Source organism: Lentzea sp. NPDC004782 (assembly GCF_040609115.1).
In the GTDB taxonomy this organism is placed as follows: domain Bacteria; phylum Actinomycetota; class Actinomycetes; order Mycobacteriales; family Pseudonocardiaceae; genus Lentzea.
The window spans coordinates 1-57,052 of sequence record NZ_JBEXJN010000058.1 but is presented as its reverse complement, the minus strand read 5'-3'; the positions used below and the strand labels follow the sequence as shown (position 1 = coordinate 57,052).

Sequence of the window (57,052 nt, the reverse complement as noted above, 5' to 3'; positions counted from 1 at the left end):
GTCAGAGCCGGCGGCCGCTGCACAATCTGCAACCGGTACCTGATGGAGGACAGCGCCACCGGCCAAGAGGTGCCGATCGGCCAGCTGGCGCACATCGTCGGCTGGTCCACCGCCCCCGGTTCGCCGCGTGGCGACCACGACCTGCCCGTCGAGGAACGGAACTCGGCGGAGAACCTGATGCTCCTGTGCCACGACCAGCATCGGGTCATCGACCACAAGAGCCTGTGGGAGGTGTTCGACGTGAACACCTTGCGCGCGATGAAGCGCGACCACGAGGAGCGCATCCGCAGGTTGACCGGCCTCGGTCACGACAACCGCACGACGGTGTTGCGGGTGGTCGGCAACATCCACGGCCGTCCGGTCGAGCTCACCTCCTCCAGCGTGACCACGGCATTGCTGGCGAAGAACCGGTTCCCCGACTGGATTCTGCGCGGCGCCGACGAGTTCGAGATCGACCTTCGCGCCATTCCCGGTGAGTCGGCCAGTAGCCCGGCGTACTGGGCGGCCGCACGCAGCCACCTGGAAGATCGGTTGAGGCATCTGTGCACTCAGGTGCGCAAGGAGTCGGTGAACCACGTCTCGGTGTTCGCGTTGGCCAGGATCCCCGTTCTGGTGCTTCTGGGCACTTACCTGGACAAGATGCTGCAGGTCGACCTCTACCCGAAGCGGCGCGAGGGCAAGCCGGTCTGGGGCTTCGACGAACTCGGCGAGCCGACCCGTTTCACGTCACATCTCCTGCGGCCAGGCAACGATCCGGCGCGCGTCGCCGTGGTGTGCTCGATCTCCGGAAGCGTCGACATCGACCGACTCCCGAGCGACGTACGCGACACCCACTCGATCTACGAGCTGCGACCTGACTCGGTGTTGCCGACGCCTGAGCTCATCAACACCCAGGCGACGCTGGACCGCTTCTCCCAGGCGTGGCGCACCCTGCTGTCGACGATCGAAGTCGATCATCCTGGAGCAACGGCCATCCCGATCTTTCCGGCGTTGCCTCCGCCGGCGGCCATCACCGTCGGCCGGCACCTCCTGCACGCCGCGCATCCGCCGCTGCACATCTACGACCGCATGCCCGGCTCACCCGACTACATCTTCGCCACCAGCACCGAATTCTGACCTGCGCAAGGAGCACCCGTTCCATGACCGACTCCCCAGAGGAACTCATCTCCCAGCTGCTGACCGGTGGCGTCGAGCAACTCGACATTCCCGACGAGCTCCTGGACAAGACCATCACCTGCTACGAGGACGTGGGTGAGTCGTTGCTCGACCAGGGCGGCGACCTGTGGTCCGTCCATCCCCAAGGATCGATCACTCTCGGCACCATGATCCGCCCTCCCAACGAGGACGGGGAGTACGACATCGACATCGTCTGCCACAAGGCGATCAGCAAGACCAGCACGACCCAGGAGAAGCTCAAGAACGAGGTCGGCGACATGCTCGCGGTCTACGAGACGCTGAAGACCGACGACGACAGCGACGACCTCCCCATCCTGTCCATCAACGAGTGCCGGCGCTGCTGGACCCTCAGCTACGACGGCTTTCACCTCGACGTCGTGCCGTGTGTGGTCGATGAGGACTACCCGCCGGACAGCATCCTGCTCACCGACCTGAAGCTGCGTCCCTGGCACCACAGCAACCCGAAGGGCTACGCGGAGTGGTTCCGCGACCAGTCTGCCGAGATGATCCGTGCGCTGGAAGCCAAAGCCGAGGAGGCCGGCGTCCCCGCAGTTCCGAACTGGACAGTCCGCACCACGTTGCAGCGCATGGTTCAGGTGCTGAAGTGGCACTGCGCCAACCACTTTATCGATGACCTCGACGACCGTCCGCCATCGGTCATCATCACCACCCTGGCCGCCCACGCGTACTCCGGCGAGACGGATGTGTTCACGGCCGCGCTGAACGCCGTTACGCGCATGCCGGACCACATCATCGAGGTCGGCGACAAGTTGTGGGTGCCCAACCCGGCCCACGAACTCGAGAACTTCGCCGACAAGTGGAACGAGCCCAACAAGCGCCACGAGAAGTTCCGGTCGTGGCTCGATGTCCTCGCCGCCGACCTGAACAGCGCCGGCGACACCGCCGGGCGGGGCCTCGACCACCTGGTCGACCGGCTCGGTGAGTCCTTCGACCTCGGACTGCTGAGGAAGTCGGCCCAGCGCATGGGCCTGGAGGCCAAACAGTTCCGCGATGCGGGCAAGCTTGGCATGTCCCGCAAGGCGGGCGCGCTCATAGCGACGAGCGCATCGGCTCCCCCTATCCGGAAGCACACCTTCCATGGTCCGACGCAGCGGTAGGGCGGTCCTCACCCCGGCACAACACGCGTTCGGCATCCGCCGGGCCGTCAGCGGCAGCCGCTGCCGCATCCGGCGAGGTGTGCTGACGTGCATCGTGGACCTTCAACCCACACCCGTGTCACGCCGGTACACCGTCAGGATCACCCACCGTCCGCCTCTCGATCCGGTCGTTGAGGTCATCGCACCTGTTCTGCGTCTGCACCCCGGCGCGCAAGGGTTACCGCACGTCTACACCGACGGCAGGTTGTGCCTGTACGAGCCCGGTGAGTGGAAGACCGATATGCCCGTCGCCAGCAGCATCCTGCCGTGGGCCAGCGAGTGGCTCTTCCACTACGAGATCTGGCTGGTCACCGGTGCATGGACAGGCGGAGGCGACTGGCCGAGCGTTGATCAGGAACACCTCGGTGCCGCCATCGCAGATAACGACCCGGGGCGAGCCAGCCAGCTAGCCGCGACGGTGACCGATCCTCCTACTTCCGTTGCGTAGTAGGAGATCCGCCTACCACTCAAGAAGTGGAGCGTGGGCGTCACCCACTCATCGTCGTCGACCTCGTTGATCGAGTTCTGACACGGCCATCGCGTTCCGCCCGGGACGATTGGCCACCGAGCACCCTGGAGATTCCGAGCACCGCGGTACGCACAGCTGGCGCGAACCTCAGAGGATCCAGGGACAAGAGGGTGCGACTGACCGAGGCGACCACCTCGCGGCGCGCAGGTGGGACGTTCCGTCCTCTACATACCGACTTCCTCATCAAGCAACCACGTGAGATGACTCTCAGTCGGTCAAGCACTATCAGAGACGCTTACTGTCAATCGGATTTCCGTTGACGGAAACAATCTCGCTTACCCCACTTATTCCGGTTTTGACTCGAATGTCTGGCACGTCCTCATAATCAAACCGTAGCTCGATTCTAACCTGCGCCACGAGCAACTCTTCGGCGCGATGCACTGCCTTCATCGATGCCTCATACTTCTGCATCATCTCATCATGATGCTTAGAAGTCTTCTCGAAGTGAAGGAGTGCCGCGGCAGCCGCCCAGGTGTACTGACCGATAGCACTGCGCCAGAGTTCAAACAGCGATAGCACTTCCTCTGAAACCAGAGCATTGATGCGCGTTTCGAGTTTTCGCCACTTAGGGGAATCCATATCTTTAGCAAGGAAGCTAACCGGTTCGCCCTTGGCGGAAGCATCTCTCATCCACTCAAGAGTTTTCCCTCGATACGGATTCAGCTTCTTAACCATATCAATCATCTCAATATAGACATCGGCCCGCTTTTCCCACATTCGCTGAAGCAATTGGACCTCAAGAGTATCCCTGGTTGATTTCCGGTTGTAGACAATCGCCAACGTGGCCACCAGTGCCGTCAACAATGCGGCAGCGAAAGGACTTGCCGCGCGAACCAAATCTACCCAAGAGGGGTCCAGTTTCATGTCTCCTCTTTCGCAATCACAATGCAGATTAATCGTCGAGAATATATACAATACACGTGCATCGTAGCGTTGATAATCGACCACTCGCGAGACATCCGAGTCGGGCAAGTGTGCAGGCCTGTGGGGTGCCAAAACGCGGTCCGGTGGGCCTGACCTGCCTATTCAGGCTGCCGCAGGCTCGTACTCGTTGATCAAGCCGCCGAGTACTCGCCGGCGGCGTACGGATCTACGGCCGGGCTCTGCAGTCGGGTGGTCAGGTTTCGGTGGGGTGTGGTGTCGCGCTTGATGTGGCCGCCGATGGTTGTAGTGGGACACGTAGCGGTTCAGCACTGACTTGAGGTGTCGCTCGTTGATGATGAGCAGCCGGTCGGTGAGCTCGCGTCTGACGGTGCCGACAAACCGCTCCGCGTAGCAGTTCGCCCGCGGACACCGCGGCGGGATCTTCACGACGTCTATCCCGGCGTCAGCGAGAACGGCATCGAACGACGCTGTGAACTGGCCGGCCCTGTCACGAACCAGGAATCGAAAGTCACTGGCCCCATCGCCGAGGGTCATAAGGAGATTGCGAGCCTGCTGGGTGGTCCAGCGCCCGTCAGGATTGGTGGTGGCGCCGAGAATGTGAACGTAGCGGGTGCCGACCTCCATCACGAAGAACACGTACACCCGTTTCAACGTGGCGGCGCAGTCGACGTGGAAGAAGTCGCACGCCAGCATGCTCGCCGCTTGAGCACGCAGGAACCGCCGCCACGACGTGTCGGTATCCCGTGTCGGCGAAGGCGGAATCCGAAGACGCTTCAGCACACGACGAACAGTCGACGCGGCCGTCCGATGGCCGAGCTTGAGCAGTTCACCTTGGATACGGCGGTAACCCCAGCCCGTGTTTTCACGCGCCATGCGCTCGATCAACGCCACGACGGTTTCGTCGACCCGCGGTCGCCCAGTCCGGTTCGGGTAGGTCCACTTCTTGGCGACCAACCGCCGATGCCACCGCAGCACAGTGCCTGGGGACACCAACCGGTGCTCCCGTAGCCAGCGAGGTAGTCGCCGCACCAACGCGGCCAGCACCGCACGATCAGCCCAATCCAACCGAGGACGCCGATTGCCGCAACACCAACAACTCGACGTCCTTGACCGCCGAAGACCGGCCGAGCAGAACCAGCCAGCCACCTAGCTTGACGAAGATGAGGTACAGCAGTCGCAGCGCCACACCCACGATCATGCCGACCGAACAACAGAGCCTATCCACCGCAGCTCAACGCATGTGTGCAGAGTTCTGGCACCCACAGGGTTGACCGCCGATGGGACTGTAAAAACAGCGGTGTAACTCCCGATCATGGAAGTGCACCTGATGACCGACATGATGTCCGGTGTGGAGAACACCGAGGACTCGAAGCCCGGGACCGGTCTGGACGGCCTGGATGAGCAGCTCGTGGCGCAGCTGCTGAGCAGTGCCAAGGCCAGCGGGTTGAAGCTGACCGGTGAGGGCGGGGTGCTGCAGCAGCTGACGAAGCGGCTGCTGGAGTCCGCGCTCGAGGGCGAGATCACCGATCACCTCGGTTATGACAAGCATGACCCGGCCGGTCGCGGGACCGGTAACTCGCGTAACGGCGCCCGGTCCAAGACCGTGTTGACGGATGTCGGCCCGGTCGAGATCGACGTGCCGCGGGACCGCGATGCCAGCTTCGAACCCAAGATTGTCGCGAAGCGGCAGAGGCGGCTGGGCGGCGTGGACGAGATGGTGATCTCGTTGGCCGCCAAGGGATTGACCACCGGTGAGATCTCCGCGCACCTCGCTGAGGTCTATGGCGCCGACGTGTCACGTCAGACCATCTCCACCATCACCGACAAGGTGATCGAGGGCATGGTCGAATGGCAGAACCGGCCCCTCGACCCGGTCTATCCGGTGATCTTCATCGACGCGATCCACGTCAAGATCCGGGACGGTCAGGTGGCCAACCGGCCGATCTACGTCGCGCTCGCGGTCACCTGTGAAGGACGGCGCGACATTCTCGGGTTGTGGGCCGGTGACGGTGGCGAGGGCGCCAAATACTGGCTGCATGTGCTCACCGAGCTGAAGAACCGGGGCGTGGCCGACGTGCTGATGGTGGTCTGCGACGGGCTGACCGGCCTGCCCGACGCGATCACCACGGTCTGGCCTCAGACGATCACCCAGACTTGCGTGGTGCACTTGCTGCGCAACAGTTTCCGCTACGCGGGCCGGCAGCACTGGGACGCGATCGCCAAAGCCCTCAAACCGGTCTACACCGCGCCCACCGAGGCCGCCGCCCGCGAGCGGTTCGCCGAGTTCACCGAGGCCTGGGGCGGTCGGTATCCGGCGATCGTGCGGTTGTGGGACAACGCCTGGGCCGAGTTCGTGCCGTTCCTGGCCTTCGATCCGGAGATCCGGCGGGTGATCTGCTCGACCAACGCGATCGAGAGCGTCAACGCCCGCATCCGCCGCGCTGTCAAGGCCCGCGGTCACTTCCCGAACGAGCAGGCCGCGCTGAAATGCGTCTACATGGCGATCATGAGCCTGGACCCGACCGGCACCGGCCGCAAACGCTGGACGATGCGCTGGAAACCCGCGCTCAACGCATTCGAGATCGCCTTCGACGGCCGCCTGGCCGCCGGACGCAAGTAGTTTCTTTCAACCCGAGTTACACCGCTCGTTTGACAGACCCCCGCCGATCGGCGGACTATTTACGGTGAGGCCTTCTCGCCGGCACAGGTCGCCCGGCGGGCCGAACGGAGCAACTTCCCGACCGGTCCGGCGACCTGTCACGGCGATGACCCCTGGTCGGACTCTTCTTGGTCGGAGTGCTCAAAGTTAGCGCTCACATTTAGCTTTGACCCTTCTTGTCCGTCATAGTTTTATTGGTGTGACACCAGGCTGCGCCGTCCCCACGATTACTTACCGACCGATGCCCCGCTCCGCGGGCATGGAACCGGTAGACAAGTCCATAGTGGACCTTTCCATTTCGGCGGCCCCGGCGGTAGTGACGATGGGTCCGATGCTCGGTGTATCGCCGTAGACGCGACACCCGCGAAAGGGATTTCTTGATGCGTCAGAACAGCCCTCGCACGCTATCCCAGCGCTTCGCCCGCGCAGCGCTGGCCGGCGCCACTCTCCTCGCGACCATCGGCACGGTACAACCCGCCGCCGCAGGACAGCCGGTCGTCGCAACACAGCCAGCCCCCGCGGCCGCAGCTGCCGGCGCCACCGCAATCGCCTCGGTCGACCTGGCCGGGACGTGGAGTTTCACGCCGACGGGTCGGGGGGCTACCTCGATCACGGTGCCCGGCGGCGGCTGGTACAAGCAGGGCTTCACCGACGTGAACGAGGCGGTGTACTCGCGCACCATCACCGTGCCCGACTCGGGGCAGCCGCAGTCGACGTGGATCGAGTTCGGGGCGGTCAATCACCAGGCGACGCTGTCGGTCGACGGCCGGGTGGTGGCGACGCAGACCACGTCGTTCACGCCGTCGAATTTCGACATCACCGCCTACGCGGCCCCCGGTAGCACCCACACGATCAGCGTCGCCGTGAAGGGCCGCGGTGCGTTGAAGGCATCCAACGGCCGGTACCTGGTGCCCGACGCCGCCGACTGGTCCGAGGCGATACCACAGGGGATCTTCCGGTCCGCGTTCCTGCGGACGTACCCGGCGGTGTACGTCAGCGACACATTCGTGCGTACGTCGGTGGCGAACAAGACGTTGAGCTACGACGTGTCGGTGCGTAACACGTCGGGCAGTTCCCGGTCGGTGACGTTGACCGGGGCGCTGTCGTCCAACAACGGAACGGCTTTCAGCTACCCGGAACTGCCCAGCCGTACGGTCACCGTGGCGGCCAACTCGACCGTGACCGTGACCGTCGGGCCGGTCGCGTGGAGCCTCGACAGCACCTCGTACTGGTGGCCCAACGTGCCGTACCGGCCGGGGTACCGGGCGCAGCTGCACCGGCTGACGGTGCATGCCGTCGCCGATGGCGGGCACACCAGCGACGCCACGTACCGGTTCGGGTTCCGCGAGGCCACCCAGAACGGTGACTACTACTACCTCAACGGCGTGCGCGTGAACTTCCGCGGCGACAACCTCCAGGGTGCCGACTACGACCGGATCAACAACGGCGGCAAGGGCGACGCCTACGACACCCTGCCCGGCTTCCTGCCCCCGTCGCCCGGCAACGGCGGCTGGCCGCAGGCGGTGGACAACTACCAGCGGCTCAACTACAACGTGCTGCGCATCCACCAGGAGCCCGCGAGCCCGTACATGTTGGATGTCGCCGACGAGATGGGCCTGATGATCATCGGCGAGACCGCGATTCGCGGCTCCTCCGGCAAGCAGGACTGGATCGCCGGGCACGACAACATGGTCAACCACGCCCGTGCGCTGGTCCTGCGCGACCGCAACCACCCCGCGGTCATCCGCTGGAGCCAGGCCAACGAGCCGAACCAGAGCGGCCAGGATTCCGAACAGTTCGAGAAGGACCTGTACGCGGCGATCAACGGCAACGACGGCACCCGGCCGGTCATTGCCGAGGTGGGCGTCGACGGGAATCTCAACGGGTATCCCGGGATGACATACGCCAACTTCGCGGTGATCCCGCACTACGTCGACGGCTTCGGCAGGTACGGGGAGGGCCTGAAAACCGTGAATGGGCGGCCCGACGGCGAGGGCGAGTACATCTGGCCGGCGTGCAACAACAAGCAGGGCTTCGAGTGGTTCGCCACGGCCACCCTGGCCAAGCGCGGCAAGAACGCCACCGACCTGCGTCCGTACACGCTGCTGTCCGCCTGGGCCAGCGTCGTGCCCGGAGTGCGCACCGGCGACTTCACCCCGGAGGAGGGCGGTCGCCCCATCTACGGCGCGGACAACCTCCCGGCCCCCTGGAGCAACCCGCAGATCCAGCGCGTGCAGGCGGCGTTCAACCCGGTGGCCGCGGTCGACCTGCCGTTCTGGTCGGCCTCCGGTGTCTCGGACTCCAACGGCACCTTCCCCCTGCCGCAGGCCGTGCCCAACTACGCCCGGAACGCCACGGTCACCCGCAACATCACCGTCTTCAACGACGACCTCGCCGACACCTCGGTGGGCTTCACCTGGACGGCGCGGCTCGACGCGCCGGACGGCGCGGTCTTCGCGTCCGGAAGCACGACCCTGACCGTCCCGCTCGGCTCGCGGGTCACCCAGCCGGTGTCCTTCACCACCCCGGCCACCGGCAACCGCGTGTACCTGCAGCTGTCGACCACGAAGTCCGGTAGCCCCGTCTTCACCGACGCGGTCGAGTACTTCAACCTCGCCGGAAGCGGCGGAGACGGACCCGCACCGGGCACCTACCGCATCGTCAACCGCAACAGCGGCAAGCCGCTCGCTGTCGCGGGCAACTCCACCGCGGACGGTGCCAAGGTGGTCCAGCAGAGCGGCACCGCCACCTGGACCATCGCCACGACCTCCGACGGCTCCTACACCCTCCAGTACGTCCCGAGCGGAAAGGTGCTCGACGTCAACGCCAACAGCAGCACGGCCGGGCTGCAACTGCAGCAGTGGACGGCCAACGGCGGCACCAACCAGATGTGGTATCTGCGGTCCACCGGCAACGGCTACTACACCATCGTCAGCCACGACAGCGGACTGGCGGCGGACGTCTACGGTGCGGCGACGAGCGACGGGGCGCAGGTCGTGCAGTGGGCCGCCAACGGCGGGGCCAATCAGCAGTGGCAACTGAACCGGGCCTGACCGGACGACCCGGTTCATGCCTGCTGCCGCGGCGTCGACCGCTACCCCCTGGCCGCTCGGCCCTGCGGCCAGGGGGCGCGGTGGCGAGATGTCAACTCCGAACGTCGGCAAGAGACCACCACCGAGCACCTTGTCTCCGCTCCCATCGGTGCGGGCCTGTGGGGTGCCAAAACACGGTCCGGCGGGTCTGACCTGGTCTATCAGGCTGCCGTAGATTCATACTCGTTGATCAAGCCGCCGAGTATTTGTCGGCGACGTACGCACCTACGGCCGGGCGTTGTAATCGGGTGATCGGGTCGCGGTGGGGTGTGGTGGCGCGCTTGATGTGGCCGCCGATGGTTGTAGTGGGACACGTAGCGGTTCAGCACCGACTTGAGGTGACGCTCGTTGATGATCAGCAGCCGGTCGGTGAGCTCGCGCCTCACGGTGCCGACGAAACGTTCGGCGTAGCAGTTCGCCCGCGGACACTGCGGCGGGATCTTCACGACGTCGATGCCGGCGTCCGCGAGAACGGAATCGAACGACGCCGTTAACTGACCGGCCCTGTCACGCACCATGAATCGAAAGTCACTGGCCCTATCGCCGAGGCTCATCAGGAGGTTGCGAGCCTGCTGGGTGGTCCAGCGCCCGTCAGGATTGGTGGTGGCGCCGAGGATGTGGACATAGCGGGTGCCGACCTCCATCACGAAAAACACGTACACCCGTTTGCGCTCTTCCCTGCACATACGTCGGAAAAGGACTGGCCGGGGCAGCCGACTGATCGTGGACAGCAGCTGGAGGGCGGAATCTCGACTGAACTGCGGACCGACACCCGGTCACGTCCACCGATGCACCCTGCGGCTCTGCGCGTCCGGGTGACGGCCCTGGAGAGCGAACCGGTGTTCGAGTCGATCGGCCGGATGGCCGCCGACGACTTGCGCCGCACCACGCAGGCCGCGGGCAGGCCGTTCGCCGGTCCGGAGCTGTCGGTACTCAACTTCGGTTGCGGGACTTGTTCGAGCGGTGGAACTTGGGGTTGGGGCAGACGCTGCCGAAGCGGCGGAGGGCGCCGCGGCGCTGTCCCGTGAGCAGGCCTCGATCGACTTGCCCGCGCAGTCGCCGGAGCAGGCGGTATCGCTATTGCCGTCGGTGGCCTGCATTCTCGCAGCCGCCTACCGAGATGATGCCCGCCTCGACTGGCCCGGACTTTCCGTACTGTGCTCCCGTGATGACGAAGACCAGGCCACGCTTCTGAGGACTCCTGGGACCATCGAGGGGAATGGTGAACCGGCTGTATCCAGCCGGCATTCGCGAGGACAGCCGCGTCCACTTCTTGACGCTGCCGAGGTCGCGATTGATGAAGAAGTCCTGATTGTCGTTGTCCGTGACGATGATCGTTCCGTTCGGCCCACCCGAGTCCGTCCACGACACCACGGGCGCTCCGTTCGGCGCATAGCCGTTCTGGTCGAGGAGCCGGGTGTCCGTGGAGAACCGGAACGACTCCGGGTCTTTCGCGATCCGGTAGCGCACGTGGTAGGTGTAGTGGTTCTGATCGGGGTTATCGGGGTCGTCGGGCGCCCCGAATTCGTAGGTCATGATCCACAGGTTCCTTCTCAGCCTGGCTACGGTGGTCATGCCCGGTCGTTCGGGGTACGTCGTTCCGGTCGCATCATCGATCACGGGACCCCACGTGTGCAGGTCTGTGCTGGTCTGGTGGGCGAGCTTCTGACCGAAGTTCGGGTCCCGCTGGTCGGAGTAGTAGCAGATCAGCCTGTTGTTGTGCAGCAGCAGGAAAGGCTCCCACACAGGCGTCGCGCCGTTCGTCGTGTTGGGCGGTCCGCCCTGGGCAACCGTGCTCAGGAACTGCCAGGTGAGGCCGCCATCCGTGCTGGCATAGAGCTGGATGTTGGTGCTGGTGAAGTTGTCCAGCCAGTTGCAGGTGAAGAGCAATGAGCCCTTGGGCAAGCCCGCGAACGCCTGGGGCAGTTCGTACAGGAACGGCTGAAGAGAGATTCCGGGGGCCTCATCGGCGTTGGGCACACTGCCCTGCTTGTCCCAGGTGCGGCCACCGTCGTCGCTGCGGTAGAGCGGGAAACCCGGACCGCCTGCACCCTGAAACGTTGCGAGCAGAGTCCGCGACGTCCCAGCAGGGTGCCCGGCGGTAAGACGCGCGGCCCGAGCGTAGGACGTACTTCCGCCTGGGTTCGCCACAACAACTGGCCCGAACGGAGTCTCTCCACTCAGCTTGCCCGTGTCCGCGAACGCTGGGCCGACCAGTCCCAACGTCGCCCCAGCAGCAACGACTGCGCCTGTGCCGAGGAACGTCCGGCGTGAGAACTGCGAACGGCGAGCGGTCGGATCATCCGCGTGAGATGCGTGGCGACCCTGCACGATTGCCTCCTCAGTGACGCCCCGCCCGCCACGCATGCCCGTGTGCATAGCCTCATTTGGGAGAAGGTGCGGGTTCGGCAGCGCCTCCCTGGACCACTTCGTCTAGGCAGTGAACTAAACTCACCGGTCTGGCCACTGTCAAGGGCAGGACACCGTGTCCACGGCGTGCATGGCGCTACTCCATGGCTGCGCTGCCAGCGGTTTCACCGGCCTGACCGGTTGCTGCCAGCAAGGGACGTCCGGTGCGTCAGGTCACCACACCGACCGCATGAAGAGGATCACCACGCTGGTCGCGGCAAGCATCGTGATGGCGACGTTGCCGCATGTCGCGGTCGCCGCTCACCCGAAGGTGCGTGTCACAACCCGGTTCCGGCGAGACCGGCGATCACCGACCTGCCCTGGGCGCTGTGCGTGCCGAAAACCGCATCCGTGCAGGTTAAGCGGTATGGCGATACTCGCGGACGACTCCGCCGAGACGGCCCCGTCGGCCTATTGTGAGGCGCTTGATCTGGTCGGGTACGAGAGGCTGGGGCCGTGCCCGCAAGGGTGCTGCGGCGAAGAGCGATCGGTGAGTTCGGTGCTCGTTGTAGTGCCGCTCGTACTCACGCAGCACCTGGCGTAGGTGCGTCTGATTCCAGATCAGTGTGCGGTCCAGCAGTTCGGCGCGAAGTGTCCTCACCCAGCGTTCCACGATCGAGTTCATGCGTGACATCCGGACACCGGACGGCACCGTCGCGATCTCTGAGGACTCAAGGATCTCGTCGATCAACGCGGGATATTTGGCGTCACGGTCACGGATGAGGAACCTGATCCGAGCCAGGTCCCCGACGTCCTCGAGGTCCATGAGCAGGTTACGGATGGCCTGGGTGACCCGGCATGGGTGGGGTGCGCGGTGGCGCCGAGGATGCGCACACGCCGGCTAGCGTGATGAATAGCGGCGAGAATGTACTGACGCTGCCCGATCAGTGTGACAGTCTCGATGAAGTCCATCGCCAGGATCGCCTCGGCCTGCGAGCGCAAGAAGTCGGCCCGAGTGACGGTCGCCCGGCGCGGGGCTGGATCGACGCCGGCGGTCTTGAGGATCTCCCACACCGGGCAGGCGGCGATCGCGATACCGCGAAGCGAGTTCGCCGTGGATGCGTCGACATCCCCACGAGGGTTTCTCGTTTGCCAGGCGCAGGACGAGGCGGCGGATGGAGGCGACCGTGCGCGGTCGTCCAGGTCTTCGGTTCACGCTCGCACGGGCATGGCGGCGTTTCATCAGGTCGCGGTGCCACCTCAGCACCGTGTCCGGGCTGACCGGCAGCCGGAGCTGGCGCAACCTCATGCGGGCCAGGGGCTCGAGTAAGGCGGCGAGCAACGCCCTGTCCTCTGGCCGCAGTCGTGGGTGCTGATCGCCGAGTTGTCTGCGCAAGACCACGAGTTGGTGGCGTAGCGCGAGAATCTCGACGTCTTTCTCTCGATCAGTCATGCGCAACAGCCAGAGCGCAGCGAAGGCGTGAGAGACGGCGAGGTAGGCGAAGCGGACCAGCACGGCCGCGATCGTGCCGGATGGCGACCACTACCCACCGATGGCCGCTGAGCTGCACGGATGTACTTCTCGGCACGCACAGGGGCGTACCTCGCCTGCGTCCAGCACTACTACGTGCTCGACGATTACCTGGCAGAACTGACGGACCACTACGGGGCATCAAGCCACAGCGCACCCCTGCGAGGCTGGCGTGGCCCGCCCGAAGACCATGCGTTTCAGCTAGCCAGCTCGAGCAGGTCCTCCTCGGTCGAGTCCAACGTGACCACACCGTCGAAGTTGTACCCGTCGTCGCAGAAGATCACGTCGATGTCCGCCGGCACGAGTTTCCGGTACCAGATGGCGAACTTCACCACCAGGTCGAGGCCGCCCTTCAGGAAGAGACAGGTGCCGTCCTTGGCCGTGTACGCCTCAACGACGGCGTCTTCGGTCCGGTAGAACCAATGCACGTCCCTGACCTCGCTCACGATGTGCGGGGTGGGCGGCTGCATCTCGGCAGCCGGCCACTCCTCCCGCAGTGAGGCGCGCAGCACGTCCGCGTCGACGCGCCAGGTCTTGCTGTCGAACACGACCAGGTACGACACACCACACCTTCTTCTACGGTTTGACCAGCACGACGCCGGGAACATTGTATTGCTGCATGAGCCCGGCGAAATACGCCGCCGACGCCTCCTCGTTCGTGACCACCCGCAGACCGGTGAACGGCGAGTTGGGGTCGTTGATGATCGCCGCGTACCTCTGCATCTCGTCGACCTGTTGTTTGTGGACCTGGTCCCGGATGAAGTCAGGAGCCTTGCTTCCCGGCACGTAAGGACTGCGCCCGAGGTTCCCGACGAACTTGGTGTCGATCATGATCGACGGATCCAGGTCGTCCAGGCCATCAGCGAGGATCTTGACCCCACCGCCGACACATTCGAACTCGCACGGGCCGGCATGGGTGATCTGGTAGGCCTTGGACACACCCCTGCCTTGCGCGGGAATGCTGTCCGTGACGCCCGGTGGAAGCGGCCCCTTCCCACAGTTGTGGACCAGCAACGCCTGACCACCGGCGAGCACGAAGTACGTGTGGATGCCCGCGATCGTGAGGTTGAAGACCGCGGTGAACTGGACCCGCGCCTGCACGGCTCGCACCTCGGCCACGCCGCCATCGGGTGTGCGCAGATCGTCGCCGGGGCGGAGCTTCCCGGCCTCGACCCACTCTCCGCGCTCGCCCCGATCGGACACCCAGAACGGGTGGCCGTCGGTGGCCGAGATGCGCGCGGTGCGGTCACCCGCGTCGCCGTCGACGTCCACGGTGACGTCGACGAGGTTCTTACTGCCCTTTCCGATGATCGTCCTGGTGACCTCGCGGGCACCGCTCTCGCCGGTTTCGGGGTCTGTGGCGATCACCCGGTCCCCGACTCGCACCTGCTCGATCGGTTTGCGGGATCCGTCGGCCATGACCACTTCGGTGTCACCGGTGAAGCTGTTCCCCTCGCCGCACCCCAGGTGTTTCAGGAAGGGGAGCTTCGTCGACCCCTTGGCACCCATCACCGCGTCGACGACGGCCCAGGCACCGATACCGATGGCTCCGCCGTAGTTGCCGGAGTTCCAGGCATTCCGGATGTCCTTTGTCGCGGCGTCGAGGAGGCCCTTGCCGAAGCCGCGGGTTCTCCAGAATCATCGCCACCGTCCGGACAATCCACCGCTCCCCCGACCTATGCGCGTTCCGCTCGCGATCCGCACCCGACGGACACACCACGCCACGCTCGTTGAGCTCCCGTGCCAGCGACGCCACCGCCCGACCGCGCGGGCACGTAGCCGGCGTCCACGATGTGCTCGTCGGGAAGCAGGTCGCGGCGGTCGAAGCCGGTGTGGATCCGTTCGAGCACTTCCACGTCGGTGACGGTCACGTCGGTGGTGACCACGTTGGTGACCAGGTGCGGCATTCCCGTGGCCGTGACGTCGTCACAGGTCTCGGTGAGGTGGATTGTGCAGCCCTCCCAACCCGACCCGCGCTTGGTCCCGTAACGAGCGTCGGTGTCATACGGGGTGCAGAGACGTTCTCGGCTGGGCGGAAGGTCTTTCTCCTCCCGCCAGGCCACCTCCAGCCTGCCGCCGGTGATCGCGCGGTGGCACTGCGTCAGCCACACGGCCCGCAGCACGGTCACGGCCGGGATCTCCCGCAACCACGCCGCCGCGTCCGCGGTGCGGACGGCCTCCAACAGCCAGAATCCGTCCACGCCAACCTGGTTGACCATCGCGCAGCGCTGGGCTCTCTGTCCGGCAGCCGGTAGGAATCCATCCGCGCGCCGTAGCGTCGCACCCAGTCGGCGCCGATCCGGATGCTCAGCCAGTCCGGGGCGGCAGCGGCCAGTGCTTCCAGGGCGGCACGCAGGGTCTCGGCGAGGAACTCCAACCGGTTGGCCGACCGCACCGCCGCCAGCACATGCGTGGAATCGGTGCGCTGCCGGCCTTTCGGCTTGACCAGCCCGAGTTCCGAACACCGGGCCAGCAGCAGGTCCAGCGCCTTCTCTTCAAGTTCGTGATCGATCAGCCGCTGCCGGAACCCGGTCAGCACCGTGTGATCGAACCCAGGATCGGACAGGTCCAGGCCGAGCGGGTATTTCCAGTCAATCCGGGCCCGTGCCGCGTCGGCAGCCTGCCGGTCGGTCAGGTTCTCCGCGAACTGCAACACCGTGACCAGCGCCAGCAGTCCCGGCGAGATACCCGGCTTGCCCAGCACCCCGAACGCCGAGACGAACTGCTCATCAGCAAACAGCCCCGGCAACTCATCCCGGACACGCATCGCCAGCGTCCCCTTCGGAAACGCCGCTCTGGCAACCATCACGGTCTGCTCGGGCACCTCCGGCCACGCACGCGGCTGGACCGGCATCACCTGATCCCTCCTGCGGCCGGCACAGGGCCCGACCACGCAAGATCATCATCCACCCACCACGATCACCATACGAAACACCCCTGACCAGCACTTCCTGAATTGGGCAACAGAGTCCCACAGGGGCGAGCCGCAACACGTCACGCAAGGCATGCAGCGCGGTGGCACCGACACTGGTCAGCGCCACCGCCTCGGCCAGATCCGCTTTGCCTGGGGCCGTACTGACGGTCGAGGCCTTCACGGTGATGTACTCGGCGGCGGCCCCGACACGGCTGGGCACGTCGGTGAGGACCCCCACCCGTTGTCCGTGCGTCAGGCCGGTGACGCCCCCGCTGGGGGCGGCCACATCCCTGGTGAAGTCCCAGCAGGTCCATTTGGGAAGCTGCGGCCCGACATGATCCTCATGCCACCTGACCGGATCGACACATCGATCGGGTTGACGCTCGTGCCGTGGACGCGGACGAGCACCTCGCCGGCACCCGGCCGCGGCCGCGCGACCGTGCGAATCTCTGGCTCCTGGGGACCGCAGGACCTGCCGTACTCCACGGCGCGCATCATTGGGGGGCGGCCTGCCCGGAGGTGGTCATGAGGGGTCTCGCCGGTCGGCGAACGCCGTGTCGATCGTCTTCTTCATGAGTTCCGCGCCGGTCCGCATGGTGCTGGTGGTGTAGTCGATAACCGACGCGGGCGTGAACTCGGCCGTCCAGACGAGATGGACTCCCTCTTCGTCCTCCCGCACGGTCTGTGACCCCAGGTGGTGTGTCAGCGGGCCGCCTTCGGTTGCTTGGTAGGTGAGCTTTCGGGCGTCATCATCGACTTCGATGATGCGCTCGGTGATCTTCATGTCATTGGCGAACGTCATCGTCCTGCTGTCCGGTCCCTTTTCCACGTGGATCGCGAATCCCGGAATGAGCCGGGTGTCCAACGCATAGACATCGCGCACGGCATCCCAGGTGAACTCCGCGCTGGCTTCGACGACGACATCGACCGTCACCGAGCTGATGCCGGCTTCTTCGTAGCGAACTTCCATGAGCAAGGTCATGGTATTTCTCCTTCTCTCTTCTGATCGTCTGTTGCAGCGCGGACCATCGCCGGCGTGGGTTGGTGCGGCTGGTGCTCGCCGAGAACGTCAGGGCACCATCACGACCCGGCCGATCCGGCCGCGCTGCTCGGCGTGGTGGTGCGCGGCCGCGGCGCCGGCCAGGGGGTAGCGGGCGTCCAGGTCGAGGACGCCGAGATCGGCTGGAGCGCGCAGGGGCAGCCGGTCGGGGCTCCAGGTGCCGGAGAAGATCTCCTTCACCGGGGCGGGCGGTCGTAGGGGGCGGCGGGTTCGTCGCCGATGAGGGTGATGGTGCCGGTGTGGCCCTCCCCGCGGAGGGTTTCGGCTGCGGCGAGGCCGGCGGCGGAGGCGCCGACGACGACCACGCGGCCGGCAGGGCTCACGCTCACGACTCTCCCAGGCGGATCGCGGCCGCAGGGCAGACGGTCGCGGATTCACGAACGGCGTCGTGGAGTTCGGCCGGCGGGTTCTCGTTGAGGAGGACGACCAGGCCGTCCTCGTCGCGCTGGTCGAAGACGTCGGGGGCGAGCAGCACGCACTGACCCGAGGCGACGCACCTGGGGACGTCGACTTCTACACGCATGAGGTTTCTTCCCTGTTCTCGGTGGCGGGGATCAGGTGGTTGCGGTCACCAGGTGACGGGCAGCTCGACGACGCCGTAGACGACCGTGTCCTGCTTGAAGGCGATCTCGTCCATCGGTACGGCGATCTTCAGCTCGGGCAGCCGGCGGAAGATCTCGGGCAGCACGATCTGGAGTTCGGCGCGGGCCAGCGGCTGGCCGAGGCACTGGTGGATGCCGTAGCCGAAGGCGAGGTGCTGGCGGGCGTTGGCGCGTTCCAGATCGAGGTCGTCGGGAGCGGTGAAGAACTCCGGGTCGCGGTTGGCGACGTGGATGGGGACGATCACGCCCTCGCCCGCGCGGATGGTGACGCCGTCGATGGTGACGTCCTCGACGGCGGTTCGGCGCAACCCGCCGTGCACGATCGAGACGTAGCGCAGAAGCTCCTCGACCGCGCCCGCGACCTGCTCTTCCCCACCGAGGATGTGCGGAATCTGGTCGGGGTGGCTGAGGAGGGTGATGGTGCTCAGCGCGATCATGTTCGCGGTCGTCTCGTGCCCGGCGAGCAACAGGAAGGCACCCAGGTCGGCGGCGTCCTGGTCGGTGATGCCGCCCTCGTCCGCCTGCGCGGCGAGCCGGGTGATCACGTCGTTCCCGGGCTTGGCGTGCTTGGTCTCCACCAGTCCCAGCAGGTACTCGGAGAGGCTCGCCCACGCCTGCGCGCTCTCCTGCGCCGTGGCGTTGAAGTCGACGATGACCTTCGAGTGCTCCTGGAAGAACCCGTGGTCCTCGTACGGCACACCCAGCAGCTCGCAGATGACCAGGGACGGCAGCGGCAGCGCGAAGTGCTCCACGAAGTCGGCGGGCTCGCTCAGCTCGGTCAGATCGGTGAGGAGCTCGTCGGTCAGGCGGGCGATGGCCGGGCGCAGCTCGTTGATGCGCTTCACCATGAACTCCCGGGTCAGGGTGCGCCGCATCATCCCGTGGACGGGGTCGTCGTGGTTGACGAAGAAGCCCCGCGGGCCCTGCGGAGTGTCTTTGGGCGAGCCGGGATGGGTCGGATCGGTGCTGAACGCCGGGTTGCCCAGCACCGCGCGGGCGTCCTCCCAGCGGGTCACCAACCAGGGACTGAGCTGCCCCTCCCACAGGGAGACGCGGGAGATGGGCTGTGTCGCACGGAGTTCGGTGTACAGCGGCGAGGGATCCAGAGGGGCGCCCTGCGGGCGGACGAGCGTGAACGCGGGAACAGCGGGAGACGAGGTCATGGGTGTGCCTTTCCATCGTCGGCTAACACTGTTAGTCGAACAGAAGTTAGACTAACAGTGTTAGCCGACGAGCGGGAAGCCCTGGGTCGGCTGGGACGAAGCGCCGACCGTTGAAGGCAGGGGTGTGCCGAGGGCCGTAGGCTGCTGCGGGCAGCGAGGAGGAGGCGATGAAGTCGCAGGTCAAACGGGTCCCCAATGCGCGGGGCGAAGGCGAGCGGTTGCGGCAGGAGATCCTCGGCGCGGCGACCCGCATCCTGGAGGAGACGGGGCGGGAGGACGCGCTCTCCCTTCGCGGGGTCGCCCGCGAGGTCGGCATTGCCGCACCCAGCGTCTACCGGCACTTCAAGAGCAAGGCCGACCTGGTGACCACTGTCCTCGAAGCCACCTACCGAGCGCTGGCCGTCGCGATGAGCGAGGCGGGCGAGGCGGCCGCCGCGGCAGGCGCGGACCCGCGGGAACGCGTGCGGGCCATCGTCACCGCCTACCGCAGGTTCGCCATCGACAAGCCCCGCCGCTACCGGCTGATGTTCAGCCTGGAGTACGAGCCCGACCGGCCACCGGCCACCGGCCACCCCATCGACACCATGCTCCAGGCGTGGACCGACACGACTGACGCCTACCTCGCCGAAGTGGTCCCCAGCCGCCGGTCGGAAGCGCAGGACCTGGGTGTCCACCTGTGGACCGCCCTGCACGGCCAGCTCGTCCTGTGGCACACCCTGCCAAGTGCCGCCGCCGGCAACGAAACCATCCTGATCGAGCTGGAGGAGTCCTTGCTGCGACGCCTGCTCCCGGTACCGGAGGCTCCGAGCCCCGCCCAGTGACAGGCCAGGATGGCTCCCCACTCCCGGAGGCGGACCAGGGTGCACGCGCGGCTCGAAAGTCATCGCCGCACCTCACGCGACATGCCTGCCCTCGTCGACGACTCCGCCGAGGATCCGGGTGCGTTACCTGATCACTCGCGACGTCGAACAGCGTCTCGCAATCCGATGGACCGCATGAGCAGGTAGGCGATTTCGGCGATGCGCATGGTGCTGTTGCCGAGGTGGTGGCGGACCAGGTCTTCGCGGGTCGTGGCGAGGATTTCCTGGGAAGCTGGCTCCTTCGAGCTTCGGTTGTCGTTGCAGGGTGCGACTGCTGACGGCGAGGTGACGGGCAACCTCGGTCATGGAGGTTCCGCCGGCGGGAAGTGTTTCGCACAGAGCGGCCTGCACCCGCTCGGCGACGCTGGCCGTCGCCTGCAGGCCGGACAGGCGTCTGCGGAGTTCCGGGGCGCAGAACCGCCAGCGTTGCTCGTTCTCGGTGAGGAACGGGCGGCTCGCATCGTCGAGCGCGAAGGTGATCGCGTGCGTCTGTCCCTTGTGGACTTCTACGCGGCCGGCATGGATGCCGAATCGGTGAACGAACCCTCTGCTTCGCTGCTGGTGTGGTGACCGGACAGGGTGTGTCATTAGGACCAGCTGGCCGTGCAAGGCGGTCCACAGATGGATGCCGACGGTCTCCGCTTCCGATCGACGGGCGGGCGCGATCGCCGCGAGGTAGGTGTCCGCGGCGTGGGTCCATGCCTGGAGCACGGTGCCGAGAGGGGTGTCGGCGAAGGGCTGGCGCTCGGGTTCGTGTTCCAGGCTGAACATCAGCCGGTACCGGCGGGGCTTGTCGATGGCGAATCTGCGGCAGGCGGCGGTGGTGACCCCTATCCGTTCCCACGGGTCGACGCCGGCCGCGTCGCCGGCCGCGCCCATCGCTGCGGCCAGCATCGGTAGGCGGCGGCGAGCACTGTGGTGATCAGTTCGGTCTTGTCCTTGAAATGCAGATAGACACTGGGCGCGGAGATGCCGACCTCGCGGGCCACTACTCGCAGGGAGAGCGCGTCCTCGCGTCCCGTCTCCTCCAGGATGCGGGTCGCCGCGCCGAGGGTCTCCCGCCGTAGCCGTTCCCCCTCGCCCCGCACCTTGAGCACCCGTCTGACCTGCGGCTTCATGGCCACCTCCTCACTGTGCACCGCATCTGCCGCCTGGGTCCCCACACGTACGGCCGGCGCCGCAGAGGCGAAACAGAGGATGTGGCTTCACATCCTTCAACTAACGGTGTTAGCCTAGCGAACAGAACGACTAACACCGTTAGTCGATAGCGGCGCCCAGGTGACCTGCGGGCGGCGGAACTGAGGAGAAGTCGATGACGGCTAGGAAGGTCGTTGCTGTGGTGGGCGCCACGGGCCAACAGGGCGGGGGGGCTCGCCCAGGCGATTCTCGCTGACCCGGCGGGCGAGTTCGCGCTGCGGGCGATTACTCGTAACCCCGACTCCGAGGCCGCGCAGGCGCTGCGGGAGCGCGGGACGGAGGTCGTGAAGGCGGACTTGGCGGATGAGGCGAGCCTGCGGGCGGCCTTCGAGGGTGCTGACGCCGCGTTCCTCGTCACGAACTGGGCCGAGCTGATGGACCCGAAGGCCGAGATCGACCAGGCTCACGCAATGGCGCGCGCGGCAAAGGCGGCCGGCGTGGGACACGCGATCTGGTCGACCAACGACGACTCCCGCCAGACGATCCCGGCGGATGACGAGCGCTACCCGGACGTTCTGGGATTCAAGGTCCCGCACATCGATGCCAAGGCGTCTGCGGACGCCTACTTCACCGAGATCGGTGTGCCCACGACGTTCCTTCGGACGTCCTTCTTCTGGGACAACCTCGCCAGCGTGATGCCGTTGCGGCGCAACGAGGACGGCACCCTGACCCTGGCGCTGGCGATGGGCGGCAGCAGGCTGTCGGGTATCGCCGCCGCCGACATCGGCAAAGTGGTGCTCAGCATCCTCAAGCGCCGCGAGGAGTTCCTCGGCCGCACCGTCAGCATCGCCGGCGAACACCTGACCGGAACGCAGATGGCGGCGCAGTTCTCGGACGTGCTGGGACAGACGGTCACGTACCATCCGCTCCCTGTGCAGTCGATCCGGGAGGCCGGCTTCTACCTTGCCGACGACGTGGCGAACATGTTCCAGTTCTTCACCGAGTACGAAGACGTGATTGTGGGCCCGCGTGACGTGTCCGCCACTCGGGAGCTTCACCCTGAGCTGATGACCTTCGCCACCTGGGCGGCGCAGAACCGGGACCGCGTGCAGGCCGCCACTGCCGAGCAGAACTGGAGTCAACTCCTATGACTCAGTACGACAATGGCTCAGTCGCGCGTCGTGTTCGCTGTTCCACCAGCGGGCGCCTTGAAGGGTGCGGACCACACGGAGATGCCGGGCCGGCGCGGGAGGAACGTCTGCCTTCACGCCCATTCGCCTAGAATGAATCCGCCGTTGTCCCGCCGGATCTCCACGGCACCGGCACCGCCGAAGTGTGCGGGCACGAGCAGTTTCCGCTCATCGACTGCGCGGGTGGAGGATCCGCTGACGCGTACGGGCGGCTTGTTCAGGGGCCAGGCAGGTGGCACCGCTGCAGTCGGGATGGAGAATCTGCACGGAGCTGTGCAGCACATCTCCGACGAAGACCGCCCGCTCGTTTCCGGAGGCCAGCCGCAGCACGGACGAGCCGGGGTGTGACCGGGCGCGGACTCCAAGTGGATGGGCGCGATGCTGTCTGCACAGATGAGGCGATCGTCCGGTTGCAGGCCATTCCCGTCCGACTTGCCCGGCCCGAAGTGCGCGTCGTCCGCTGCGGGAATGAGGTACTCAGCGTTGGGAAACGCCGGAACCCACTCCCCGCCTGCGTCGACGGTGTTCCCACCGCCATGGTCGACGTGGATATGCGTATTGACCACGACATCGACGTCCTGCGGGGAAACGCCGACTCTCGCGAGTCCTCCGAGGAGGCCACCACGCCGGAGATGGAACTCCGGGGTCGACACCTCCCCCGGCGGCGTCGACCACCAGCGACGGGACGCGTCACGCGACCCTCCCAGAACCAGGAGCCTGGCGTAATGCCATTGACCGGAGACTATGAACCGAGTCTGTCCGACTTCGTCCGCAAGCAGGTCGAGACCTACGAGGCGTCCGGAGGCACCGAGGCCGTCGACCTCATGGGCAGGCCCGTGGTCATCCTGACGTCGGTCGGTGCCAGGACCGGCCAGCTGCGCAAGACCCCGGTGATGCGGGTCGAGCACAACGGGCAGTACGCCGTGGTCGGCTCGCTCGCCGGCGCGCCGCACAACCCGGCGTGGGTCCACAACCTGCGCAAGCACCCGCACGTCGAGCTGCAGGACCGCACGGAGAAGCACGACTACGTGGCCCGCGAGATCGAGGGCGACGAGCGCGCGGTGTGGTGGCAACGCGCCGTCGAGGCAGAACCCCACTACGCCGACTTCGAGAAGAAGACCGACCGCCTGATCCCGGTCTTCGTGCTGACGCGCACACCCGAGTGATCGCCGCGCCGGAGCCCGCATTCACGCGAGCCCCGGCACCCGGCAGCTGACGCACACCCCGCTTCACCCACCGATCTCACGAACGGCCCTGTCAGGCCGCGTGGAAAGGCAGAACCTCATGCGCGCAGTCCGCTATCACGAGTACGGCGGTGTGGAGACCCTCGTGGTCGAGCAGGTGCCGGAGCCCCGTCCCAGGCGCGGCGAGATCCGCATCCGTGTCGCAGCGGCCGGCGTCAATCCCATCGACTGGAAGTTGCGTTCCGGTGCCGCGCGCGGGGTGCTCCCCATCAACCTGCCCGCGATTCCCGGGCGTGAGGCCGTCGGTGTCGTTGACCAGATGGGTGAGGGCGTGCAGGGGGTGAGCATCGGTGACCGGGTCTTCGGGCTGGCCGCCCTCACCGGCGCGACTGCGGAGCTGGCCGTGCTCCTGGCCTGGGCCCACGCGCCCGCCACGTGGACCGACGAGGTGAGTCCACCGTCGTCGCGACGAGATCCGTCCGGTAGAGAGGGACGTTGGCCGCGCCCAGCTGCTCCTGGTCGACCGGCAGCGACACCAGCGAGCCCACCGACAACACCGGCGCACCCGAGGAGTCCGCGATCCACACCGACATCGAGTCCGGCCCGGACGCGGTCACCCGGACGCGAACCTCGGTGGCCCCCACGGCGTGGCAGACCACGTCGCGCCAGATGAACGGCAGGCGGGTCGCGGTGTCGGTGTCGTCCCGCAGGAGTTCCGCGTGCAGGGAGGCATCGAGCAGCGCCGGGTGGACGACGAAGGTGCCCGGTTCACCGGCTGCGGTGGGCAGCATGACCTCGGCGAAGACCTCGTCCCCGCGCCGCCACGCCGCGCGCACGCCCTGGAAGGCCGGACCGTAGCCGTACCCCTGCGCGGCCAGCCGGTCGTACAGGTCACCGATGTCCACAGGTCGTGCATCCGCCGGCGGCCAGGTCTCGAGATCACCTTCTGGCGCTGCCGCCGCAGGGGTGAGGAAGCCGACCGCGTGACCGGTCCACGGCGCGTCGACTTCACTGCCGACCGGGCGGGAGTGCACGGACACCGGCCTGCGCCCCGTCCCGTCCGCCGCGCCGACCGACACCTGCACCGCGACGGCGGTGTGCTGCGGCAGAACCAGTGGCGTCGTCACCGTCAGTTCCGCCACCGCCGGACAGCCGAACTCGGCTCCGGCCCGCAGCGCCAGTTCCAGGAACGCCGTGCCGGGCAGCAGCACCGCGCCGCCGGCGACGTGGTCGGCGAGCCACGGATGCGTGGTCAGGGACATCCGGCCGGTGAAGACGGCGCCACCGGAGCCGGCGAGCCCCACGACCGCGCCGAGCAGCGGGTGCTCGGCGGACTGCAGTCCGGCGACACTCACACCGGCCACGTCGTCGGTCGCGTCCAACCAGAACCGCTCACGCTGGAACGGATACGTCGGCAAATCCACGGTTGTCGCCCCGGCCCCGGCCAGCCACGTCGCCCAGTCCACCCGGACGCCCTGCACATAGGCCTGCGCCAGGGACAGGTGCAGACGGTCGAGCCCGCCGTTGTCGCGACGCAGCGACCCCACGGCGACGGCGGTGCCGCCGACCTCCTCGACGATCTCCTCGATCGGCACGGTCAGCACCGCGTGCGGGCTCATCTCGATGAACGCCTCGTGGCCCTGCGCGATCAGATCCCGCACCGCGGCCGAGAAACACACCGGCTGCCGCAGGTTCGCGTACCAGTACTCGGCGTCCAGGCCCGTGCCGTCGATCCGCTGGCCGGTCACCGTCGAGTGAAACGGCACCTGGCCGGTCACCGGCTGCACCGCCGCCAGGTCGGCGAGGACCGACTCCCGCATCGATTCGACCTGCGCGGAGTGCGCGGCGTAGTCGACGTTGACCATCCGCGCGGCCACGTGGTCCGCCCGGAGTTGTGCGGCAAGCCGTTCCAGAGCCGCCGTCCCACCGGAGACCACCACCGTAGCGGGGCCGTTCAGCGCTGCCACCGAGATCTCTCCGTCGAACGGCAGCAGCAACTCCCGGACCTGGTCGGCGGGCAACGGGACGACCATCATGCCGCCGTTGCCGGCCAGCGTCCGGCGCACCGCCTGGCTGCGCAGGGCCACGATCCGGGCGCCGTCGGACAGGGTGATCGCCCCGGCGACGCACGCCGCGGCGATCTCCCCCTGCGAGTGCCCGACCACGGCCTCGGGCTCGACGCCGTACGAACGCCACAGCTCGGCCAGGGCGACCATGACGGCCCAGAGCACCGGCTGCACCACGTCGACCCGATCGAGTCCAGGCGCACCGGGCACGCCGTGCAGCACGTCGTCGAGCTTCCAGTCGACGTGGGGCGCCAGCGCGTCGGCACACCGGGTCAGCCATTCGGCGAACACCGGGGACTCGGTCAGCAGCGCCACCGCCATCCCCGGCCACTGCGAGCCCTGCCCGGGAAACACGAACACCACCCGCCGGTCGCCACCGGCGACGCCACGAACAAGGTTGCGCGCCACCCCGTCCCCGGCGAGGGCATCGAGGCCGGCGAGCAGTTCGTCCCGTCCTGAGCCGACCACGACGGCGCGGTGCTCCAGCTTCGCTCTCGTCGCGGCCAGCGAATAACCCACGTCCTGCGGCGGCTGGTCACCGACGTGCTCGGCGAGCACCGCGGCCTGTGCCGCCAGTGCGGGCGCGGACCTGGCCGACAGCACCCACGGAACGGCGGCGACCGCCGGCCGCGTGGCCGGCTCCGCCTCCACGACCGGTGCCTGTTCGAGGATCAGGTGGGCGTTGGTACCGCTGATCCCGAACGAGGAGACCGCGGCCCGGCGCGGTGCACCAGTCCGCGGCCACGGCCGCTGCCCGGTGAGCAGCCGCACGCCACCCAGAGCCCAGTCGACGTGCGATGACGGCGGATCAGCGTGCAGTGTCGCGGGCAGCAGACCGGCCCGCATCGCCAGCACCATCTTGATCACACCGGCCACCCCGGCCGCCGCCTGGGTGTGGCCGATGTTGGACTTGATCGAGCCCAGCCACACCGGCTCCCGGCCATCGCGCTCCGCGCCGTAGGTGGCCAGCAGCGCCTGTGCCTCGATCGGGTCGCCCAGCGTGGTGCCCGTGCCGTGCGCCTCGACCACGTCGACGTCGGCCGCGGTCAGTCCCGCGTCGGCCAGCGCCTGCCGGATCACCCGCTGCTGGGCGGGGCCGTTGGGGGCGGTGAGCCCGCTGCTGGTGCCGTCCTGGTTGCTGGCGCTGCCGCGGATCACCGCCAGCACCCGGTGCCCGTTGCGCTGAGCGTCGGACAACCGTTCCAGCAGCAGCATTCCGACGCCTTCCGCCCAACCGGTGCCGTCGGCCGACGCGCCGAACGCCTTGCACCGCCCGTCCGGTGACAGTGCGCCCTGGCGACTGAGCTCGACGAAGCTGTTCGGTGCGGACATCACCGTGACGCCACCGGCAAGCGCCATCGAGCACTCGCCGCGGCGCAGCGACTGGACGGCCCAGTGCATCGCGATCAGCGAGGACGAACAGGCGGTGTCCACACTGATCGCGGGTCCCTCCAGACCGAGGGCGTAGGAGACCCGTCCGGTGGCGACAGCGCCGTCGCTGCCGTTGCCGACGTAGCCCGCAACGTCGTCGGGCACCCGGCGCAGACGGGCCGCGTAGTCGTGGTAGATCACCCCGGCGAACACACCGGTGCTCGTGCCGCGCAGCGATGTCGGGTCGATCCTGGCCGACTCGATCGCCTCCCAGGAGGTCTCCAGGAGCAGCCGTTGCTGCGGGTCCATCGCGACCGCTTCCCTGGGGCTGATGCCGAAGAAGGACGGCTCGAACCCGGCGGCGTCGTGGAGGAAGCCGCCGGACTGGGTGTCGCTGGCGCCGCGCAGGTGCTCGAGGTCCCAGCCGCGATCGGCGGGGAAGCCTCCGATGACGTCACGACCCCCGACTACCAGTTCCCACAGCTGGTCGGGAGTTGTGACGCCGCCGGGAAACCGGCAGCTCATGCCGACGATCGCGACCGGCTCGTGGGCGCGGTGTTCGGCGTCGCGCAGTCGCGAACGGGTCTCCCGCAGATCGGCCGTTGCCCGCCTGAGGTAAGCAAGGAGCTTTTCCTCGTTCGTCACCACGTCACCTCACCGAGCCTGGCCAGAACTCGCACACGACAATCTCCTGCGAATTCAGCGAAATCACAACCGCGCCGAACACGGAAGCACGATGCCGGAAAGCTATTCCGAATACACCCGACCGAAAAACCCCTACCTGCCCCCTCAAACGCCCCTACCGCGCCACACAGGGACACAAACCACCCTTACGCGAAATTCGTGGACCGAGCCCACCTCGACGGAGCTCCACCGGCAGGAAAACACAACGACAACAGCGAGGCCACCGACACGGCTTGTCCACCCCACAACAGGACGACACACCGATCGAGTGAGATCGTTCGTCTTCCCGGACGCCGGCCCTGCGTTTGGCGCGAAAAGCACGTTCGGGCCGATAGACGGCCCGAACGATGCTCCTATGGTTTGTCAAGCGGCTGGGGCTTGTTTTGCAGGTTGGCAAGGTCAGCCATGAGGTGGGGGTAGATCTCTCGGGTGAAGTAGCGCTTGAGGCAGCGGATGAGGTGTTTCTTGGTCATCTTCTTGCCGGCGCCGAGTCGGGGAACAGACAGGCGGCCAGCAGCAGGTAGACCAAGACCCGGGAGGGCAGGTCGCGCAACCGGGACTGGGTGGTGCGGGTCGCGGTCAGGGCCGCGTCGACCATCCCGAAGGGCAGGTGTTGGGTGAGTTCACCGAGATGGCCGGGGGCGAAGCGGCCCCCGGCCACGGTGATCATGCGCGTGATGACGGACTGGGTATCCAACGGAGTTCTTGCTGTCTGGTGATCTTGGTCGACACCGTTCCAGCAAGGACTCCGTTGCCTGTTTCATCCGGCTGGTCAGCCGCACTCACCCTTAACTTCACGGCCTTGGGACTAGTCCGCACCCTGATCTGTGGAACCCCGGCGATACCACTGTACGCTGACAAAATGGCAGGTACTGGCAAAAAAGTAAGCTCACCGCACGACGCGGCCTGTGTGGTCGATCACGTCCAAGCCGGCCTTCGGGTACTTGAGGGACGCTGGAAACTGGCGATCGTCCACCAGCTCTTCCTGCACACCTCGCTGAGGTTTTCCGAACTCGAGAAGCTTATCCCGGCCGTGACACAGAAAATGCTGATCCAGCAACTGCGCGCCCTGGAGGCCGACGGCGTGGTCGCACGCACCGCCCATCCGGTCGTCCCGCCCCGTGTCGAATACCGGCTCACCGAGGAAGGCCTCGGCCTGCAGGAGGCCCTCAACGCCCTCAACCGATGGGCACGCACTCACCATCGTGGGTGACCTTACTTTTTTGTCAGTACTTCCCATGATGGGAGCGTGCGCTTACGGTCGAGGAATAGTCAGTTCAGCGGCTTTCTGCCGCAATGCCCCATGAGGAGGAACAGGTCATGCTCGACGGGAAGGTCGTCGTGGTATCCGGTGTCGGAGACGGGCTCGGTCACCAGGTCGCCGCCGCTGTCGTCCGGGACGGCGGCTACGCGGTGCTCGGAGCCCGCACGGAGGCGAGCCTCGCCAAGACCGTCGCCGCCATCGACCCGGACGGAACCCGGACGGCCTACCGGGTTACGGACATCACCCGGGACGACGACGTCGCCGCTCTGGCGGAACTGGCGAGCGAGCGGTTCGGCGCCGTGGACGCGCTGGTCAACGTCGCGGCCATGGACAGGCACTTCGGCGGCCTGGAAGGCGCCGACTTCGAGACCTGGCACCAGGTCGTCGACGTCAACCTGATGGGCACCCTGCGGATGACCCGAGCGTGTCTCCCCGCCCTCAAGGCACGCGGCGGCTCGGTCGTCATGATCGGCACCCAGGCCGAAATCGACCCCCCTGCGCATACGCCCATGATGTACGCGGCGTCCAAGGCCGCGCTGACGTCCGCCATGTACTCCCTCGCGCGGCAGTTCGGCCCCCACCGGATCCGGGTGAACTCGGTGCTGCCCGGCTGGATGTGGAGTCCGAAAGTGGAGTCGTTCGTGCGCGAGTCGGAAGGAGATCTGCTCGCCCAGCTGACCGAGCGGATGGCACTGCCCGAAATGGCCACCGAGGGAGACGTCGCGGAGGCCGTGGTTTTCCTGGCGTCCGACCGCGCCCGCGCCATCACCGGGCAGACCCTCCTGGTGAACGCGGGTGAGGTGATGCGGTAGCCCCGGTAAGCAACTGCTCCGTTCACCGGCGGAAGGCCGCAAGCATGAAGCTGTCCATTCTCGACATCAGCCACACCCGATCGGCGGCAGTCCCGTCGAAGCGTTCGCGAACAGCGTCGACCTCGCGAGGCACGCAGAACGCCTTGGCTACCAGCGGATCTGGTTCGCCGAGCACCACGGGGTGAGCGCGAGCACCGCCTCCAGCACCCACGAGGTGCTGGTGGCGCGGGCGGCGGCGTTGACCGACCGGATCCGTGTGGGATCCGGTGTGGTGCAACTGAACCACTACAGCCCTTTCAAGGTCGCGGAGGCCTTCACCGTCCTCTACGCGATGAGCCTGGGACGCATCGACCTCGGGATCGGCCGGGCCAGCAGCGCGCCCGCACTCGATTTCGCACTCCGCCGCGTCCGCTCCGACGTCCCGGTCGACGATTACGCCGAGCAGGTCGCGGAGGTGCTGGCCTGGCTCTACGACGCCTTCCCGGACGGGCACCCGTTCGCCGGGCACCCCTTGCTGCCCGGCGTCGCCGACCGCCCCCAGCCGTGGTTGCTCGGGTCGAGCACCCAGAGCGCCGTCCTCGCCGGCCGGTTGGGCATGCGGTACGGCTTCGCCGGCTCCGCCAATCCCAGGGCCTCGCGGGCCGCGGCCCAGACCTTCGCGGAGCAGTTCCGCCTGTCCGGACTTGCCGGGAGCCCGGCCGAACCGTACTTCATGTACACGATGAGAGTCGCGGTCGGCGCGACCCAGGAGGAGGGAGACCGGCTCCGAGCCCCGGCCGACCTGTTTCACCAGTGGCTACGCCGGGAGAGCTGCGGGCAGCGCCGCTGCCGGACCCGGACGAGGCGATCGCCGCCCTCGGCGGAATCCCGCGGCCGTGCCTGATCGAGCCCGGCAAGCCCTGGCCCGGCAGCCTGTCCGGGGACCCGGATCAGGTCCTGGCCTCGCTGTCGACCATGGCGGCCGAGACGGACGCCAAGGAACTCATTCTCCAGGACATGATCGTTCGGCCGCACGATCGGATCCGCTCCTACGAATTGCTCGCGCACGCCGTCGAGCTGCCCCGACACCCGCGGGCCCTCGCCGGCTGAGGGACAACCCGCCTGGACTATCGGAGACCATGGAAATGAACAAATACCGATTCGACGGACGCGTCGCGGTTGTTACCGGTGCGGGAAGGGGCATCGGTCGAAGTTATGCGCGACTGCGCACCTCATGCCGCCGTGGGCCGGGCAGGGCATGAACACCGGCATCCGCGACGTCACCAACCTCTGCTGGAAACTCGCCGCCATCGTGCAGGACCCGGCCGATCACTCACTCTTCGACACCTATGACCACGAACGCCGGCCGCACGCACAGGCGATGATCGACCTGTCCACCACGCTCGGCAGAATCCTCAGCCCTACCCGGCGATCCCTGGCACACGCGCGCAACTGGTTCCTCCGCACGGCCTCACTCGCCCCCGCGGTCAAACGGTGGATCCTCGAGATGCGGTTCAAGCCGATCCCCCACCACCAAAGAGGTTTCGTGGTGCCGGAAGGTCCGGACAAGCGGCCTCCCGGCGTGGGCCGGATGTTCGTACAACCGTCGGTCGAGACCACCGCGGGTACGCACCTTCGCCTCGACGACGTTCTCGGCCCGTGGTTCGCAGTGATCGGATTCGAGTGCGATCCGCTGGCCGAGCTCAGCGACACCGAACTCACCGTGGTGAGAACCTTCAAGCCGCACATCGTCAAGATCATCGAATCCCGAGCCGGCCAGCGATGGCGGCGGCAGCGGTGTGCCGATCCGGACACCATCGTGGTCGAAGACGTGCACAACCAGCTGCGCCCATGGTTTCAAGCCCGTGGTCGCAACGTCGTGCTCGTCCGGCCCGACCGCTACGTGGCCGCGATGACCACGCCGGACGCGCTCGGCTCCGCGGTCACGAACCTCGCCGGGCAGTTCAGCGCATCAGGAACCGACCGGCGGGGATGAGAGTCTGCCATCTGGTGACCTGTTCGCCTGCGTCGTCGAACAGACCCACCGGTTCGGCAGCGACGTGGTGAGCGAGTTGGAAGGGAGTGGCAATCCCGGCGAGCCCCTGTCCGGCGGCGCCCAGCACACGAGCGCCGCTGCGGTTGACACATGAACCGTCCTGCCGCCAGTGAGACACACCCCAGCACGGTAAGGCAATGTAAGTGCCGCTTCAGTTTGGAACGTCCCCAACCGCCGAAATTGGGCAGCCCGTACAGCAGACGACCGCTCTCAACAACGACCCACACGCAGACCGTAGAGCGGCCTGGGCCGGATTCATCGGGTACGCCTGACCTCATCACCGGCGCAGGTACGGCCCCTGTCATCCTCGCCAGCGACCTGCCCGGTTTCCCCGACATGTGGATGCCGCTCGACCGGATCCTCGACGAGGCAGTACACGCCGCCGACCCTGTCCAGCTGATGCGCGTGTTCGGGCTCGGCGCCAGCGCCTCGGTTCGGTACGTCCGCGCAGCACATCCTGAGAAGTTCCATCGCGATCCGGCAAGCCCGTGAGTCTGGTTTGGACGAAATCACCTCGCTGCGCTTCCCGAACTGTTCTCAGTGCTCGTTGCGCGGAGTGCGGTGGTGGGTCCGTCAGGTTGCTGGCAATCGCACGACATGCCGGAGCTGGACGCGCGCGCCGGGCCCTTCTCCTATAGCGCCGATCACGGAGCGATCACCCGAACGAGCCCGATCCGCTGGCGGGTTCCAGCGGCAGCCACACCCGCGAGAACGGGCAGCACCGGAGCACGAGCGACCGCGTCGGCACGCTACGTCCGCTCGCAGACATCGACCACGACCGAGCCGGCCCGAGGGATCGCTCTTCGCCCAACGGGGCTTCGACGACGTGAAGGTCAGCGAGATCGCGGCGCACGCGGGGGTCACGTCACGGACGTTCTTCCGGTACTTCCCGTCGAAGGAAACCGTGATCCTCGACATCTGGGACCAGACGAACGCACGTCTCATGGAGTTGATCGAGACGGTGGGGCAACCTGAGGCCGAGGTGCTGCCGACGCTCACCGAAGCCGTCGTGACCTGGTGTCGCGAGTACGGGGACCTCTTCCCCGCCCTGGCTCCGATGGCTGAGCAGTCCGAGGCCCTCATGGCGGCTGTCATCCTCCGCACTGTCGTCTGGGAGGACCATCTCGCGGACGCGCTGCGTGTGCGGTACCCAGAACTCGACGAGATGGACGCCAAGGTGTGGAGTTCCACGACGATGGCCCTGCTCCGCCTCTTCCAACGCAACGCCGCCACCCACGGCCTCAGCTACGCGATGGCCGCCCAGGACGTCTTCGACCGGCTCGCCGCCCTGACGTCGAAGAGCTCGTCGCATCGGATCACAGGCGCCTCCCGTCGCCCCAGCGGCATCGCCTGACGCCTCGGCTCTGGGCTCAGCCCTCCGTCCAGGAGGTCGCCCGATCAGAGCTTTGCCCCTGTGCGCAGCCCTGAGGAATGCGGTGCGACCTTCCTCGGCAAGGATCATCGTCGGTGCCGAGATCCAGGCCTGCCGCGGCGCTCTTACCCACGTACCCACGGCCAGGTCGCCGTCCATGGGTCAGCGCGATCCGGCGGTCTGTCACCACAGCCGCCGCGACGGCGATCCCAGCTCCGACGGCGGCGCTCCTGCTTGCGGCCCAGGCTGCGACATGGTCATCCGCGGCGGCGAGAACATCTACCCCCGCGAGATCGAGGAATTCCTCCACACCCACCCCGACATCGTCGACGCCCAGGTCATCGGCGTCCCGGACCTCAAGTACGGCAAAGAACTCTGCGCGTGGGTCAAACTCCGCGACGGCGCCGGCGAGGTGACGGCCGAGAGCCTGCGGGCCTTCGCCACCGGGAAACTCGCCTACCACAAGATCCCGCGGTACGTCCTGGTCGTCGACGAGTTCCCGATGACCAGGACCGGCAAGATCCGCAAGATCGAGATGCGGCAGAAATCCGTGCAGCTCCTCGATCTGGGCGAAGCCGCCGCGGTCCGGCACGCCTGACGTGGACTTCGGCACCACCTCAGGGTGCTCTCACCCCGCAGCGCCGACCAACCGATCTGGGGTTGCCACGCCCCTGGGGAGTGGACGCCGCCGCGCCGGCCAAAGCCCTGGGCCGCGGCTGATCCCGACCTCCCCAGCCGGCTGAGCACCTGCCTCGCATCTCACCGGCTCTCACGGTTCACGCGAGTGGGCCGACTGCGGCCATGGCCCGGTCAAGGGCCTCGTGCAACGGCCCACCGCCGGTCGCGGCAGAGGCGTTCGCCGCGGTAAGGCAGGCAAATGCCGCGCCCACCAGCGCGAGCGGAGCCGGATCCGCGTCGTCCCAGCCGCGGCCCGCTTCGCGGGCTCGTTCCCGGGCGGCGTCGGCGATGCGAGACTGGTTGCCGAGCATCCGGTCCAGGTACGCCGCGCGCAGTGACGCCGAACCGTTGATCACCCGCTGAAGCTCCGCCGCGCCGGCGGCCTGCACCGGATCCGTCATGTAGTCGACGACGTCGTCGAACATCCGCCGCAGTGACGTCCACAGCGGCTCGTCGAGCGGCCGGGCGCGCAGGGCGTCGACGAACTGTTCCCCCAGGCGTTCGTGCTTGCCGAGGATCACGTCTTCCTTGCTGCCGAAGTAGCGGAAGAAGCTGCGCTTGGACATCCCGGCCGCCGCGGCGATCTCGTCCACCGTCGTCGCCTCGTAGCCGTGCTCGAGGAACAGCGCCAGGGCCGTGTCGAGCAGCTGCTGGCGCACGGCCAGGCGGGTGCGCTCCCGCAGCGACGGTGACTCCACTTCCCAAGGCTAACATCACGCGCCATGCTTGACACCGAGTGACAGATTCGGCGTACGGTGACGTCAGCCATCAAGGAGGCATTTATGACCAAGATCTGGTTCATCACCGGCGCGGGACGCGGGTTCGGCAAGGAGTTCGCCAGGGCGGCACTGGGCCGCGGCGACAAGGTGGCCGCGACCGCACGGAAGCTCGGCGACGTCGACGACCTCGTCGAGGAGTTCGGCGACGCCGTCCTGCCACTCCAGCTCGACGTCACCGACCGCGCCGGCGTCTTCGCCGCGGCCGAGCAGGCCGGCGTCCACTTCGGACGCCTCGACGTCGTGGTCAACAACGCCGGCTACGGCCTCTTCGGCGCCATCGAAGAGATCACCGAGCAGCAGTTGCGCGACCAGCTCGAGGTCAACCTGTTCGGCGTCCTGCACGTCACCCAGGCCGTCCTTCCGCTGCTGCGCAAGCAAGGCAGCGGCCACATCGTGCAGATCTCCACCGTCGGCGGTGTCGCCGCGTTCCCCAACCTCGGCGGCTACCACGCCTCCAAGTGGGCCCTCGAGGGCCTGAGCGAATCACTCGCCCAGGAGGTCGCGCCGTTCGGCATCAAAGTCACCCTCGTCGAACCCGGCGGCTTCGCCACCGACTGGTCCGGCTCCAGCGCGGTGCGCGCCGAACCGTAGCCCCAGTACGACCCGATCCGCCAGGCCATGGCCGAACGCGGCAAGCAGACGCCGCCAGAGCTGATCGGCGATCCGGCCGCCACCGGACCTGCCTTGCTGGACGTCGTCGACGCGGAACAGCCGCCCCTGCGGGTCTTCTTCGGCACGATGCCCACCATGATCGTCCCAGGCCTCTACCAGTCCCGGTTGGACACCTGGGAGCAGTGGAAGCACGTCGCCATTGCCGCCAACGGCCATTGATTTCCACTGCCGTCGACACTCCTCGCCGGTGGTCGCGCAGCTGGCGGCCACCCGCGAGCGGCCGAGACCGGCGCACGCGAGATCCGTGCCGACCGGCGCGGGACCCGAGACTCACCGCCGCGCACGCGACGCCACGCCGTTCGTGCGGTTCTCCTGACGGTGTGGCGCCGAATCAGCGAACAAGGCAGGTGCTAACCTCGGCGCTAGCACGTGCAAGCGACCAGGAGAGGTGGACGTGGCGGCGAAAGCGGGCAAGCGCGTGACAGCTGCGGACGTCGCGCGGTCGCTCGGCCTTTCCCGGGCAACGGTGGGGTTCGTGCTCAACGGGACGACTGAGCAACGGATCTCCGAGGCGACCCGCGACCGCGTCCTCGCCGAGGCGGCACGTCTGGGGTACCGGCCGCACACTGCCGCGCAGGCACTCCGGCGCGGCAGCAGCAAGCTGGTCCTGCTGATCATCCCCGACTGGCCGGTGGGCTTCAGCATCAGCGAGTGCGTCGAGGAGGCCTCGCACGCACTGGAGGCGGAAGGGTACTCACTCGTCACCCAGACCCATCACCCCGTGGGGACGGCCCGCCCGCTCTGGGAGCTCCTCGATCCGGAAGTGGTCGTGGGATTCGCGCCGTTCAACCAGGACGAACTGGCGGCGATGCGGGGCTGTGGCATCACGAAGATCATCCCGGGACCTGGGCACAGCGCGTCACCGCCGGACCCGCTCGGCCTCCACGACGGTCCTCGTCTGCAGGTCGAGCACCTCCACACACGCGGGCACGAGCGCCTCGGCTTCGCCGCAACGAGCGATCCGCGTCTGTCCACCCTGGTCGAGTCGCGCCTGACAGCTGCCCGGGAAGCCGTCGCATCCCTCGGACTGCCGCCGCTGGTCGTCCGCTCGGTCGACGCCCCGGACACAGCCGGACAGGCTGTGCACGACTGGCTGCAGGCGAACATCACGGGCGTGGTCGCGTACAACGACGACAGCGCCGCCAGGACGATCAGGGCCGCCGTTCGCGCGGGCCACGAGGTTCCCGCCGACCTCGCCGTCATCGGGCACGACGACAACCCATACGCCGCACTGTTCCTCCCCTCGATCTCCAGCATCCGGATCGACTACGCCGGCCTCGGACGACACCTGGCCACGCTGGCACTGCAGGCGGCCACCGGGCGACCGCTGCCCACCGACGGTGTCGACGCCGCGACAGCCGTGGTCGCCCGCGAGTCCACCGAGTCCTGACTGATCACTCGCAGACTTCTCGGTCCGCGCACACCTTCGACCCACTGATCCACGCCCGCCTGCCCAGACGTGGATGTCCGGCGACGAGGAGAAGACTCCGGTTCCTCGGCCGGAACCGTGGTCGAGCACGACGGTTCCCGTAGCACCGATGCCGACTGCCACCGTCTCCGCGTGCGGCGCGACCCCCGATGGGCGTCTGCTCCGACATCTCGAGGCAAGGGCGTGAGGACGGCCCCGATGCGTCCGGAGTAGACGGATCCGTGCGCGTGCCCGCCAGCCTGCTCGTACACCGGGCAGACGGTGATGCAGGCGGAACACCGGCTACAGCACAACCCCTGGCGGCCGACCTCGTCGGCCAACAGACAGGTGCGGCCGTTGTCGAGCAGGATCACGTGCACCTCCCGCGACCCGTCGCGCCGGGCCACGTCCGCCGAGTCAGGCACGTCGGCCGATCTCCCACCGCGTTTGAAACGTTTTAACATGAATGATGCTTGCACGTGCTAGCTGAACGGGGCTACCGTCACCGTCACAATTCGCTAGCACGTGCTAACAGCCTTGGCCTCGCCTTTCGGACAACGGAGTCTGCCATGATCGACAGCCAAGCGTCCGCCGTCCCGCAGCCTCCGGGGACAACCCCGCTCGAGCCCTCGCCGGGCGCGGAGCTGCCCAAGGTCTCCGCCCGTTACATCTGGTTGATGGTGCTCGCCCAGTTCGGCGTGTTCACGGCGTTCATCACGCCCCTGGCGATCTCGCTGTCGGTCCGCGTCGCCGCACTCGCACCAGGACACGAGCAGTACCTCGGCTACATCACGGGTGCCGGCGCCGCCGCCGTCGTGGTCGCGGGGCCACTGCTGGGAGTGCTCAGTGACCGCACCCGCACCCGGCTGGGCCGCCGCCGACCGTTCATGATCGTCGGCACGCTCGTCGGCATCGTGTCGTTGGCGGTGATGGCGACCGCCCCCAGCGTGCTCCTGCTCGGGGCCGGCTGGGTCCTGGCCCAGCTCAGCTGGGGCCAGGCCCTCGGCGCCCTGACGAACTCGCAGGCCGACCGCCTGCCGGAGTCCCAGCGCGGCAAGGTCGCCGGTCTCGCGGGGTTCGGCACCCTCGTCGCACCGGTGCTCGGCGTCACGCTCGCCGGCGGTTTCGTGGGTGATCCACTCCTGCTGTTCCTGGTACCCGGTGTGATCGGTGCCGTTCTGGTGATGCTCTTCGTGTTCCTGGTGCACGAGCCGGACAGCCGCGGGATGACGTTCAGCGACCCGCTGACGATCCGCACTCTCGGCCGCAAGTACGTGTTCGACCCGCGCAGGTACCCGGACTACTCCTGGGCCTGGGTCAGCCGCTTCCTGTTCTACTTCGGTCTGACGCTCAACACGACGTTCATCGCGTTCTTCCTCGCTTCTCGCCTGGGGGTCGGGGTGCAGGAGGTGGCCGGCACCATGGCCGCCCTGTCCGGGCTCGGCGTGCTCGCCACCTCCGCGGGAGCGCTGAGCGGAGGTTTTCTCTCGGACCGGTTGCGCAGGCGCCGCGTGTTCGTGCTCGTCGCGGGGATCATCTACGCGCTCGGCGCGGTCGTGATGGCGCTCTCCTCCACTCTCCCCCTGCTGTTCGCCGGATCGCTCATCACATCGATCGCACTCGGCATGTTCTCCGCGGTCGACCAGGCGCTGGTACTGGACGTCCTGCCGGAGCGGGAGAGCGAGGCCGGCCGGTTCATGGGCATCATCGGCTTCGCGACCAGCGTCCCCCAATCAGTCGCTCCCCTTGTCGCACCGGCGTTCCTGGCCATCGGCGCGACCGCCACCGAGAAGAACTACAGCCTGCTGTTCTTCGTCGCCGCCGCCTGCACCGTCCTGAGTGGACTCATGGTGCTGCGCGTCAAGTCCGTCCGCTGAGGAGATCACCGTGTCACACACCTGGCAGGCCAGGTTCATCACCGCGGGCAGGTCCTGGACCGAGCCCGGCGAGCCGGCGGCGTACTTCCGGCGCGCGTTCACCGTCGGCGAGGCTCCCCGCCGAGCAACGTTGCACGTCACCGCGATCGGCCTGGTCGAGGCCCACCTCAACGGCGCGCGCGTGGGTGACGACGTGCTGACGCCCGGCTGGACGGCCTACCGCCACCGGCTGGCGGTGAGCAGCTACGACGTCACCGGCCAGATCGTGTCCGGGGCCAACACCATCGGAGCGGTTGTCGGTGAGGGGTGGGCGATCGGCCGGATCGGCTACGAGGGAAGGCGCAACCACTACGCCGACCGCCTGGGGCTGTTCCTGCAGCTCGACCTGGAGTACGACGACCGTGTCGAGGTCATCGGCACGGACGAGTCGTTCACCACCGGAACCGGATCCGTGCTCGCCAACAGCCTGTACGACGGCGAAGAGCACGACGCGCGCCTCGAACCCGTCGGCTGGGACCTCCCCGGCTTCGACGACAGCGCGTGGGCACCGGCGGAGCCCTTCGACTGGGATCTCGCCACCCTCGTCACCACCGGCGCGCCGCCGATTCGCCGGACTCAGGAACTCGCGCCGGTCTCGATTCGGCAGAACCGCGGCGGAAAGCCGATCGTCGACTTCGGGCAGAACATCTCGGGCTGGGTCAGGCTGAAGGTGCGCGGGCAGGCCGGGCAGACCGTGACGCTGCGCCACGCGGAGGTCTTGGTCGACGGCGAACTGAACACCGAGACCCTGCGCACGGCCGCGGCGACGGACCGGTACACGTTGCGCGGCGACGGCGAGGAGACGTGGGAACCGAGGTTCACCTTCCACGGCTTCCGGTTCGTCGAGGTCGACGGCTATCCGGGCACGCTGACCGCCGACGACATCACCGCGGTCGTCGTGCACAGCGACATGACCCGCACCGGCTGGTTCGAGTGCTCCAACGAGCTGCTCAACCAGCTGCACGCCAACGTCGTGTGGTCCATGCGGGGCAACTTCGTCGGCGTCCCCACCGACTGCCCGCAACGCGACGAACGCCTGGGCTGGACCGGGGACCTCAACGCCTTCGGCCCCACCGCGGCGTTCCTCTACGACGTGCGCGGAGTTCTCGGTTCCTGGCTGGCCGATCTCGCGGCCGAGCACCGGGAGAAGGGCTACGTCCCCTGGGTGGTGCCTGACGTGCTGTCGACGCCGTGCTCCCCCACCGCGCTGTGGAGCGATGTCGCGGTCAGCCTGCCGTGGACCCTCTACACCGAGTACGGCGACGTCGAGATCCTGCGGCGCAGCTACGAGTCCATGTCCGCGTTCGTCCGGGACGTCGAGACCCGGCTGAGCGAGAACGGCTTGTGGGATCGAGGTTTCCAGTTCGGCGACTGGCTCGACCCCGACGCGCCGATGGACAACCCGGCCGGAGGGAAGACCGACCGTCATCTCGTGGCGTCGGCCTTCCTGTGCCGGACCACCGCGGAGATCACGAAGGCCGCACGGCTGCTGGGCGAAACCAGCGACGCCGAGCGCTTCGCGGCACTCGCTGATCGGGTGCGGACCGCTTTCCGCCACGAGTACGTCACCCCGTCCGGCCGCTTGGCCAACGAGTCCGCCACGGCGCTCGCCCTCGCGATCTGCTTCGACATCCTCGACGAGGAACAAGAGGTCAGGGCGGGTGAGCAACTGGCGGGGCTGGTCGCCAAGGCCGGCTACCGGATCTCCACCGGTTTCGCCGGGACCCCGTTCGTCACCGAGGCGCTGGGCCGGACCGGGCATCTGGACGCGGCCTACCTCCTGCTGCTGGAGACCGGTTGCCCGTCGTTCCTCTACCCGGTCGCCATGGGAGCGACCACGATCTGGGAACGCTGGGACTCGATCCGGCCGGACGGCACGATCAACCCGTCCGGCATGACCTCGCTCAACCACTACGCGCTCGGCGCCGTCGCCGACTGGCTGCACAAGGTGGTCGGCGGCCTGTCCCCCGCCGAACCCGGCTACTCCAGGATGCGCATCGCACCGCAGCCGGGCGGCGATCTGACCCACGCGACCGTCACCCACGACACAGTGCACGGACCCGCGTCCGTCGCCTGGCGCATCAGCGAAAACCGGCTGCGCCTCGACGTGAGGATTCCGGCAGGCACCACCGCGACCGTCGTGCTCCCGCTCCACCCGGACGGCCTCGTCGTCGAAATCGAGGCCGGTGAGCACAGCTGGCAGTACGACATCGCCGGCTCAGCTCCTGCGGAGTACACAATGGACACACCGCTGCGGGCACTCGCCCAGGACCTCAAGGTGTGGCGTGCCGTCACCGAGGCGTTCGGCAAGCACTTCCCCGGCATTCCCCTCGACGCCTCGGCTCCGGAGGCGGCGAGCATCTCGCTCAACATCGTTCTCGAACACGTTCCCGGCGCTTCGCCGGAACTCGCGAACGACCTCATGGCCGCCGTCGGCCAGGAAGGACACCGGTAATGCCGCAACACGATCCCGCCGACCTCACGCTGGAGCAGAAGGCGTCGCTGCTGTCCGGGCACAACTTCTGGAGCACCAAAGCGATCGATGCCGCCGGCGTGCCGTCGATGGTCCTGGTCGACGGACCGCACGGACTGCGTCACCAGGACGCCGAAGCCGACCACCTGGGCGTGCACAGCAGCCGGCCCGCGACCTGCTTTCCCACCGCGGCCGCCGTCGGCAGCAGCTGGGACCCCGAGGTGGCCGCGGAGGTCGGTGCCGCCATCGGCCGCGAGGCCCGCGTCGCCGGCGTCACGGTCAACCTCGGTCCCGGGGTGAACATCAAGCGGTCACCGTTGTGCGGTCGCAACTTCGAGTACTACTCCGAGGACCCGCTGCTGAGCGGGGTCCTGGGGGTCGCGCACGTGCGCGGCCTCCAGGAGCAGGGTGTGGGCGCGTCGGTCAAGCACTTCGCCGCCAACAACCAGGAAACCGACCGGATGCGGGTGAGCGCGGACGTCGACGAACGCACGCTGCGCGAGATCTACTTCCCGGCGTTCGAGAAGGTCGTGACCGAAGCCCACCCGGCCACGGTCATGTGCTCCTACAACAAGGTCAACGGCGTCCTCGCGTCGCAGAACCGCTGGCTGCTCACCGACGTCCTGCGCGGCGAGTGGGGCTTCGACGGCGTGGTCGTCTCCGACTGGGGTGCGGTGGCAGACCGGGTCGCGGCGCTCGCCGCCGGACTGGACCTGGAGATGCCGGGCACCAACGGCATCTCCGACGCCGAGATCGTGGCCGCGGTGCGGCGCGGCGAGCTCGACGAGGCCGTCGTCGACCAGAGCGTGCGGCGGGTCGTCGAACTCTCCAAGCTGGCGGCTCCGGCGACCGGCGCAGTCGACGTCGACGCGCACCACGCGCTGGCGAAACGACTCGCCGCCGAATGCGCCGTGCTGCTCAAGAACGATCAGGCCGCGCTGCCCATCGCACCCGGCGCCGAGGTCGCGGTCATCGGCGAGTTCGCCGCGGAGGCACGGTTCCAGGGTGGCGGCAGCTCGCACGTGAACCCGACCCGCGTCGACACCCCGCTCGACGCGATCCGGGCACTGGGAACGTCTGTCAGTTACGCCCGCGACCTCGACGACAACGCGGTGGAGATCGCCCGCGACGCGGAGGTGACCGTCATCTTCGCCGGATTGAAGGAGATCGACGAATCCGAGGGATACGACCGCGAGACCATCGATCTGCCTGCCGACCAGGTGGACCTGATCCGTCGCGTCGCCGCGGTGAGCCGCCGGACCGTCGTCGTGCTGTCACACGGCGGGGTCGTCTCGCTCGAGGGCTGGCACGACGAGGTCGACGCGATCCTCGACTGTTGGCTGCTCGGCCAGGCCGGTGGCGCCGCGATCGCGGACCTGCTCTACGGGGTCGCCAACCCGTCCGGGCACCTCGCCGAGACCATCCCGGTCCGTCTTCAGGACAACCCGAGCTACTTCAACTTTCCCGGCGAACAGGGGCACGTCCGCTACGGCGAAGGCGTTCTGGTGGGCTACCGCTACTACGAGACCGCCGAGGTCGAGGTCCGGTACCCGTTCGGCCACGGCCTGTCCTACACCAGCTTCGAGACCGGCGGCCTCTCCGTCACGGCGACCGGTGACGACAGCGCACTCGTGTCGGTGACCGTCACCAACACCGGCCCCGTCGCCGGCAAACACGTCGTGCAGACCTACGTCGCGACCAGCGCCGGCCCCGTCCGCCGACCCACCCGTGAGCTCCGCGCGTTCACGAAGGTCGCGCTCGCGCCGGGAGAGTCGCGCACTGTCGAACTGGAGCTGGGCCGCCGCGCCTTCGCTTATTACGACATCGAGCTCAGCCGGTGGGTGGTCGCTCCCGGTGACTACACCGTCCAGATCGGAGAGAACGCCGCGGTCGTCGCCGCCGAGGAGCAGATCACCCTCGTCGGAGACGTGATCAGGCGCGAGCTGAGCCTCGACTCCCCGGTCCAGGACTGGTTCAGCCACCCGATCGTCGGCCCGGTCGTCATCCGCACGCTCCAAGAGGGGATGACCGCTGAGCAGGCGCAGCAAGCCGCGGAGAGCCCTGACCAGATGCGCATGGTCGCGTCGCTGCCGATGAAGCAGTTCACCCACTTCCTGGCCCAGAGCGGGATGCACCTGTCCCCGGACTCACTCGCCGACATGATCGAACTCAGCAAGAGCTGATCGCAGAAGGGAAACACAAGTGCAGCGATTCACCGGCAAGCGCGTCCTCGTCACCGGAGGTGCCTCCGGCATCGGCCAGGCGACTGTCCTGCGGCTGCTCGCCGAGGGTGCTCACGTAGTGGCCCTCGACGTGAACGAAGCTGGGCTCAAGGACACCGCCGAGCGCGCCGACACCGACCGTCTCACCACCGGCGTGCTGGACATCTCGAACGAGGACGCGGTCGGCAACGTCGTCCCGGACAGCGTGAGGTGTCTCGGCGGCCTGGACGTGCTCGTCAACGCGGCCGGCATGTTGCGAGGCGCTCACACGCACGAGTGCACGCTCGACATGTGGAACAGGATCATCGCGGTCAACCTCACCGGCACGTTCCTGGTCACCCGCGCCGCGTTGCCGGCTCTGCTCGAGACCGGCAACGGCGTGGTCGTCAACTTCAGCTCGACGTCCGCGTCCTTCGCCCACCCGTACATGGCGGCTTATTCCGCGAGCAAGGGCGGTATCCAGTCGTTCACGCACTGCATCGCCCAGGAGTACTCGAAGCAGGGCCTGCGGGCGGTGTGCGTCGCTCCCGGCAGCATCCGCAGTGGCATCACCGAGACGACGGTCCAGCACCTGCCGCAGGACGTCGACTGGCAGCTGTTCGGAAAGCTCCAGCCCGCGCTCGGCGAGGGGTTCGCGCCGCCGGAAGCCGTCGCCGGAGTCATCGCCATGCTCGCCTCCGAGGACGGCGCGTTCATCACCGGAACTGAGGTCCGCGTCGACGGCGGAACCCACCAGTAGCGGGGAAACCGATGCCCAGCAACACCTTCGACCAGATCGTCGGCTTGTTCGGAGATTCCGACGAACCAGTCGACCTCGCGACCGAACGCGCCAACGCCGCCACGGTCGGCGCCCTGTACCAAGGTGCCCCAGGCGTCGTCGACGAGCTCATGGCGGACGGCTCCTACTTGATGACCCCGGAGGAACCACGAGAGGATCTGGTGATCTTGCTCGTGCACGGCGGTGGGTTCCGGTCGGGCAACGCGGCGATGGTGCGCCGGCTCGCCGCCGCCCTCGCCTCGGGCACCCGCGCTCGCGTGGTCCTGCCCGAGTACCGGCTGGCTCCCGAGAACCCGTACCCGGCCGCGATCACCGACTGTCTCGAAGCCTTCGACCACGCCGCGACGCTGGCGCCGAACGTGGTGGTGATCGGCGAGTCCGCGGGCGCGAACCTCGCCGCGGCCGTGCTGCTGCAGCGCCGTGGGCAAGCCCTCGCGGGCGTGCTCCTCTGCGGCGTGTTCGACCTGCGGGAGGAGCGGTTCCACACGGGCAGCTGGGTTGAGCGCGCGGACACGGAGTACCTGCTCAAGGCACACCTCGGACCGCAGATGCGCATCGACTACCTGGGCACTCGTTCCGCGGATGACCCGCTGGTCTCGCCGGTGCTCGCCGACCTGCGCGGGTTGCCTCCACTGCTCATCCAGGTGTCGAGCGCCGAACGCCTGCTCGACGACTCGTTGAACCTGACCACCGCAGCCGCCCGTGCCGGCGTAGACGTCGAGCTCGACGTCTGGCCCCACATGTTCCACTGCTGGCAGATCGTCGCGGGGTTCCTCCCCGAAGCGACCGAGGCGGCGACCCGCATCGCGGCGTTCGTGAACCGCGTGGCCGAAGGACGTGTCGTCGACGGTGCGACCCTCTCCACCGGCCCGGTGATTCCGTGACCGCACCGACGCGGCTGCGTGCCGAACATCTATACAACCCGCTGGGCATCGACGTCGCCCGGCCGAGGTTGTCCTGGTGGCTGCACGCCGGTGCCACTGCGCAGGAGGCCTACCGGATCCGGACGGACGACTGGGATTCCGGGCGGCTGGACGGTGACCAGCACGTGCTGGTCCGGTACACCGGCCCGGCGCCGGGTTCCGGCGAGCGGGTGACCTGGCAGGTCAAGGTCTGGACCGACCTCGGTGAGAGCGACTGGTCGCAGCCCGCGCACTGGGAGACCGGGCTCGGTGCCGGGGACTGGACGGCCGCCTGGGTCGAACCTCACGAGCAGGAGCTTCCTGAGCCGGGGCATCGGCCCGCACACCTGTTCCGGCGCGATTTCCTGGTCGCACAACCCGTCGTCCGTGCACGGCTGTACGCCACAGCGCACGGCATCTACGAGGCGTTCCTCAACGGGGAGCGGGTCGGCGACCTGGAACTGACACCCGGCTACACCGCCTACCGAGATGTGCTGCACGTCCAGACCTACGACGTCACCGGCCTGCTGCGCGCGGGTGAGAACACGCTGGGCGCCATCGTGTCCGACGGCTGGTTCCGCGGCCGCACCGGCGCGATGCGAATCGCGAACTCGTTCGGCGACCGCACCGCCCTGTTGTGCCAGTTGCACGTTGTGCACGAGGACGGGTCCACGACCGTGCTGGGCACCGATTCCTCGTGGACGACCACACCGGCGTGGATCACGGCTGATCTCATGGACGGCCAGACAACAGACCTGCGGCGGGCGATGCCCGGTTGGTCTGCTCCCGGCTACCCGGACGAGTCCTGGCCCAAGGCCGCGGTCGTGAGCGGCGGGATCTACGACGACTTCGCCCGGCTCACCGCATCGCCGGCGCCGCCCGTACGGCGTATCGAGGAACTGACGCCGGTGTCGGTCACCGAGCTGCCATCGGGACGGCAGGTCATCGACCTCGGGCAGAACATCAACGGCTGGCTGAAGCTCGACGTTCCCGCCGGAGACCAGCTCCTCCTCACCCACGGCGAAGCGCTCGGCCCGGACGGTGACGTGACCGTCGATCATCTGCGCGGTGTCGACTGGCAGACGAGTGAACCGCTCTCGGCCGGTCAGGTCGACCAGGTGACCTCCGGCGGACAGGCGAACGAGGTGTTCGAGCCGCGGCACACCACACACGGATTCCAGTACGTCAGCGTGCAAGGCGCGTCGCGTCCGCTCACACCGGACGACGCGCGGGGCGTCGTCGTGCACACAGACCTCCGCCGCACCGGCCGGTTCCGTTGCAGCGACGAACGGATCAACAAGCTGCACGAGGCCGCGGTGTGGAGCTTCCGCGACAACGCCTGCGACATCCCGACCGATTGCCCTCAACGCGAGCGGGCCGGCTGGACCGGCGACTGGATGCTGTACGTGCCTACAGCCGCTTTCCTCTACGACGTAGCGGGATTCTCGGTCAAATGGCTGCGCGACCTCGCGGTCGACCAGTGGGACAACGGCTGCCTCACCAACTTCGCACCCGACCCGGGCGGACGCGCCGTCCAGCACCTGCCACCGGAGATCCTGGACCAGTTCGCCGGCTCCTCTGGGTGGGGCGACGCGTCGGTGGTCGTGCCGTGGGAGCTGTACCTCGTCTACGACGACCTCGCCGTGCTCGAGGAGTTCCGGCCGATGATGACCCGCTGGGTCGACTTCGCCGCCGAACGCGCCCGCACCCGAAGTCACCCGAGCCGCACGGCCCACGCGCCACACCACGAATTCGTCTGGGACGGCGGCTTCCACTGGGGCGAATGGTGCGAGCCGGACGTCGACGAGGAGGCCTTCCGCACCGCGGACCACGGCGCGGTGGCAACCGCGTACCTGTACCGCTCGGCATCGCTGCTGTCCCAGATCTGCGGTCTCACCGGACACAACGAGGATGCCGGCCGCTACTCGCTTCTCGCGACGAACGTGCTCAACGCCTGGCGCACGGAGTTCATCGCCGATGACGGCTCGCTGATCCCTGAGACACAAGCAACGTACGTGCGGGCGCTCGCCTTCGGTCTGGTGCCGGCGGAGCTGCGCGCTGCCACGGCAGAACGGCTCGTCCGGCTGATCCGACAGGCGAACACCCATCTGGGTACCGGATTCCTGGCGACGCCGTACCTGCTGCCCGTGCTCGCGGACACAGGGCACCTCGACGTGGCCTACGAGTTGCTGTTCCAGGACACCGCGCCGTCGTGGCTGACCATGATCGACTGCGGAGCGACGACGATCTGGGAACACTGGGACGGCCTCGACGAACACGGCACCCCGCACGCCTCGCTCAACCACTACAGCAAGGGCGCGGTCGTCTCGTTCCTGCACCGCCACACCGCGGGAATCCGGCTGCGCGAGGACTCACCGGGATACCGCCACTTCGAGGTGCGTCCACAGCCGGGCGGCGATCTCATCTGGGCGGAGGCCGACCTCGACTCCGTGCACGGACGCATCTCGACACACTGGCGAATCGCGGACGGCAGGTTTCACCTGTCCGTAATCGTTCCGCCGGGAACGACGGCGACCGTGACGATGCCGGACGGGCGAACCTTCACCGCGAACCCCGGCACCCATTTGTGGAGTTGCGACGCAAAGGCCTGACGGATGGCGGCTATGCCTACGGGTGTCTGCGGAACCCGCGCGGCCACCCGTCGGTGAGGACCGACCTGCAGCACCTAGGAACCAAAAAAGAATCAATCCTGCGCCTTCGCGTCAGGTGCTTCAGGAAGGTGGCGTGCCGGAATGGTTGCGGGGTGCCAAACCCCGGTCTAACCGCCTGATCTGCCCATCAGGCCCCTGCAGGTTCGTACTCGTTGATCAGCTGCGCAAGATCAGCGGTATCACGGTGGCCCTGCCAACGTTCCCACCGCCCTGCGAAAACCACTCGTGGACCTAACGCAAAAGAGCCGATCGAGATGTCAATGCAGCTTCCAACGAAACATTCAGCCGAATTACTTGGATTCGCCCTCTAATTTAGCGGCGAGCTATCCATAGCCACATGAACACGCGAATGTCGCACGCTTGCCACACGTACGGGCTCACGCCCCCTCGGACACCAGCAGCGGGGAAGTTTCCCCGGTTTCAGCAAGGCAGTCGAACCAGGGTTCCTGGCAAACGGAGCCCTGGTTTTCGTGCGCTCGGGCACCTTCCTCGCAGGGCGAGGTGAGGCCCATGTCTGAGCCGATCATCCGGACTTTCGGCCTCTCCGCGATCGCATCTCCGCCTCCACTTGAACGTGAGGGCAAGGCAGCCGGCGAAATCCGGCCTGTTCTCGTCGGCAACCTCGCAAGTCCCACACCGCCGAGTTCCTCGCTCTCGTTCGAGCTCGCCAGGATCGAAGACCCACAGCCGTGTCACCGGCCTGTCAGTCCTGTGCGAATTGCGGTGGTCCCCAGGTACCGAGCTCGATTTCGTGCTGTGCGACTCGACGGTGGCTGTCCTGGGGACCAGGGCTGTCGTTGTCCGGAAGGATTAAATTCAGTTAACACTGAAACTACTGTAGATGTCACCCTGGACATCAACTTGCCTGGCGCCCTCCGCGACTGCGGACAGCCAAAGGGTGGTCACCAGGTGGACATTGCCTGCCCGATCGCGCGAGGCGGACGCCCGTTTGGAGGTATCCCCCTACAGGCCTCTCCCTTGGAGTCTTTCCAAGCGGTACCAAGGAAGTCGCAGAGTGTGCTCCGTGCGCACCAAGGCGAGAGGATCACGTGTCCAAACAGCTTGGCCATCCTCCGGCGCTCGACGACAGCGCCGGAGCACCACACAACGACCTCCGCGAGGCCGACGCGCACTTCCGACAGTGGATGCACGAAAACCTCAGCCACGCAGCAGACCACTTCGGACTTGCCGTTGCCGGACAAGCTCGACTCGGCTGGTTCGATCGGTCGATCAGCGCGCGGGTGCAAGCAGACGACCGGCAGCTTTGGCTTCGAGTGGTGTCCGAGGACAAGCAGTGGACCGGCGACCACCTCTGGACCGGTAACCTCGACGCGAACGTGTTCGCCAACCTGTCCAAGACCCAGGTTCTCGACGTCTACGAGTGGGAGGAATGGCGGCAGCAGCGTGCTGAGTTGATGACCTTGGTTCCAGGTTCACCCTGCTCCCCCACCGACAGGTTGACCCACGCCGTTGAACTTCCCGACGAGTGGTGGACGCAGCTCCGCAGAACCATCCACGTGGTCGCGGCAACGCCTACCGACCGCGTCAACGCCGATCAGGCTCTGGTCACCGGCAGGATCCAGCAGTACTTCGGGAACTCGGTGAACCCTGTTGTCCGCCAGTGGGAAACCGTGCACGGCGACCTGCACTGGGCGAACCTGACGGGACCGGACTTCGGCCTGCTGGACTGGAAGTCATGGGGCCGCGGTCCAGCCGGGACAGACGCGGCCACACTGTTCTGCTACAGCCTTCTCGTGCCGGAGGCCGCTGACCGAGTGCGGAACACCTTCGCTCGGGTACTCGACACCGATGCAGGACATCTCGCCCTGCTCTACGTCACAGCCCGGCTGCTGCACCGAATCGACGGGGGCGGCCATCCGGACCTGGCCGCACCGCTGAGGAAGCTCGTCGAGACCTTCTGAGCTGCCGTCAGACTGCCTCGTCGAGTGGCCACAGCGCCTCCCCGAGGCGGGCGATGAGGGCCTTCGACTCCTCCGAGTCCAAACTGGACTCGCTCAGCGCACGTACAGTCGTCGCGTAGCCATCCAGTGAGGCTTCATCCTCGATGAACGCAGTGGAGTTCTCGCACTCCACGCACACAACGGGTTCGTACTTCTCAAAGGTCAGGCGCGTGAACGGCATGTCCATGCCGGCGTGCGCGCCGATCTTCGCCGGCATGATCCGGATGACGATGTTCGGCCGGACCGCCCTGCGCAACAGGTGATGGAGTTGCTCCCGGCGCACGTCAGATCCACCCACCGGAAGAGACAGCGCCACCTCGTGGATGTAGAACGTACAGATCAGCCCGCGACGGCGGAGATGTTCCTGCATCTTCAGCCGCGCCTCGACACGTGCTTCCACCTCGTCCTGGGGAATGTTGGGCGAAGCCGACATTGCCGCACGCATGTACGCGGGTGTCTGCAGCAGTTCCGGCAACGCAAGCCCTCGCCAGCTGATCAGCGTCTTGGCCGCAGCGATGCTCTCCACGAGGGTGCGGTGGTGAACAGGCGGACGAGTTCCGTGCACTTGCAACCAGCTCTTGACGTGCGCCACCGGGAGCAACGACAGGAGATGGGCACATTCAGCGGGACCGACCCCGCAGATGCCCAGCAACAGGCCCAGCTCCACAGCACTGGTGCCGCCCTTGCCGTTGAGCAGGTCCGAGAGCTTGGCCGGGTCCCAGTCGAGCCGCTCAGCGAGCGCCTGCGAGGAGCTGAAGTCCGTGCGTGCGATTGCCATTCGAAGCCCATTGCCGAGCTCACGGCCCCGTACAGTGGAAGATCGTTTCGGCATCGCGTGCTTTCCCTGCTGTAGCTGGAGATCCATCCTGCCGGACGGACGCAGCCAACCTCGCGTGCGATGGTTCGCACCAGCCCACGAATCTCGCGTTGATCTAGCGCGGATCTCACGTCCGCAGGCCTCTAGCTGCGGTGACGACCGACGGGTCCACGATCGGGTGGTTGCCCCGGCCGAGAACGCCGCCGCTGTTCTGGCTAGGGTGCCGCGAGTGACCACATCGGAGTCCGCGGACAACGTGTTGCCGCCTGTCGACCAGTACGTGGCCGGGCTGGCCCGCAAGCGCATGGCCGCCGGGGTGTTGTTTCGCGACAAGGCGGGCAGGGTGCTGTTGCTGGAGCCGTCCTACAAGCCGAACTGGGAGATTCCCGGCGGAGCGGTGGATGCGGACGAGTCGCCGTGGGCGACAGCGACTCGTGAGCTTGCCGAGGAACTGGGGTGGGAACGCCCGCTGGGCCGGCTGCTCGTGGTGGACTACGTGCGGCCCCAAGACTCCCGGCCCGAGGGCGTGGTGTTCGTCTTCGACGGCGGTGTGCTGGACGAAACCGACCTGGTCGGCATGGTGTTCACGGACGGCGAGATCCTCTCCGCCGGCTTCCACAGCCTGGACGAAGCCCGGAACAAGGTAAAGCCACTGCTGGCGGACCGTCTGGCTGTCGCGTTGCAGGCGGCTGAGCAGGGCGCGACAGCGCTGTGCGAGCAGGGACGGCGAGTCGCATAGTCGGGGCTCACCGTCCCTGCTGCTCGATCAGGCGCTTAATGCGACCGAGTCCGGTTGATCCCGCTGCGTGGGAACCGCGGTCATGCCGCCAGCAGCGTCCCTTGTGGTCGCGTGCTGCTTACCCGCTGTCCGGTACAGACTGTCGTGGATGCCGTCGGCGTAGAGCAGTCCGCTCAGGTCCCGCCGGGTCTTGGCAGTCTGGCAGTCGGCCCGGAACCCGGACGCGCGGAGCAGGAGCGCGAGTTCCGCGGCAGCGGAGTTGGCGGTGTCGATGCCATGAGCCTTCGTCGCCGCGCCCCACAGCTCCGCATCAGCGTGTCCGCCGCCCGCCAGCTGGGAGACCATGACAGCGCCCAGTAGCGCTGTCGCGAGCTGGACGTGCGTGCGGCCGAGGGTGATCAGCGCCGAGTCACGCAGCCGGCGAACGTCGCCGGTGGCCTTCCGGTCGGAAAGCCGGGCGGTCACAGTGTCGAAGACCAGCGGAACGCGAGTGGGGCAGAGGCTGGTTCGGTGTCTTGCTCGTGAGATTGTCCGGTTTGGGACTGTTCAGGCCGCGTGGCGCGGAAACGTCGTCGGAGGGTGGGAAGTCCTCCGAGTGCCATGGCGAGGCAGAGCCAGGCGAACCAGTCGCCGAGGTGGGTGTAGGGGGTAGCGCCGGGTCCTGTGGGTAGGTCGGCGACGATCGTGGTGAACGAGCCCGGTCCGCCGGTGTGTGCGTCGGCGAGTACGCGGCCGTGGCCGTCGGAGATCATCAGTGTGCCGGTGCGGCCGGACCACACGATCGGCTGCCCGTTCTCCACGCCCCGCAGCAACGCCATCCTGCTGTGCTGCCAGCCGTTGTCGTCCTCGTCGGAGGCAGGGACCAGGAGCAGTTGGGCGCCAGCTGCCGCGTAGTCCCTGGTCGGGTTGGCGAGGTTGAGGTCGAGGCAGATCTCGACACCGGCGCGTACTCCGGCGATCGGAGCGAAGATCAACTCGTGGCCGGGTGGACTAACCGTGTCGTGGTGCTTGAGGTAGACGACGGGGTCGCCGCCGCGGGCGAGGAAGATCAGCGCGTAGTTGTACTTGACGTCGCGGTCCCAGTGAGCGAAGCCGATCACGATGTCGATTCCGCGTTGCCTTGCGACCCGCGACATCGGTTCGACAAGGACAGCGGGCAGTGCCTCGGTGGAGCGGAACGACTGCTCGGGCAGCACGACGGTGCCCACCCCGTTGGGCAGGCCAGCGATCTGGTCCGCATACGCGGCCACAAGGTCCCGGCCCGCCGGTGTGGCGAGGTCGGGGGCCCACACCCGCTGGTTGCTCGCGACCGCGGCCACCCGCTGAACAGGGCCCTGCTCGCCGGAGAGCCGAAGCGCACCACCGCCCAGCGCCACCGCGAGCACGACTCCGGCGACAGCCCCGACACGCACCCGTGCCCAGGCGGGTACCGCGGGGGCCAGTAGCGCCGCGACCGCCGAGGGCACCAGCAGCACGATGAACTCGACGCCCCACATTCCCGTCACCGACGCGGTCTGCAGGAGCAGGGGCACGTCCCCCATGGTGTTGGCGAAGGTGCCCTCCAACCCCATCGGGTTGGACACGGACACCACGTAGAACAAGCCGGTCCACAGCGCCGGAGCCGTGATCGTGGCCAGCAGGACGCGCCTGCGCACCACCTGGAGGCGGAAACCCCAGACGGCGACCACGAAGATCAGCGAGCATCCGACGTCGATCATGATGCCCACCGGCCACATCGGCGTATCGTGCGAACGCAACTGAAGAACCCAGGTGTTCCCGGTGCCGAGCAGGTACGCGAAAAACGCCGCGCCGACGGCGGTCCAGCCAGGCACCCGTGGCGCCAGCAGGAGCACGGGCAGCGGGGCGAACCAGGTCAAGGCGGTGACCGGCGCGTACCCGGTGCCAAAGTAGAACAGCACCGCTGAGCACAGCAGCGCCGCGAGTACGGACAGTATCCGACGAACAGACCCGGTTCGGTCACGGTCGAAGTCCACGGACAGCCCTCTCGATAGTGCGTTTACACAGCGCACGGAAGTCCTGCTCGGACAGGTCGATGCGGCCGCCGTGGTACAGCTGGACCAGCCCCATGGCCGGCATGGTGATGGCCAGCGTGACTTCAAGGGGGTCGTCGGCTCGCAGTGCACCCTCCCGCATGCCCTGCTCGACGGTCTCGAACACCGGACCGAAGGTGGGAGTGCCGCCGGTGCGGAAATCATCGGGAAACCGCTTCGCCCCCTCGCGCCGCTCAGTGACCACGAACGCATACAGATTCGGCTTGCCAAGCGCGAAGTCCAGGAAGTCGTCCGCCAACCCGTCGAGACGACTCTCGAAGACGGCGGGATCGCCCCGCTTCCCCCAGTCCTGGCTCAACTCCGCGACCGCAGCGTCGGCCACCGTGCGCAGCAGCGCCTCACGATTCGGGTAGTGCCGGTACGTCGCCATCGGCGTGACCCCGACATCTGCCGCAACCCGGCGCATCGTCACGGCCTCGGCGCCCTCCGCCAGCAGGATCGACAACGCCGCCGAGGCAATCCGCGCCGCAGTCCCCAACCCATCCATGTCTACAGCGTACACGCCCTGCGTATACACTGTAGACCTAAGCGGTCGCCAACCTCGGAACGCCCCGGATCCCAGGCCGTCAGCGGAGTCCGCTGATCGGCACGTGCGGATGTCGAGAGGCTCTCAAGCACGTCTGCCGTGCCGATCAGGTAGCGCGCTAGTCCTGCTCCGCCGCCAACTCCCCCGCATCGATCGACGCCAGCACGAGCAGTGGCGCCTAGGCCGACTGAGCCGCGTCGGCGAGCACGTCGTCTGCCTCGGTCATGTCACCCTGTGCGTGCCGAAAACTACGTCCATGCAGCGCGGCGAAGGCGTGGGAGACAGGGAGATAGGCGAAGCAGACCAGCACGGCCGCGATCATGCCGGATGGCGACCACTACCCACCGATGGCCGCTGAGCTGCACGGATGTACTTCTCGGCACGCACAAGTCCAGACGCGAATGCAGGCGGGCGTTGTTGTACCAGTCTGCCCATTCCATGAGCGCGAACTCGACCTCGGAGAGAGTCTTGAACGGCCCGTGCCGGTTGACCACTTCAGTCTTGAACAAGCCCATGATCGACTCCGCTAGAGCGTTGTCGTAGGCATCGCCCACGGCGCCTATAGACGCCGAGAGTCCTTGCAGGGCAAGGGATTCGGTGAACTTCACCGACGTGTACTGACTGCCGGCATCCGAGTGGTGGATCAGTCCGGGCTCGACCGGATAGCCGTGATGATCACGGCGCCACACGGCCATGTTGAGTGCCTTGGACACCAGCGCTGTCGTCTTCGAGCCCGAGGCGGTCCAGCCGACGATCGCGCGGGAGTAGGCGTCGAACACGAACGCCATGTAGGCCCATCCTGCCCAGGTGGAGACGTAGGTGAAGTCAGCGACACAGACCAGGTTCGGCGCGGTCGCGGTGAAGTCGCGGTTGAGCCTGTCCGCGGCGCGTATCCCGTCCTTGGCCGGGATCGTGGTGCGCTGCTTGCGGCCTCTGACCACGCCGTTGAGGCCGAGTCTGCGCATGATCCGGTCCACGGTGCAGAACGCCACGTCGTGGCCGTGACGGCGCAGGTAGCGGGTCATCTTGCGGCGCCCGTACATCTGCTCTGGCGTGCCCCGCAGGTCGCGCAGGGCGTTCTCCAGGTAGGCATCGGTGACATCGCGGGCCGATGGCGGCCGGCGGCGGGCCTTGCGGTAGGTCCTGGGCGCGGTCTGGATTCCGTGCTCGGTGAGCACGTCACAGATCGACTCGACGCCGTAGACCTGGCGGTATTCGTCGATGAAGCCGACGATCAGTGGTGCCGCGGGTCGAGTTCCCGCGTGAAAAAGCCGATGCCAGTTTCAGGATTTCGTTGGCCTGCTTGAGATCCCGGACTTCCTTGCGCAGCCGCAGCAACTCCTCGCGCTCGGCCGGCGGCAGTACCTGTGAAGGCTGTGCGGCGGGCCGGGAGCCCTCCGCAAGGGCCTTCTTGATCCATACCCGCAGCGTCTCGTAGTGCACGTCGACCATCGGGCCGATCGCGTTGGCGGCGGCATACGGAGACTCGTACTCATCGAGACGCTCGAGGGCCAGGCGCACGGCTTTCTCACGGACCTCGGGCGGGTAACGCTTCGACATGGTGACGACCATCTTCCTCAAGAACGGAAGCCGGTCTTAAATCCGTGACGGTTCAATCTGCTCAACTGGCTCCATGACGGCGAGTCCACCTACGTGGCGGACTTCGAGTTCATATCGCCGCCGTATCTGGCTTCCATCATCAGCACGGCCTCGTCCACGACGCGTGACATCGATGCGTCGTCAGGTGACCAGTTCATGAGCAGCATCCGAGGCCAGAAGACGTAGTTGGAGATCATCCCGAGGAACTGGGTCGCCGCCAGCTCCGTGTCGTCCAACTTGGCCGTTCCCAGGGCGTTCTCGGTGTCGAGATAGCGGCGCACCGAGTCGAAGTAGGGCATCTTGCCGCGCTGGAAGTGGGCCTCGCCCAACTCGGGGAAGCGCGGCAGTTCGGCGATGACGATGCGGAAGAGAGCGGCCATGCCGGGCCGGGTGAGGAGGGCGACGTACCGGCGGCCGATCGCCGTCAGGCCCGCCCGCAGGTCGCCCGTCGGTGGGCGGAGGTCGCCTTCGTCGTCGACCTTCCAGGACTCCGTCACGATCGCGTCGAACAGCGCCGCCTTGGTCGGGAACTGCTTGAACAGGGTCGCCTTCGACACCTCGGCTGCCTCGGCGACCTTCGCCAGTGACGTGCCGGCGTACCCGGCGTCGAGGAACAGTCGGGTGGCGGCCTCGATGATGGCTGCCCGTTTCTGCTCGGCGACGCGCCGGTGGTAGGTCGAGGGCTCCGTCGTCATGGACGTCATCGTACGCGAGGCGAGCCACTTGACTCACCACCTGTCGCGTCCATAGCCTGATGGCGAGGCGAGTCACTCGACTCACCAATGTTCCGCAGGGAGGACCTCGTCATGGGGCGTTTCGGCAAGCAGACCGTTCTCGTCACCGGCGGCACCGGCGGGCAGGGCGCCAGCCACGTCCGGGCCTACCACCGGGAGGGAGCGAACGTCGTCATCGCCGCGCTCTCCGACGGGCCGGGCGAGGAACTCGCCGCCGAACTCGGCGAGCGGGCGCTGTTCGTCCGCCTCGACATCACCGACGAGGACGCCTGGGCCGCGGCGGTCACCGAGACCGAACGCCATTTCGGGCCGATCGCGGTGCTCGTCAACAACGCCGGCGTCCAGAACCCCGCGGTGCCGATCGAGGCCGTCGAACGGCGGGTCTGGGACCGCGTTCTCGACGTCAACCTCACCGGCACGTTCCTCGGCATCAAGGCCGTGACCCCGTCACTGCGCCGCAACGGCGGCGGCGTGATCGTCAACATCGCCTCCACGATGGCCCACGCCGGCACCGCGCTCTACGCGCCCTACGTCGCCAGCAAATGGGCGCTGCGCGGGCTCACCAGGACCGCCGCGCTGGAGCTGGGCCGAGACCGCATCCGGGTCAACTCCATCCATCCCGGCGTCATCTCCACCCCGCTGATCAACGAGCCGATCGCCGGCCAGCCGCCCATCGCCGACTTCTACTCACCCGAGCCGTACGCCGTCCCGCGGATGGGAACCCCGGCCGACATCACCGCTCTGCTCCTCTACGTCACGTCCGCCGACGCCTCGTTCGTCACGGGCTCGGAGTTCGTCGCGGACGGCGGGCTCCTGCTCGGCCCCGCCCTGCAGCCCGACACGACGGCGGCATGACCGAATCACCAGCTGCGGGACCGCAAACTCCCGCGCTAGTTCCGCGGCGCAGGTCTTCCCGTTCATCCATGGCGCACCTCGGCCAGTTCGCGGACGGCCTGCGCGACGGCCGGGGAGTCCTTGCGCAGGATCTTGCTGTGGTTGCTCGCGACCTTCG

General features: G+C 67.3%; 55 protein-coding genes, 4 pseudogenes and 1 other annotated feature (1 of these 60 cut by a window edge). Of the genes and pseudogenes, 30 read left to right on the top strand and 29 right to left on the bottom strand.

What is annotated here, in order from left to right:
* The 3 genes in view from ABZV40_RS37425 to ABZV40_RS37415 are tightly spaced (at most 23 nt apart) and all read left to right on the top strand, a layout consistent with a single transcriptional unit that may run on beyond the window.
* Window positions 1-1,116, top strand: the 3' portion of a protein-coding gene (locus ABZV40_RS37425; protein ID WP_355452992.1) for an SAVED domain-containing protein. 90 nt of this gene lie to the left of the window's left edge; the window shows 1,116 of its 1,206 coding nt (coding positions 91-1,206); its start codon lies beyond the left edge, outside the window; the stop codon is at window positions 1,114-1,116.
* A gap of 23 nt (window positions 1,117-1,139) precedes the next feature.
* Window positions 1,140-2,294, top strand: a complete 1,155-nt coding sequence (locus ABZV40_RS37420) for a nucleotidyltransferase (protein ID WP_355452989.1) — start codon at window positions 1,140-1,142, stop codon at window positions 2,292-2,294.
* Entirely contained in the window at window positions 2,275-2,781 is a 507-nt protein-coding gene (locus ABZV40_RS37415; RefSeq protein WP_355452986.1) for a hypothetical protein, read from the top strand. The genes ABZV40_RS37420 and ABZV40_RS37415 overlap by 20 nt, the downstream gene beginning before the upstream one ends.
* A gap of 306 nt (window positions 2,782-3,087) precedes the next feature.
* Here the strand turns inward: ABZV40_RS37415 and ABZV40_RS37410 are convergent, their stop codons facing one another.
* From ABZV40_RS37410 to ABZV40_RS37400, 3 genes are all read right to left on the bottom strand, one after another.
* Window positions 3,088-3,726 carry a hypothetical protein gene (locus ABZV40_RS37410; protein ID WP_355452983.1) on the bottom strand — a complete coding sequence of 213 codons (639 nt, stop codon included), beginning with the start codon at window positions 3,724-3,726 and terminating at the stop codon, window positions 3,088-3,090.
* Between the two features lie 162 nt (window positions 3,727-3,888).
* Complete coding sequence (locus tag ABZV40_RS37405; RefSeq protein ID WP_355452981.1) at window positions 3,889-4,701, bottom strand: integrase core domain-containing protein; 813 nt, start codon at window positions 4,699-4,701, stop codon at window positions 3,889-3,891.
* A 97-nt stretch (window positions 4,702-4,798) separates the two neighbouring features.
* Window positions 4,799-4,933 (bottom strand): hypothetical protein, encoded by a 135-nt coding sequence (locus tag ABZV40_RS37400; protein ID WP_355452978.1) that lies wholly within the window; start codon window positions 4,931-4,933, stop codon window positions 4,799-4,801.
* Window positions 4,934-5,086: 153 nt separating this feature from the next.
* Between ABZV40_RS37400 and ABZV40_RS37395 the strand changes: the two genes are divergently transcribed.
* Together ABZV40_RS37395 and ABZV40_RS37390 are read left to right on the top strand one after the other, a co-directional pair.
* Window positions 5,087-6,367, top strand: coding sequence for an IS256 family transposase (locus tag ABZV40_RS37395; protein ID WP_355452976.1), 1,281 nt, complete (start codon window positions 5,087-5,089; stop codon window positions 6,365-6,367).
* Window positions 6,368-6,786: 419 nt separating this feature from the next.
* Window positions 6,787-9,459: an RICIN domain-containing protein gene (locus tag ABZV40_RS37390; RefSeq protein WP_355452973.1), complete on the top strand. Its 2,673-nt coding sequence runs from the start codon at window positions 6,787-6,789 to the stop codon at window positions 9,457-9,459.
* 200 nt (window positions 9,460-9,659) lie between these two features.
* Here the strand turns inward: ABZV40_RS37390 and ABZV40_RS37385 are convergent, their stop codons facing one another.
* The 12 genes from ABZV40_RS37385 to ABZV40_RS37330 all read right to left on the bottom strand — a co-directional run bounded on the left by ABZV40_RS37385 (window position 9,660) and on the right by ABZV40_RS37330 (window position 19,117).
* Window positions 9,660-10,160, bottom strand: coding sequence for an integrase core domain-containing protein (locus ABZV40_RS37385; RefSeq protein ID WP_355452970.1), 501 nt, complete (start codon window positions 10,158-10,160; stop codon window positions 9,660-9,662).
* A 415-nt stretch (window positions 10,161-10,575) separates the two neighbouring features.
* Window positions 10,576-11,478, bottom strand: coding sequence for an exo-alpha-sialidase (locus tag ABZV40_RS37380; protein WP_355452967.1), 903 nt, complete (start codon window positions 11,476-11,478; stop codon window positions 10,576-10,578).
* Window positions 11,479-12,265: 787 nt separating this feature from the next.
* A complete protein-coding gene (locus ABZV40_RS37375; RefSeq protein WP_355452964.1) occupies window positions 12,266-12,673 on the bottom strand; it encodes an integrase core domain-containing protein in 408 nt (135 codons plus the stop codon).
* A 902-nt stretch (window positions 12,674-13,575) separates the two neighbouring features.
* Window positions 13,576-13,941, bottom strand: coding sequence for a hypothetical protein (locus ABZV40_RS37370; protein WP_355452961.1), 366 nt, complete (start codon window positions 13,939-13,941; stop codon window positions 13,576-13,578).
* A 13-nt stretch (window positions 13,942-13,954) separates the two neighbouring features.
* Window positions 13,955-14,797 (bottom strand): polymorphic toxin-type HINT domain-containing protein, encoded by an 843-nt coding sequence (locus ABZV40_RS37365; RefSeq protein ID WP_355452958.1) that lies wholly within the window; start codon window positions 14,795-14,797, stop codon window positions 13,955-13,957.
* 257 nt (window positions 14,798-15,054) lie between these two features.
* Window positions 15,055-15,579, bottom strand: a complete 525-nt coding sequence (locus ABZV40_RS37360) for a hypothetical protein (protein WP_355452955.1) — start codon at window positions 15,577-15,579, stop codon at window positions 15,055-15,057.
* Window positions 15,504-16,232: a transposase gene (locus ABZV40_RS37355; RefSeq protein WP_355452952.1), complete on the bottom strand. Its 729-nt coding sequence runs from the start codon at window positions 16,230-16,232 to the stop codon at window positions 15,504-15,506. Before ABZV40_RS37355 ends, ABZV40_RS37360 begins: the two co-directional genes overlap by 76 nt.
* 583 nt (window positions 16,233-16,815) lie before the next feature.
* Entirely contained in the window at window positions 16,816-17,274 is a 459-nt protein-coding gene (locus ABZV40_RS37350; RefSeq protein WP_355452949.1) for an SRPBCC family protein, read from the bottom strand.
* Between the two features lie 87 nt (window positions 17,275-17,361).
* Window positions 17,362-17,532, bottom strand: coding sequence for a hypothetical protein (locus tag ABZV40_RS37345; RefSeq protein WP_355452947.1), 171 nt, complete (start codon window positions 17,530-17,532; stop codon window positions 17,362-17,364).
* Window positions 17,529-17,675 carry an FAD-dependent oxidoreductase gene (locus tag ABZV40_RS37340; RefSeq protein WP_355452944.1) on the bottom strand — a complete coding sequence of 49 codons (147 nt, stop codon included), beginning with the start codon at window positions 17,673-17,675 and terminating at the stop codon, window positions 17,529-17,531. The genes ABZV40_RS37345 and ABZV40_RS37340 overlap by 4 nt, the downstream gene beginning before the upstream one ends.
* A 2-nt stretch (window positions 17,676-17,677) precedes the next feature.
* Window positions 17,678-17,875, bottom strand: a complete 198-nt coding sequence (locus tag ABZV40_RS37335; protein WP_355452941.1) for a ferredoxin — start codon at window positions 17,873-17,875, stop codon at window positions 17,678-17,680.
* Window positions 17,876-17,920: 45 nt separating this feature from the next.
* On the bottom strand, window positions 17,921-19,117 hold the full coding sequence (locus ABZV40_RS37330) for a cytochrome P450 (RefSeq protein ID WP_355452938.1): 1,197 nt from the start codon (window positions 19,115-19,117) through the stop codon (window positions 17,921-17,923).
* 167 nt (window positions 19,118-19,284) lie between these two features.
* On the opposite strand from ABZV40_RS37330, the gene ABZV40_RS37325 reads away from it, so the two are divergent.
* Window positions 19,285-19,938, top strand: coding sequence for a TetR/AcrR family transcriptional regulator (locus ABZV40_RS37325; protein WP_355452935.1), 654 nt, complete (start codon window positions 19,285-19,287; stop codon window positions 19,936-19,938).
* A 123-nt stretch (window positions 19,939-20,061) separates the two neighbouring features.
* Here the strand turns inward: ABZV40_RS37325 and ABZV40_RS37320 are convergent, their stop codons facing one another.
* Together ABZV40_RS37320 and ABZV40_RS37315 are read right to left on the bottom strand one after the other, a co-directional pair.
* The gene (locus tag ABZV40_RS37320) at window positions 20,062-20,871 is read right to left on the bottom strand and encodes a TetR-like C-terminal domain-containing protein (protein WP_355452932.1); all 810 of its coding nucleotides are present in this window, start codon (window positions 20,869-20,871) and stop codon (window positions 20,062-20,064) included.
* Window positions 20,808-21,095 (bottom strand): helix-turn-helix domain-containing protein, encoded by a 288-nt coding sequence (locus ABZV40_RS37315; protein ID WP_355452929.1) that lies wholly within the window; start codon window positions 21,093-21,095, stop codon window positions 20,808-20,810. Before ABZV40_RS37315 ends, ABZV40_RS37320 begins: the two co-directional genes overlap by 64 nt.
* 213 nt (window positions 21,096-21,308) lie before the next feature.
* On the opposite strand from ABZV40_RS37315, the gene ABZV40_RS37310 reads away from it, so the two are divergent.
* Window positions 21,309-22,265: an NmrA/HSCARG family protein gene (locus ABZV40_RS37310; protein WP_355452925.1), complete on the top strand. Its 957-nt coding sequence runs from the start codon at window positions 21,309-21,311 to the stop codon at window positions 22,263-22,265.
* A gap of 113 nt (window positions 22,266-22,378) precedes the next feature.
* Here ABZV40_RS37310 and ABZV40_RS37305 read toward each other — a convergent pair whose 3' ends face one another.
* Entirely contained in the window at window positions 22,379-22,957 is a 579-nt protein-coding gene (locus ABZV40_RS37305) for an MBL fold metallo-hydrolase (protein ID WP_355452922.1), read from the bottom strand.
* Between the two features lie 72 nt (window positions 22,958-23,029).
* Here ABZV40_RS37305 and ABZV40_RS37300 point away from each other — a divergent pair, with 72 nt between their 5' ends.
* Window positions 23,030-23,470, top strand: coding sequence for a nitroreductase family deazaflavin-dependent oxidoreductase (locus tag ABZV40_RS37300; RefSeq protein WP_355452919.1), 441 nt, complete (start codon window positions 23,030-23,032; stop codon window positions 23,468-23,470).
* Window positions 23,471-23,588: 118 nt separating this feature from the next.
* Window positions 23,589-23,933: pseudogene (locus ABZV40_RS37295) on the top strand (alcohol dehydrogenase catalytic domain-containing protein); the annotation flags it as partial.
* On the opposite strand, the gene ABZV40_RS37290 reads toward ABZV40_RS37295, so the two are convergent.
* Both ABZV40_RS37290 and ABZV40_RS37285 read right to left on the bottom strand, forming a co-directional pair.
* Window positions 23,866-27,570 carry a type I polyketide synthase gene (locus tag ABZV40_RS37290; protein WP_355452916.1) on the bottom strand — a complete coding sequence of 1,235 codons (3,705 nt, stop codon included), beginning with the start codon at window positions 27,568-27,570 and terminating at the stop codon, window positions 23,866-23,868. The pseudogene ABZV40_RS37295 and the gene ABZV40_RS37290 sit on opposite strands and share 68 nt — an antisense overlap.
* Window positions 27,571-28,102: 532 nt before the next feature.
* Window positions 28,103-28,279 (bottom strand): annotated as a pseudogene (locus ABZV40_RS37285) (transposase domain-containing protein); the annotation flags it as partial.
* A 192-nt stretch (window positions 28,280-28,471) separates the two neighbouring features.
* Between ABZV40_RS37285 and ABZV40_RS37280 the strand changes: the two are divergent.
* The 8 genes and pseudogenes from ABZV40_RS37280 to ABZV40_RS37245 form a co-directional block, all read left to right on the top strand.
* Entirely contained in the window at window positions 28,472-28,822 is a 351-nt protein-coding gene (locus ABZV40_RS37280; RefSeq protein ID WP_355452913.1) for a helix-turn-helix domain-containing protein, read from the top strand.
* A 107-nt stretch (window positions 28,823-28,929) separates the two neighbouring features.
* Window positions 28,930-29,685: an SDR family oxidoreductase gene (locus ABZV40_RS37275; protein ID WP_355452910.1), complete on the top strand. Its 756-nt coding sequence runs from the start codon at window positions 28,930-28,932 to the stop codon at window positions 29,683-29,685.
* Window positions 29,686-29,698: 13 nt separating this feature from the next.
* Window positions 29,699-30,568: an MsnO8 family LLM class oxidoreductase gene (locus ABZV40_RS37270; protein WP_355452998.1), complete on the top strand. Its 870-nt coding sequence runs from the start codon at window positions 29,699-29,701 to the stop codon at window positions 30,566-30,568.
* Window positions 30,569-30,639: 71 nt separating this feature from the next.
* Window positions 30,640-30,774, top strand: a complete 135-nt coding sequence (locus tag ABZV40_RS37265; protein WP_355452907.1) for a hypothetical protein — start codon at window positions 30,640-30,642, stop codon at window positions 30,772-30,774.
* Between the two features lie 124 nt (window positions 30,775-30,898).
* Window positions 30,899-31,660, top strand: coding sequence for an FAD-dependent monooxygenase (locus tag ABZV40_RS37260; protein WP_355452904.1), 762 nt, complete (start codon window positions 30,899-30,901; stop codon window positions 31,658-31,660).
* Window positions 31,661-32,056: 396 nt separating this feature from the next.
* Window positions 32,057-32,212 (top strand): hypothetical protein, encoded by a 156-nt coding sequence (locus ABZV40_RS37255; protein ID WP_355452901.1) that lies wholly within the window; start codon window positions 32,057-32,059, stop codon window positions 32,210-32,212.
* A 64-nt stretch (window positions 32,213-32,276) separates the two neighbouring features.
* Window positions 32,277-33,074 carry a helix-turn-helix domain-containing protein gene (locus ABZV40_RS37250; protein WP_355452995.1) on the top strand — a complete coding sequence of 266 codons (798 nt, stop codon included), beginning with the start codon at window positions 32,277-32,279 and terminating at the stop codon, window positions 33,072-33,074.
* Between the two features lie 268 nt (window positions 33,075-33,342).
* Window positions 33,343-33,690: pseudogene (locus ABZV40_RS37245) on the top strand (AMP-binding protein); the annotation flags it as partial.
* A gap of 178 nt (window positions 33,691-33,868) precedes the next feature.
* On the opposite strand, the gene ABZV40_RS37240 reads toward ABZV40_RS37245, so the two are convergent.
* Entirely contained in the window at window positions 33,869-34,468 is a 600-nt protein-coding gene (locus ABZV40_RS37240) for a TetR family transcriptional regulator (protein ID WP_355452898.1), read from the bottom strand.
* 84 nt (window positions 34,469-34,552) lie between these two features.
* Between ABZV40_RS37240 and ABZV40_RS37235 the strand changes: the two genes are divergently transcribed.
* From ABZV40_RS37235 to ABZV40_RS37220, 4 genes are all read left to right on the top strand, one after another.
* Window positions 34,553-35,140 (top strand): SDR family NAD(P)-dependent oxidoreductase, encoded by a 588-nt coding sequence (locus ABZV40_RS37235; RefSeq protein ID WP_355452895.1) that lies wholly within the window; start codon window positions 34,553-34,555, stop codon window positions 35,138-35,140.
* 27 nt (window positions 35,141-35,167) lie between these two features.
* Window positions 35,168-35,380 (top strand): hypothetical protein, encoded by a 213-nt coding sequence (locus ABZV40_RS37230; RefSeq protein WP_355452892.1) that lies wholly within the window; start codon window positions 35,168-35,170, stop codon window positions 35,378-35,380.
* Window positions 35,381-35,408: 28 nt separating this feature from the next.
* Complete coding sequence (locus ABZV40_RS37225; RefSeq protein ID WP_355452889.1) at window positions 35,409-35,537, top strand: hypothetical protein; 129 nt, start codon at window positions 35,409-35,411, stop codon at window positions 35,535-35,537.
* Window positions 35,538-35,615: 78 nt separating this feature from the next.
* On the top strand, window positions 35,616-36,611 hold the full coding sequence (locus tag ABZV40_RS37220; protein WP_355452886.1) for a LacI family DNA-binding transcriptional regulator: 996 nt from the start codon (window positions 35,616-35,618) through the stop codon (window positions 36,609-36,611).
* A 209-nt stretch (window positions 36,612-36,820) separates the two neighbouring features.
* Here the strand turns inward: ABZV40_RS37220 and ABZV40_RS37215 are convergent.
* Window positions 36,821-37,024, bottom strand: a pseudogene (locus tag ABZV40_RS37215) ((4Fe-4S)-binding protein); the annotation flags it as partial.
* 174 nt (window positions 37,025-37,198) lie between these two features.
* Here ABZV40_RS37215 and ABZV40_RS37210 point away from each other — a divergent pair.
* The 7 genes from ABZV40_RS37210 to ABZV40_RS37180 all read left to right on the top strand — a co-directional run bounded on the left by ABZV40_RS37210 (window position 37,199) and on the right by ABZV40_RS37180 (window position 49,514).
* Window positions 37,199-38,506, top strand: a complete 1,308-nt coding sequence (locus ABZV40_RS37210) for an MFS transporter (protein WP_355452883.1) — start codon at window positions 37,199-37,201, stop codon at window positions 38,504-38,506.
* A 10-nt stretch (window positions 38,507-38,516) separates the two neighbouring features.
* Entirely contained in the window at window positions 38,517-41,000 is a 2,484-nt protein-coding gene (locus ABZV40_RS37205) for a glycoside hydrolase family 78 protein (protein ID WP_355452880.1), read from the top strand.
* Window positions 41,000-43,201, top strand: coding sequence for a glycoside hydrolase family 3 C-terminal domain-containing protein (locus ABZV40_RS37200; protein ID WP_355452877.1), 2,202 nt, complete (start codon window positions 41,000-41,002; stop codon window positions 43,199-43,201). Before ABZV40_RS37205 ends, ABZV40_RS37200 begins: the two co-directional genes overlap by 1 nt.
* A gap of 19 nt (window positions 43,202-43,220) precedes the next feature.
* On the top strand, window positions 43,221-43,979 hold the full coding sequence (locus ABZV40_RS37195) for an SDR family oxidoreductase (protein ID WP_355452874.1): 759 nt from the start codon (window positions 43,221-43,223) through the stop codon (window positions 43,977-43,979).
* Window positions 43,980-43,990: 11 nt separating this feature from the next.
* Window positions 43,991-44,902: an alpha/beta fold hydrolase gene (locus ABZV40_RS37190; RefSeq protein ID WP_355452871.1), complete on the top strand. Its 912-nt coding sequence runs from the start codon at window positions 43,991-43,993 to the stop codon at window positions 44,900-44,902.
* Window positions 44,899-47,532 carry a family 78 glycoside hydrolase catalytic domain gene (locus ABZV40_RS37185; protein WP_355452868.1) on the top strand — a complete coding sequence of 878 codons (2,634 nt, stop codon included), beginning with the start codon at window positions 44,899-44,901 and terminating at the stop codon, window positions 47,530-47,532. Before ABZV40_RS37190 ends, ABZV40_RS37185 begins: the two co-directional genes overlap by 4 nt.
* 1,337 nt (window positions 47,533-48,869) lie before the next feature.
* Entirely contained in the window at window positions 48,870-49,514 is a 645-nt protein-coding gene (locus ABZV40_RS37180) for an aminoglycoside phosphotransferase (protein WP_355452865.1), read from the top strand.
* 7 nt (window positions 49,515-49,521) lie between these two features.
* Here ABZV40_RS37180 and ABZV40_RS37175 read toward each other — a convergent pair whose 3' ends face one another.
* On the bottom strand, window positions 49,522-50,331 hold the full coding sequence (locus ABZV40_RS37175) for a DUF5753 domain-containing protein (RefSeq protein ID WP_355452862.1): 810 nt from the start codon (window positions 50,329-50,331) through the stop codon (window positions 49,522-49,524).
* Window positions 50,332-50,599: 268 nt separating this feature from the next.
* Between ABZV40_RS37175 and ABZV40_RS37170 the strand changes: the two genes are divergently transcribed.
* Window positions 50,600-51,109 (top strand): NUDIX hydrolase, encoded by a 510-nt coding sequence (locus tag ABZV40_RS37170; protein ID WP_355452859.1) that lies wholly within the window; start codon window positions 50,600-50,602, stop codon window positions 51,107-51,109.
* Window positions 51,110-51,136: 27 nt separating this feature from the next.
* Here ABZV40_RS37170 and ABZV40_RS37165 read toward each other — a convergent pair whose 3' ends face one another.
* From ABZV40_RS37165 to ABZV40_RS37140, 6 genes are all read right to left on the bottom strand, one after another.
* Window positions 51,137-51,574: a hypothetical protein gene (locus tag ABZV40_RS37165; protein WP_355452856.1), complete on the bottom strand. Its 438-nt coding sequence runs from the start codon at window positions 51,572-51,574 to the stop codon at window positions 51,137-51,139.
* The gene (locus ABZV40_RS37160) at window positions 51,571-53,028 is read right to left on the bottom strand and encodes a nitrilase-related carbon-nitrogen hydrolase (protein ID WP_355452853.1); all 1,458 of its coding nucleotides are present in this window, start codon (window positions 53,026-53,028) and stop codon (window positions 51,571-51,573) included. Before ABZV40_RS37160 ends, ABZV40_RS37165 begins: the two co-directional genes overlap by 4 nt.
* Window positions 53,029-53,086: 58 nt before the next feature.
* Entirely contained in the window at window positions 53,087-53,668 is a 582-nt protein-coding gene (locus ABZV40_RS37155; protein ID WP_355452850.1) for a TetR/AcrR family transcriptional regulator, read from the bottom strand.
* Window positions 53,669-53,955: 287 nt separating this feature from the next.
* Window positions 53,956-54,885, bottom strand: coding sequence for an IS3 family transposase (locus ABZV40_RS37150; RefSeq protein WP_355452847.1), 930 nt, complete (start codon window positions 54,883-54,885; stop codon window positions 53,956-53,958).
* Window positions 54,853-54,980 (bottom strand) — a sequence feature (AL1L pseudoknot). (Overlaps the previous gene by 33 nt.)
* Window positions 54,887-55,279 carry a transposase gene (locus ABZV40_RS37145; RefSeq protein WP_355452844.1) on the bottom strand — a complete coding sequence of 131 codons (393 nt, stop codon included), beginning with the start codon at window positions 55,277-55,279 and terminating at the stop codon, window positions 54,887-54,889. (Overlaps the previous feature by 94 nt.)
* Before the next feature lie 77 nt (window positions 55,280-55,356).
* Window positions 55,357-56,001: a TetR/AcrR family transcriptional regulator gene (locus ABZV40_RS37140; RefSeq protein ID WP_355452841.1), complete on the bottom strand. Its 645-nt coding sequence runs from the start codon at window positions 55,999-56,001 to the stop codon at window positions 55,357-55,359.
* 111 nt (window positions 56,002-56,112) lie between these two features.
* Here ABZV40_RS37140 and ABZV40_RS37135 point away from each other — a divergent pair, with 111 nt between their 5' ends.
* Entirely contained in the window at window positions 56,113-56,895 is a 783-nt protein-coding gene (locus tag ABZV40_RS37135; RefSeq protein ID WP_355452838.1) for an SDR family oxidoreductase, read from the top strand.
* Window positions 56,896-57,052: the final 157 nt, after the last annotated feature.

Excerpts from the sequence above, each read along its gene's own strand:
- ABZV40_RS37420 (WP_355452989.1), top strand. The coding sequence starts at position 1,140 with ATGACCGACTCCCCAGAGGAACTCATCTCCCAGCTGCTGACCGGTGGC.
- ABZV40_RS37415 (WP_355452986.1), top strand. The coding sequence starts at position 2,275 with ATGGTCCGACGCAGCGGTAGGGCGGTCCTCACCCCGGCACAACACGCG.
- ABZV40_RS37410 (WP_355452983.1), bottom strand. The coding sequence starts at position 3,726 with ATGAAACTGGACCCCTCTTGGGTAGATTTGGTTCGCGCGGCAAGTCCT.
- ABZV40_RS37395 (WP_355452976.1), top strand. The coding sequence starts at position 5,087 with ATGTCCGGTGTGGAGAACACCGAGGACTCGAAGCCCGGGACCGGTCTG.
- ABZV40_RS37390 (WP_355452973.1), top strand. The coding sequence starts at position 6,787 with ATGCGTCAGAACAGCCCTCGCACGCTATCCCAGCGCTTCGCCCGCGCA.
- ABZV40_RS37375 (WP_355452964.1), bottom strand. The coding sequence starts at position 12,673 with ATGGACCTCGAGGACGTCGGGGACCTGGCTCGGATCAGGTTCCTCATC.
- ABZV40_RS37365 (WP_355452958.1), bottom strand. The coding sequence starts at position 14,797 with ATGGCCGACGGATCCCGCAAACCGATCGAGCAGGTGCGAGTCGGGGAC.
- ABZV40_RS37355 (WP_355452952.1), bottom strand. The coding sequence starts at position 16,232 with ATGCCGGTCCAGCCGCGTGCGTGGCCGGAGGTGCCCGAGCAGACCGTG.
- ABZV40_RS37350 (WP_355452949.1), bottom strand. The coding sequence starts at position 17,274 with ATGACCTTGCTCATGGAAGTTCGCTACGAAGAAGCCGGCATCAGCTCG.
- ABZV40_RS37335 (WP_355452941.1), bottom strand. The coding sequence starts at position 17,875 with ATGCGTGTAGAAGTCGACGTCCCCAGGTGCGTCGCCTCGGGTCAGTGC.
- ABZV40_RS37330 (WP_355452938.1), bottom strand. The coding sequence starts at position 19,117 with ATGACCTCGTCTCCCGCTGTTCCCGCGTTCACGCTCGTCCGCCCGCAG.
- ABZV40_RS37325 (WP_355452935.1), top strand. The coding sequence starts at position 19,285 with ATGAAGTCGCAGGTCAAACGGGTCCCCAATGCGCGGGGCGAAGGCGAG.
- ABZV40_RS37320 (WP_355452932.1), bottom strand. The coding sequence starts at position 20,871 with ATGCTGGCCGCAGCGATGGGCGCGGCCGGCGACGCGGCCGGCGTCGAC.
- ABZV40_RS37315 (WP_355452929.1), bottom strand. The coding sequence starts at position 21,095 with ATGAAGCCGCAGGTCAGACGGGTGCTCAAGGTGCGGGGCGAGGGGGAA.
- ABZV40_RS37300 (WP_355452919.1), top strand. The coding sequence starts at position 23,030 with ATGCCATTGACCGGAGACTATGAACCGAGTCTGTCCGACTTCGTCCGC.
- ABZV40_RS37280 (WP_355452913.1), top strand. The coding sequence starts at position 28,472 with ATGGCAGGTACTGGCAAAAAAGTAAGCTCACCGCACGACGCGGCCTGT.
- ABZV40_RS37275 (WP_355452910.1), top strand. The coding sequence starts at position 28,930 with ATGCTCGACGGGAAGGTCGTCGTGGTATCCGGTGTCGGAGACGGGCTC.
- ABZV40_RS37265 (WP_355452907.1), top strand. The coding sequence starts at position 30,640 with ATGGCGGCCGAGACGGACGCCAAGGAACTCATTCTCCAGGACATGATC.
- ABZV40_RS37260 (WP_355452904.1), top strand. The coding sequence starts at position 30,899 with ATGCCGCCGTGGGCCGGGCAGGGCATGAACACCGGCATCCGCGACGTC.
- ABZV40_RS37255 (WP_355452901.1), top strand. The coding sequence starts at position 32,057 with ATGTGGATGCCGCTCGACCGGATCCTCGACGAGGCAGTACACGCCGCC.
- ABZV40_RS37235 (WP_355452895.1), top strand. The coding sequence starts at position 34,553 with ATGACCAAGATCTGGTTCATCACCGGCGCGGGACGCGGGTTCGGCAAG.
- ABZV40_RS37230 (WP_355452892.1), top strand. The coding sequence starts at position 35,168 with ATGGCCGAACGCGGCAAGCAGACGCCGCCAGAGCTGATCGGCGATCCG.
- ABZV40_RS37210 (WP_355452883.1), top strand. The coding sequence starts at position 37,199 with ATGATCGACAGCCAAGCGTCCGCCGTCCCGCAGCCTCCGGGGACAACC.
- ABZV40_RS37200 (WP_355452877.1), top strand. The coding sequence starts at position 41,000 with ATGCCGCAACACGATCCCGCCGACCTCACGCTGGAGCAGAAGGCGTCG.
- ABZV40_RS37190 (WP_355452871.1), top strand. The coding sequence starts at position 43,991 with ATGCCCAGCAACACCTTCGACCAGATCGTCGGCTTGTTCGGAGATTCC.
- ABZV40_RS37175 (WP_355452862.1), bottom strand. The coding sequence starts at position 50,331 with ATGGCAATCGCACGCACGGACTTCAGCTCCTCGCAGGCGCTCGCTGAG.
- ABZV40_RS37155 (WP_355452850.1), bottom strand. The coding sequence starts at position 53,668 with ATGGATGGGTTGGGGACTGCGGCGCGGATTGCCTCGGCGGCGTTGTCG.
- ABZV40_RS37145 (WP_355452844.1), bottom strand. The coding sequence starts at position 55,279 with ATGGTCGTCACCATGTCGAAGCGTTACCCGCCCGAGGTCCGTGAGAAA.
- ABZV40_RS37140 (WP_355452841.1), bottom strand. The coding sequence starts at position 56,001 with ATGACGACGGAGCCCTCGACCTACCACCGGCGCGTCGCCGAGCAGAAA.
- ABZV40_RS37135 (WP_355452838.1), top strand. The coding sequence starts at position 56,113 with ATGGGGCGTTTCGGCAAGCAGACCGTTCTCGTCACCGGCGGCACCGGC.